36 protein-coding genes, 1 tRNA gene and 3 pseudogenes (1 of these 40 only partly in view) are annotated in these 42,986 nt (G+C 33.9%); 8 read left to right on the top strand and 32 right to left on the bottom strand.

Annotated features, from left to right (window positions below; genetic code table 11):
* Nucleotides 1-207: 207 nt before the first annotated feature.
* Nucleotides 208-579, bottom strand: coding sequence for a hypothetical protein (locus ACP7AQ_RS13445; protein WP_426095824.1), 372 nt, complete (start codon nt 577-579; stop codon nt 208-210).
* Between the two features lie 222 nt (nt 580-801).
* Here ACP7AQ_RS13445 and ACP7AQ_RS13440 point away from each other — a divergent pair, with 222 nt between their 5' ends.
* Together ACP7AQ_RS13440 and ACP7AQ_RS13435 are read left to right on the top strand one after the other, a co-directional pair.
* Nucleotides 802-1,089, top strand: a complete 288-nt coding sequence (locus tag ACP7AQ_RS13440; protein WP_426095823.1) for a hypothetical protein — start codon at nt 802-804, stop codon at nt 1,087-1,089.
* Nucleotides 1,090-1,419: 330 nt separating this feature from the next.
* Complete coding sequence (locus tag ACP7AQ_RS13435) at nt 1,420-1,794, top strand: hypothetical protein (RefSeq protein WP_426065259.1); 375 nt, start codon at nt 1,420-1,422, stop codon at nt 1,792-1,794.
* Between the two features lie 344 nt (nt 1,795-2,138).
* Here ACP7AQ_RS13435 and ACP7AQ_RS13430 read toward each other — a convergent pair whose 3' ends face one another.
* The 16 genes from ACP7AQ_RS13430 to ACP7AQ_RS13355 form a co-directional block, all read right to left on the bottom strand.
* Nucleotides 2,139-2,495 carry a site-specific integrase gene (locus tag ACP7AQ_RS13430; RefSeq protein WP_426095822.1) on the bottom strand — a complete coding sequence of 119 codons (357 nt, stop codon included), beginning with the start codon at nt 2,493-2,495 and terminating at the stop codon, nt 2,139-2,141.
* 78 nt (nt 2,496-2,573) lie between these two features.
* Nucleotides 2,574-3,020: a phage integrase SAM-like domain-containing protein gene (locus tag ACP7AQ_RS13425; RefSeq protein WP_426095821.1), complete on the bottom strand. Its 447-nt coding sequence runs from the start codon at nt 3,018-3,020 to the stop codon at nt 2,574-2,576.
* Nucleotides 3,021-3,083: 63 nt separating this feature from the next.
* Entirely contained in the window at nt 3,084-3,359 is a 276-nt protein-coding gene (locus tag ACP7AQ_RS13420) for an Arm DNA-binding domain-containing protein (protein ID WP_426095820.1), read from the bottom strand.
* A 261-nt stretch (nt 3,360-3,620) separates the two neighbouring features.
* Nucleotides 3,621-3,708: transfer RNA gene (locus ACP7AQ_RS13415), tRNA-Ser, on the bottom strand.
* Between the two features lie 166 nt (nt 3,709-3,874).
* Nucleotides 3,875-5,008 carry a 3,4-dihydroxy-2-butanone-4-phosphate synthase gene (gene ribB, locus ACP7AQ_RS13410; protein ID WP_426065223.1) on the bottom strand — a complete coding sequence of 378 codons (1,134 nt, stop codon included), beginning with the start codon at nt 5,006-5,008 and terminating at the stop codon, nt 3,875-3,877.
* A gap of 8 nt (nt 5,009-5,016) precedes the next feature.
* Entirely contained in the window at nt 5,017-6,453 is a 1,437-nt protein-coding gene (locus ACP7AQ_RS13405) for an LptF/LptG family permease (RefSeq protein ID WP_426095819.1), read from the bottom strand.
* A gap of 8 nt (nt 6,454-6,461) precedes the next feature.
* Nucleotides 6,462-7,106, bottom strand: a complete 645-nt coding sequence (locus ACP7AQ_RS13400) for a LolA family protein (RefSeq protein WP_426095825.1) — start codon at nt 7,104-7,106, stop codon at nt 6,462-6,464.
* A gap of 50 nt (nt 7,107-7,156) precedes the next feature.
* Entirely contained in the window at nt 7,157-9,607 is a 2,451-nt protein-coding gene (locus ACP7AQ_RS13395) for a DNA translocase FtsK (protein ID WP_426095818.1), read from the bottom strand.
* An 18-nt stretch (nt 9,608-9,625) separates the two neighbouring features.
* On the bottom strand, nt 9,626-10,000 hold the full coding sequence (locus tag ACP7AQ_RS13390) for a diacylglycerol kinase family protein (RefSeq protein WP_426065219.1): 375 nt from the start codon (nt 9,998-10,000) through the stop codon (nt 9,626-9,628).
* Nucleotides 10,001-10,010: 10 nt separating this feature from the next.
* Nucleotides 10,011-10,508: a thiol peroxidase gene (gene tpx, locus ACP7AQ_RS13385; RefSeq protein ID WP_426095817.1), complete on the bottom strand. Its 498-nt coding sequence runs from the start codon at nt 10,506-10,508 to the stop codon at nt 10,011-10,013.
* A gap of 188 nt (nt 10,509-10,696) precedes the next feature.
* A complete protein-coding gene (locus ACP7AQ_RS13380; RefSeq protein ID WP_091172168.1) occupies nt 10,697-10,954 on the bottom strand; it encodes a DUF6952 family protein in 258 nt (85 codons plus the stop codon).
* 153 nt (nt 10,955-11,107) lie between these two features.
* Entirely contained in the window at nt 11,108-11,416 is a 309-nt protein-coding gene (locus ACP7AQ_RS13375) for a thioredoxin family protein (RefSeq protein WP_091172170.1), read from the bottom strand.
* 86 nt (nt 11,417-11,502) lie between these two features.
* The gene (locus tag ACP7AQ_RS13370; protein ID WP_426065216.1) at nt 11,503-12,141 is read right to left on the bottom strand and encodes a peroxiredoxin; all 639 of its coding nucleotides are present in this window, start codon (nt 12,139-12,141) and stop codon (nt 11,503-11,505) included.
* 359 nt (nt 12,142-12,500) lie between these two features.
* Complete coding sequence (locus ACP7AQ_RS13365) at nt 12,501-14,111, bottom strand: glycoside hydrolase family 3 protein (RefSeq protein WP_426095816.1); 1,611 nt, start codon at nt 14,109-14,111, stop codon at nt 12,501-12,503.
* Nucleotides 14,112-14,250: 139 nt separating this feature from the next.
* Nucleotides 14,251-15,519 carry an AmpG family muropeptide MFS transporter gene (locus ACP7AQ_RS13360; protein ID WP_426095815.1) on the bottom strand — a complete coding sequence of 423 codons (1,269 nt, stop codon included), beginning with the start codon at nt 15,517-15,519 and terminating at the stop codon, nt 14,251-14,253.
* Between the two features lie 27 nt (nt 15,520-15,546).
* Nucleotides 15,547-17,079, bottom strand: coding sequence for a glycoside hydrolase family 10 protein (locus ACP7AQ_RS13355; RefSeq protein WP_426095814.1), 1,533 nt, complete (start codon nt 17,077-17,079; stop codon nt 15,547-15,549).
* Between the two features lie 237 nt (nt 17,080-17,316).
* On the opposite strand from ACP7AQ_RS13355, the gene ACP7AQ_RS13350 reads away from it, so the two are divergent.
* Nucleotides 17,317-20,232, top strand: coding sequence for an FAD-binding and (Fe-S)-binding domain-containing protein (locus ACP7AQ_RS13350; RefSeq protein WP_426095813.1), 2,916 nt, complete (start codon nt 17,317-17,319; stop codon nt 20,230-20,232).
* A 188-nt stretch (nt 20,233-20,420) separates the two neighbouring features.
* A complete protein-coding gene (locus tag ACP7AQ_RS13345) occupies nt 20,421-22,097 on the top strand; it encodes an amino acid permease (RefSeq protein WP_426095812.1) in 1,677 nt (558 codons plus the stop codon).
* Nucleotides 22,098-22,156: 59 nt separating this feature from the next.
* Here ACP7AQ_RS13345 and ACP7AQ_RS13340 read toward each other — a convergent pair.
* From ACP7AQ_RS13340 to ACP7AQ_RS13330, 3 genes and pseudogenes are all read right to left on the bottom strand, one after another.
* A pseudogene (locus ACP7AQ_RS13340) lies at nt 22,157-23,415 on the bottom strand (IS3 family transposase).
* A 100-nt stretch (nt 23,416-23,515) separates the two neighbouring features.
* A complete protein-coding gene (locus ACP7AQ_RS13335; protein WP_091206105.1) occupies nt 23,516-24,019 on the bottom strand; it encodes a hypothetical protein in 504 nt (167 codons plus the stop codon).
* Between the two features lie 116 nt (nt 24,020-24,135).
* Complete coding sequence (locus ACP7AQ_RS13330; protein ID WP_426091991.1) at nt 24,136-24,975, bottom strand: UDP-2,3-diacylglucosamine diphosphatase; 840 nt, start codon at nt 24,973-24,975, stop codon at nt 24,136-24,138.
* Between the two features lie 183 nt (nt 24,976-25,158).
* Here ACP7AQ_RS13330 and aroC point away from each other — a divergent pair, with 183 nt between their 5' ends.
* The 3 genes from aroC to ACP7AQ_RS13315 all read left to right on the top strand — a co-directional run bounded on the left by aroC (nt 25,159) and on the right by ACP7AQ_RS13315 (nt 29,985).
* A complete protein-coding gene (aroC, locus tag ACP7AQ_RS13325) occupies nt 25,159-26,217 on the top strand; it encodes a chorismate synthase (protein ID WP_426095811.1) in 1,059 nt (352 codons plus the stop codon).
* A 101-nt stretch (nt 26,218-26,318) separates the two neighbouring features.
* Entirely contained in the window at nt 26,319-27,599 is a 1,281-nt protein-coding gene (locus tag ACP7AQ_RS13320; protein WP_426065130.1) for a dicarboxylate/amino acid:cation symporter, read from the top strand.
* A 193-nt stretch (nt 27,600-27,792) separates the two neighbouring features.
* The gene (locus ACP7AQ_RS13315; RefSeq protein ID WP_426095810.1) at nt 27,793-29,985 is read left to right on the top strand and encodes a response regulator; all 2,193 of its coding nucleotides are present in this window, start codon (nt 27,793-27,795) and stop codon (nt 29,983-29,985) included.
* A 93-nt stretch (nt 29,986-30,078) separates the two neighbouring features.
* On the opposite strand, the pseudogene ACP7AQ_RS13310 reads toward ACP7AQ_RS13315, so the two are convergent.
* From ACP7AQ_RS13310 to ACP7AQ_RS13300, 3 genes and pseudogenes are all read right to left on the bottom strand, one after another.
* Nucleotides 30,079-30,353: pseudogene (locus ACP7AQ_RS13310) on the bottom strand (Hsp20/alpha crystallin family protein).
* A gap of 355 nt (nt 30,354-30,708) precedes the next feature.
* Nucleotides 30,709-31,965, bottom strand: a complete 1,257-nt coding sequence (locus ACP7AQ_RS13305; protein ID WP_426095809.1) for a DEAD/DEAH box helicase — start codon at nt 31,963-31,965, stop codon at nt 30,709-30,711.
* Nucleotides 31,966-32,064: 99 nt separating this feature from the next.
* Nucleotides 32,065-33,135 (bottom strand): formimidoylglutamase, encoded by a 1,071-nt coding sequence (locus ACP7AQ_RS13300; protein ID WP_426095808.1) that lies wholly within the window; start codon nt 33,133-33,135, stop codon nt 32,065-32,067.
* A 100-nt stretch (nt 33,136-33,235) separates the two neighbouring features.
* Between ACP7AQ_RS13300 and ACP7AQ_RS13295 the strand changes: the two genes are divergently transcribed.
* Nucleotides 33,236-34,120 carry a hypothetical protein gene (locus tag ACP7AQ_RS13295; protein WP_426065135.1) on the top strand — a complete coding sequence of 295 codons (885 nt, stop codon included), beginning with the start codon at nt 33,236-33,238 and terminating at the stop codon, nt 34,118-34,120.
* A gap of 319 nt (nt 34,121-34,439) precedes the next feature.
* On the opposite strand, the gene argH is transcribed toward ACP7AQ_RS13295, so the two are convergent.
* The 9 genes and pseudogenes from argH to argC all read right to left on the bottom strand — a co-directional run.
* A complete protein-coding gene (argH, locus tag ACP7AQ_RS13290; protein ID WP_426095807.1) occupies nt 34,440-35,720 on the bottom strand; it encodes an argininosuccinate lyase in 1,281 nt (426 codons plus the stop codon).
* 145 nt (nt 35,721-35,865) lie between these two features.
* Nucleotides 35,866-36,936 carry a M20 family metallo-hydrolase gene (locus tag ACP7AQ_RS13285; RefSeq protein WP_426095806.1) on the bottom strand — a complete coding sequence of 357 codons (1,071 nt, stop codon included), beginning with the start codon at nt 36,934-36,936 and terminating at the stop codon, nt 35,866-35,868.
* Nucleotides 36,933-37,718, bottom strand: a complete 786-nt coding sequence (argB, locus tag ACP7AQ_RS13280; RefSeq protein WP_426095805.1) for an acetylglutamate kinase — start codon at nt 37,716-37,718, stop codon at nt 36,933-36,935. Before argB ends, ACP7AQ_RS13285 begins: the two co-directional genes overlap by 4 nt.
* On the bottom strand, nt 37,708-38,655 hold the full coding sequence (locus ACP7AQ_RS13275) for an N-acetylornithine carbamoyltransferase (RefSeq protein ID WP_426095804.1): 948 nt from the start codon (nt 38,653-38,655) through the stop codon (nt 37,708-37,710). The genes argB and ACP7AQ_RS13275 overlap by 11 nt, the downstream gene beginning before the upstream one ends.
* Before the next feature lie 80 nt (nt 38,656-38,735).
* Nucleotides 38,736-39,116 (bottom strand): annotated as a pseudogene (locus ACP7AQ_RS13270) (GxxExxY protein).
* Between the two features lie 62 nt (nt 39,117-39,178).
* On the bottom strand, nt 39,179-39,940 hold the full coding sequence (gene proB, locus ACP7AQ_RS13265) for a glutamate 5-kinase (protein WP_426095803.1): 762 nt from the start codon (nt 39,938-39,940) through the stop codon (nt 39,179-39,181).
* A 69-nt stretch (nt 39,941-40,009) separates the two neighbouring features.
* Nucleotides 40,010-41,206 carry a glutamate-5-semialdehyde dehydrogenase gene (locus tag ACP7AQ_RS13260; RefSeq protein ID WP_426095802.1) on the bottom strand — a complete coding sequence of 399 codons (1,197 nt, stop codon included), beginning with the start codon at nt 41,204-41,206 and terminating at the stop codon, nt 40,010-40,012.
* A gap of 87 nt (nt 41,207-41,293) precedes the next feature.
* Complete coding sequence (locus ACP7AQ_RS13255) at nt 41,294-42,430, bottom strand: aspartate aminotransferase family protein (protein WP_426095801.1); 1,137 nt, start codon at nt 42,428-42,430, stop codon at nt 41,294-41,296.
* Between the two features lie 119 nt (nt 42,431-42,549).
* Nucleotides 42,550-42,986: the 3' end of an N-acetyl-gamma-glutamyl-phosphate reductase gene (argC, locus tag ACP7AQ_RS13250; RefSeq protein WP_426095800.1), read on the bottom strand. The gene runs 541 nt beyond the window's last position; 437 of the gene's 978 nt are visible here — the last part of the coding sequence; its start codon lies beyond the right edge, outside the window; its stop codon occupies nt 42,550-42,552.

Here is a 42,986-nt window from a genome sequence, read left to right as displayed (position 1 = left end):
GTAGTTTTGATCTAATAATACACCGATTGTGTATCTTTGTTCGCTGGTTAAGTGGCTCATTATTTACAACTTTGGTCAGGAGCAAATAAAGAACATTTATTCCATTCGAGAGAGAGGGCCTTTTAAAAGTCCTTTCTTTTGAAAAAATGTCTTTATCTCCCCCCTAAAAGTTGCATTAATTAGTTGAATCTAGTATCTGAAAGAAATTTATTTTTTCAACATCAAATAAGCCAGTCCTGAATCATTCAGTAGTCGTTCCATTTCAGATTGCATAATCTCTTGAATATCTTGTTTTATCTGCAGATAATTTCGCTTTACCATCGAAGTATCAATCTTTATTAGTATTGCAATATCTTTATAATTAGCCTCTTCTTTTTTTGGCGCATCATGGTCATTGAGTATTTCACAATGAAATGTTTTTAATTTAATTTTGCAGTCAGGATCATCAGCAACCATACCGACGAATTCACCGGAACTTAAGTAAGAAATGGTAGAAGGCGGGACGGCCGACTCTAATTGTTTCGAACGGCTTATGGAGATGTCAACGCTGTTAATAGATAGTGGTTCTCTGACTTGCATAATCTTACCAAAACGTTAAGACAATTGCTTGGCAGTGTCACCAGTTAATTGACCGCTAACAATGTTTCCAGTGATAGGGTGCAAATGGATTTTAAGGAAGCTGACAGTGCGGGCAATTTCAAACTGAATCAGTATCATCAAAATTATGGTTATGATCTGTAGGTAGCACTGTCCAAACATCCAATCAAGGAACTGAATACTCGTAAATTTAAAGAAGATTTAATGGATTCCCTAAAAAAAGGAAACTTACAATCGGCCACTTTCGTGAAAGACGGTAAAGAAGTCAAGCATTATATTGAAGCTAATCCACAGTTTAAAACCATCAATGCATATAATGGAAATCTAAAACGTATTGACAACCGCCAGACGAAAGAGGAAAAGCAATCAGAAGGACAAAATACCTCACAGAAGCAGGACAATAAAAAACAGAGTCAAAATACTGATGACGATGGACCTGCCGCTCCCCAGGAAGCCAAAAAGAGAAAAAGAAAACAGTCTAATTCAACGTAGATTTTGATGGAACTACTAAAGCCCTTATCCGATTTCTTTAAAGCAATAGAGAATGACTACCGTATTGCATAACGCATATTGGTATTTATGTTGCACTATTGTAGTTTAGAGCGGGTAAGGGTTTTAATAATCCAATACAAGCGTACCGATATGAAATTATGGATTTAGCGAAGATCGCTTCGCCAAAAACATACTATAAATGTATGCTGGAACTCAACGAGTATGGTTATATTATTTACAAGTCCACCCGCAAGCGAAATTAAGGGAGTACTATTTATTTTCCATATTCTCTATTTGATGTAGAAGTTAAATTTCCAAAGGAAAAGAGCTATGAAAAAGTTAACAATTGAGGAGCTTACCAAAGTAGTAGAAACGTTATTTGGGAAAATTGAATGTATTGAGATCTTAATGAAGGAAAAGAATTTACTTTACAAAAAAAATGATCGTGCAAAAAACGGTTTAAAATTAGAAAAATGTATTTCAAACTTCAATAAAAGAGATTTGGCGCAGTTCTTCTATATTCTTATGGATGAAAAAATTTTATTTTTTGATGCAAAAGCAGAAAATTCTAATAGGAGTAAAATGCAGCATTTTGTACAAACAAACTTTACGTATGTTGGGGATTCTAAAATGCAAATAAATATTGAGAATATCAGTAAACAATTTTCTGAATCTAAAGGCTTTACTTATCGAGATAAACAGTAACAATTTCTAGATAAAATTAACGAATCGACTTACAACTATAGGAATGAGGATTTAAAGAAGCTATTTGGATTGTCAAATAACAGCATTATTAAATACCGACAAACGGGAATTTTACCCTATACTAAACTCGGTGACTTATATTTGTAAGAAGCTATTAAAATTAAAAAAAATATCATCCGAAAACGAGCAATGAAAATGGAATTTTGATCTGTGTTTTGCTTTATATATATGTTATATTACAAAATATTTGATAAATGATACTATTAGAAATAACAAAAGGATTCCAATTGGAATACTTTTGTTATTTAGTTGGATTTTACTTGAAAGTATCTTGTATTTGGAGATCAGCTGTATTTTTGCTTTAGTTTTGACATATCCTCCATTACATTTACATCTAATACTTTTGCATAATGTTGTGTTTGCTTAATATTAGTATGACCCATCATGGATGAAACATTTTCTATCCTCACTCCGTTCCCTAAGGTTACCGTAGTTGCAAAAGTATGTCTTGCGACATACCACGTCAGATTTTTAGTTATACCGCACAAATCAGCAATCTCCTTAAGATAAGCATTCATTTTCTGATTAAAAATCTGAGGTATTAATCCAATCTGGAGATGTTTGTACTTATCAATAATCTTCAGGGTGGGAGGTAGGATAGGAACATTTGCTCTAATTGCTGTTTTTGCCCTATTAGTCATAATCCAAAGTGCATCACTACTATCCTGAAATATATTACTTGCCGTAAGGTTAGAGGCGTCAACTGGGGCATAACCCGTTTAGCAACTAAAAAGGAAAACATCCTTAACGCGCTCCAATCGTTTTACTGAAAATTTCTTATTCTCAATTCGATCTAATTCTTCATGTGTTAGAAATACAGCATCTTTGATACTTAACTTTCCATCGTAAAGATTAAATGGATTCTTCTCCATTAATCCCATTCTAATACAATAATTACAGGCAGTTTTGTACATTCTCATATACTTTACCATCGAGTTATTTTTAATGCCTATTCTTCCTTTAAAACTACTTTCATACTTTAGGTACGATTCAAGATTGTAAACAAAAGCGCTGGAAATCTCATTAGAATGAAGATCCTCGACTCCATACTGCTGCTTCATAAAGTTTACGAGTAATTCCTTGGAACGTCCATACTTTTGGAATGAAGCTTTAGATCGCTTTCCAGCCGTTACTTTTTTTTCAAAGAAAGCATTGTGCTTATCCATGATTTCTAAAATGCTCGAGCCTTTTGTTTGACTAGTGGTTTTACCGTTAAATTCATTTTTAACCTATACCGGTGAAATATCAGAACTTACCTTAGCTAGTTCATTAAATTTCTTTTCGATATTCAATTGGAAAAGATCCAAGCTGTGTTTTAATACCTTTTCCTTTTCAAGTTTAAGCACCGTTCTGAGGTTTTTGGTAAACAGCCAACTTTCTTTTAGAATTGATTTACCGGTTGTCATCGTGATGGACTGTTGGTTGTAAGAGATACGGGCAAAAATGGGAGATTCTCCCTTTTTGTTAGCTTTTCCAGCTTTGAGATAAAAAATTACTTTTAACATAACTTCTTGTTTTTAAATTAATAATCAAATTGATTTAAAAACTTTGAGAGTTGCTAGTGTCGGCGGGGAATTCCCGGGGAATTCTTGCGATTTGGTGACCCTATTTTCTCGAAAATGGATTAAAATAAAATAGGGTCACCAATAGGGTCACTGTTCTTTGATTCTATATGTGTATTTTGACACATTATAAAAAACGAAAAAGCCTTTAAATACTACTATTTAAAGGCTTTTGACTTTTAAAGTTTCTTTTGAAACCTTATGTGGCGGAGAAAGAGGGATTCGAACCCCCGGACCTGTTACAGTCAACAGTTTTCAAGACTGCCGCATTCGACCGCTCTGCCATTTCTCCAGGATGTCGCATTCATTGTCTGATTGCGAGTGCAAATATAAGAACCTTTTTTGGTTATGCAAATCTATTTTTAGAAAAAAAGCATCTATTTTTTGGACTAATTTTTAAAGGTTTCATTTTGTATACTTTAGATAAAAATATTTTTATAATTTTTTTTAAAATGAATTTAATAATTTACATATTCTTTAATTTCTAATCCATATCCAATCATTCCAACGCGTTTTGTTTGCTCAGTATTGGATAATAAACGGATTTTTGAAATATCAATATCATGTAAAATTTGAGCACCAATACCAAAATCTTTATTATCCATCTTTATTTGTGGTGCTTTAAATTCTCCTTTCGCTTGCAGTCCTTTCAATTCTACAATCCGATTCAATAAGTCTATTGATTGCGCTTCCTGATTAATAAATAAAACCGCCCCTTTTCCTTGATCATTTATCAATTGAAACATACCGTCTAATTTCTTATTGACATCATTGGTCAATGTTCCTAAAATATCATTATTGACTAAAGTAGAATTGATTCTGGTAAGTATTGGTTCACCAATATTCCAGTTGCCTTTAGTCAGGGCAATATGTATTTGTTTGTTAGTGGTTTGTTGGTATGCACGTAATCTGAATGTACCAAAACGAGTTTCAATATCAAAATCTTCTTTTTTAACAATTAAGCTGTCATGTTGCATTCTGTAAGCGACTAAGGATTCGATTGAAACTAATTTTAAATCGAATTTTTTTGCCACTTCGACTAATTGGGGAAGACGTGCCATTGTTCCATCTTCATTCATGATTTCCACAATTACTCCAGCTGATTTAAATCCAGCTAAACGAGCAAAATCAATTGCTGCCTCTGTATGGCCTGTTCTTCTCAAAACACCACCCTGTTTGGCAATTAGAGGAAAAATATGTCCGGGTCTTGCTAAATCATGTGGTTTCGTTTCTTGATTTACAAGTGCTAAAATTGTTTTTGCTCTATCAGCTGCTGATATTCCAGTTGTAACGCCGTTTCCTCTTAAATCTACCGAAACTGTAAAAGCGGTCTCCATTGGATCCGTATTATTGGTCACCATCACATGCAATCCTAATTCTTTACAACGGCTTTCTGTCAACGGAGCGCATATTAATCCGCGACCATGAGTAGCCATGAAATTAATCATTTCGGGTGTTACTTTTTCGGCTGCAGCCAAAAAATCTCCTTCATTTTCACGATCTTCATCATCAACAACTATAATAATTTTTCCTTGACGAATATCTTCTATTGCTTCTTCAATTGTGTTAAGTTGAATTTTATTTAAGTCCATTTCGGGTGTTAGTTTTGTGATGGGAATATTTTTTTTATTACTTTTTGGAATGGAGCTAAAATAACATCCATATTTATTAAACCAATATCGTTTGTAGCTCTGTAAGTCAATAAAACAGCTAATGGTGTTAGTATAAATGAGGATAACCAAGCTCCCATAAATGGAGTCATTCCGTTTTCCTGAGCAATCCTTTTTCCAAAAGTATTTATAAAATGAAAGGTTATAAATATAAAAACAGCAAAAACTATTGGAAGTCCTAATCCTCCTTTTCTAATAATTGCTCCTAATGGCGCTCCTATAAAGAACATTAGAAAGCAAGCATATACGATTACAAATTTATCGTAAAAAGCCAATAAATGTCTGTTTATATTTTTCTGCTTATTGAACAATTCGGTTTTAGAAGAATCAATGGAATAGCTGGTGCTGATCACATTACTGCTGGCGATTTTTAAAATATCCGATTTTTGTTCGTTGGTGTATAATGATAGAATATCATCTGGAAGTGGTTTACTTTTTTTGGCTGCTTGTACTGATTTTTTTTTCTCTGGAAATCCAATTCTTGCATTGCTGTTTTCGGTGAACGTAATGATTTCCGTTTTCATATTTTTATTTAATGAATCTAAAGTGTAATTTAGTTCATTAACGGTAAGCATGGTATTTGTGTTGGCAACAGATTCGTCATTTACATCCACTTTATTCAGTTCAGATAAATCTATATTTATAATTTGCTTTCTAAAGGAGCTTTTTGCAAAAGGCATCTTACTGCGATCTTCATATTTTTTTGGAACGATATCTTCGTAATAATATCCTTTGTTAAGCACTAATTGCAGAATACTGGATTCTTCACTACTAATTAATTCTCCATTTTTGGCTTTGATTACAGTTTTACTTCCATCACCAATTTTAGATTTTTTGTGAATAGTTATTCCGGTCAGAATATTTCCTTCTGCGCCACTTTTTTTGTTGACTTTTATATTATAAAAACCAACATCATTAAATTGTCCTTCGGCGATAGCCAATGCTGGTTTGACTTGTGCGATATTTTTTCGAAAATTAATAAACTTGTATTCAGCATAAGGAATAATATTATTCGAAAAGAAAAAGGCCACGATACTTAATAAAACGATGAATACAGTGAGACTTCTCATGGCTCGTTGAAGCGAAATTCCCGAAGATTTCATTGCTGCAAATTCATAATTTTCAGCCAAATTTCCAAAAGTCATTATGGAAGATAAAAGTATAGAAAGTGGTAAAACCAACGGTACAATTCTAGGCATGGAAAAGGCCAGGAACTTAATAATCATTAATAGATCTAAATCTTTCCCGGCCAATTCTGATATAAATAACCAAACGGTTTGAAGTATAAATATAAAAAATAGGATTACAAATACCGTAATAAATGTAGTCAAAAAGGTTTTTAATAAGTATTTGTCAAGAATTTTCACTTAGCGCATTAATCTAATTTGTTGATGTAGTAATTTGGATATTTACTTCCCGCAAATGTAAATTGATTTTTTGACAAAGGTTGGTTGGTTTTGAAAGAATTAACCGTTAAAGTTGTTTTTGTGCCTTTTTTGCCCATTTCTATTAAATTGTAAATGTGTTTCGTTTGAACATCAATTCCCAATAATACTTCTTTTCTTTGATCTTTAGCATTTAACGGAATCAATTTAATATATTGAATTTTTCTGCCTTTTACATTTTGCAAAATATCCATATTATATCTGTAACCCGTATTAAAAAAAGTCAACATTTTTGATGGAGTTATGGCATTATCGTCTTTTTCATTTACTGCTGAAATGGTAATTTCTTCATCTTCGGGAACAATAGTATATGTTTTTTTACCATCAAAAATTTTAGTAACTCCCATGAAATTTAAAACATATTGATTTCCTTTCATCGTAACATTTCCTTTACTGTCCTGATTGATGTTTTCTTTGGCGTTATTCAAGGAGTATTTAAAATCAATAGCAATATTATCATAACTTTTAACTTTAGCAGTAACTTGATTTAAAAGGTCTTTTGCTTTTTTATCTTGTGCTTGAACTGAAAAAGTAAGAATAAATATACCCGCTAATAAAAGGAACTTTTTACCCATATTTTGTATGTTGCTTTTTTTAGAATCTTGAATTTTTGATTTCATCGTAATTATTTGTTTTTTTCATTGTTGAAAAATTGATCAAGAGAACTCATGTCCAGAATGTTAACACTGCGTGCTTTACTTCCTTCAAAAGGGCCTACAATTCCAGCAGCCTCGAGTTGATCGATTAATCTTCCTGCTCTATTGTATCCTAATTTAAGTTTTCTCTGTAATAAGGAAGCTGATCCCTGTTGTGCATTCACAATGATTTCAGCGGCCTCTCTAAACAAAGTGTCTCTGTCGGAAATATCCATATCAAGATTAATGCCACTTTCCTCACCAACGAACTCAGGAAGTAAATAAGCAGTAGCGTAAGCTTTTTGGGAACCTATAAAATTAGTAATTTTCTCCACTTCAGGAGTGTCGATAAACGCACATTGTACCCTTACCACATCATTTCCATTGGTGTAAAGCATATCACCACGTCCTATTAACTGATCCGCTCCTTGCGTATCCAAAATGGTTCGGGAATCAATTTTTGAGGTCACTCTAAATGCTATTCTCGCAGGGAAATTGGCTTTAATTAAACCTGTAATTACATTTACAGATGGTCTTTGTGTCGCTATAATTAAGTGTATTCCAATGGCTCGCGCCAGTTGTGCCAAACGAGCTATAGGAACTTCCACTTCTTTGCCTGCAGTCATAATCAAATCGGCAAACTCATCAACTACAAGAACAATATAGGGTAAAAATCGGTGTCCGTTTTCAGGATTCAGTTTTCGAGCCTTAAATTTATCGTTGTATTCTTTGATGTTACGGACCATCGCATCTTTTAACAAAGAATAACGGTTGTCCATTTCTACGCAAAGGGAATTTAATGTATTAACTACTTTTGCATTGTCCGTAATAATAGCGTCATCCATATCTGGAAGTTTTGCTAAATAGTGTCTTTCGATTTTGTTAAAAAGTGTAAGCTCTACTTTTTTAGGATCTACCAAAACAAATTTAACTTCAGCGGGATGTTTTTTGTATAACAGCGAAGTCAAAACGGCATTCAAACCAACTGATTTTCCTTGACCAGTAGCTCCTGCCATCAATAAGTGAGGCATTTTGGCTAAATCCACTACAAAAGTTTCGTTAGAGATTGTTTTTCCAAGAGCGATTGGTAATTCCATTTCAGCTTCTTGAAATTTGGCAGATCCGATAACACTTTTCATAGAAACCATCGTTGGATTCTTGTTAGGAACCTCAATTCCTATGGTTCCTTTTCCCGGAATAGGAGCGATGATACGAATTCCTAAAGCCGAAAGTGACAGCGCAATATCATCTTCTAAACTCTTGATTTTTGAAATGCGAATTCCCGCTTCCGGTACAATTTCATATAATGTAACCGATGGGCCAACGGTCGCTTTTATTTGAGCAATTTCTATTTTATAATTGCGAAGGGTATCTACAATTCTGTTTTTATTTTCTTCTAATTCTTCCTGATTGATGGTAATTCCTCCTGTAGAATATTCTTTTAATAAATCAATCGTAGGAAATTTATAATTGGATAAATCCAAAGTTGGGTCGAATAATCCAAAATCAGCTACTAATCGAGACGCCAAGTTTTCTTCGATAATATCTTCTTCCGGAGCGGTTTCTATTATAAACGATTCCTCAGTATTCGAAATAACTTCTGGAGTTGCTATTGGTGTTACTTCCATTGCAAGCGGTTTTGCAATAGGATCTCTATTAATATCAGATGAATTAGTAATAGTTGGTTTTAATGCCTCTTTGTTGATTTCGAATTGTGAACCATTTGTTTTTAAATGAATGTCGTCAATTTCTTCCTCTTCAAGAACTGCAAATTCTTCCAAATTATAACCGCTTTTTCCGTTGTTTAGCGGATTGGTGATGGAAACTGCTTTCATTTCTTTTTTGGTAGTATCAAAAAACAACTGAATACTTTCCGGGGAAAGCTTGATTTTGAAAATGATATAAATAATGAGTCCAAAAAGCAAAATCAGTAATGTCCCTGTTTTTCCAATGTAATCTTGCAAAAATAAATTCAATTCATATCCAATAGTTCCTCCTAATTCAGGCGCCGAAGTAGCAAAGAATCCAAATAAAACGGATACTATTATGATCACAAATAAATCCCAAAACCAAATATTCTTAAGTTTTCCTAAAGAAATACCAAGAATCATATATATTCCTGAAAGGAAAAATAAACGTACGAATATAAAAGCGGCGATTCCAAAACCTTTATAAACCAGTAAATCAGCTAAAAAGGCGCCAAATTTTCCAAGCCAGTTCTGAACCGTTTCTGAACGATCCGTCAATTGTTGAACAGCACTTTGATCTTGTTGTCCATAAAGGAACAAGGACACAAACGCAAACAATAAAGCAACGGAAAATAAAACCAGTAAAGAACCAAAAACAATTTTATTCTGTTTGGTTAGTTTTAATGGTGTTTTGACCGCTGATTTAGTTTCGCTTTTTTTTATTAAAGGAGCTGTTTTTGTTGTTTTTGCCATTCTTATTTGTAATAATACCTAAAAAACGAAAGGGATATATATAATTAAACCAATTACTATTGCTGTCAAAGCGGCAAAAAATACCGCTCCCGCAGCAATATCTTTAATGAAGCCAATTCTTTCGTGATAATTGGGATGAATAAAATCGGCTATTTTTTCAACAGCCGTATTTAAACCTTCAATACTCATCACTAAACCAATAGCTAAAGTCTGAAAAAGCCATTCTGTTTTAGAAATACCAAAATAAAATCCAGCAATGCTGACCAAAATTCCAAGAGAAAATTGAACCATTATACTGTGTTCTGTCGTGATAAGTTTTAAAGCTCCCTTTAGAGCATAAGAGACACTTTTTAATCTTCCGGAAAAAAAAGTATTGTCTTTTTGAAATTCCATTAAATTCAGATTAAAGTACCGCTAACGCAGCTTCGTAGTTTGGTTCATCTGCAATTTCAGCAACTTGTTCCGTATGTGTAATTATTCCGTTTTCATTAACAACGATAATAACTCTTGAGTGTAATCCGGCCAGAGGACCGTCGGTCATTTCTAAACCATTTGCTTTACCAAAACTTCCTTCTGGAAAATCAGATAAGTTAACAACATTTTCAAGTCCTTCTGCACCACAAAAACGTTTTTGTGCAAATGGTAAATCTCTTGAAACACATAAAACAGTAGTATTTTCTAAAGTATTGGCGCTTTCGTTGAATTTTCTAACAGATGCTGCACAAGTTCCGGTATCTACGCTTGGAAAAATATTTAAAACTAGTTTTTTACCCGCAAAATCTTGTAATGAAGCGATAGAAAGGTCCGTTTTTACTAACTTAAAATCAGCGATTTTTGTCCCTATTTTTGGTAATTCCCCTGAAGTATGAATTGGATTTCCTCCTAATGTTATTGAAGCCATAATGTTTGTTTTTTTATGAGGTTCAAAAGTATGAAAATTATTTAAGAATTTGTCCTCAAATAGAGGTTTAAAGTTTACCATTTTACGCAAATCATTAACTTTAAAATTATGTCATCTTTTAGATTTATTGAATAAAAAAACGCACCCGTTTCGGAATGCGTTTTAGTAGAATTAAATAAAAAATTCTTTTATTTATCGATAGAACCCAAAACACGTTTCATGAAAGTGTTTAAGGCTTCTTTTTTATCAGTTCCGGTTTTTACTAGTTTGTTTACTTCTAATGCGCCGTACATATTAGAAATTAATTCACCAATGACATCTAATTCTTCATCTTTCAATGATGAAATTTCAGTCATAGCTTCCAGAACTTCTATCGTTTCAATGATGTAATCTTCATCATTTTCCTCTATAAACTGCGTTAAATGCTTAATAACAGGTAATTTCATTTTTTTTTCGATTTTTAAATTGTAACATTTATTCGATTTTTAGATTTGTTGGGACTCTAAATTGAATTTAAGTATAAAAAAGATTTTTAGGTTTTTAAAATCTTAGAAGTATATAAATCTAATTAAGTCTAAAAATTTAATCTGATAATCTTTTTAAACAATTTCGTTTACTAATTCAATTAGCACTTCTTGTTTATTAGTTTGTGTTTCGTTTACCAGTTTACCATTTACAAAAGTGGCAAAAGTTGGCAAATTACTCACATTTGCTAATTTTCGGGATTCCGGAAAATTTTCAGCATCAACAAGAGCAAAAGTGATTGTTTCATTTTCTGAAGCCAATTTTTTGAATTTAGGCTTCATAATTCTGCAATTTCCGCACCATGATGCCGAAAATTGAACCACTACTTTTTCGTCTTTTGCAATTAAATCCTGTAACGTATCTTCGGTTAATTCGATTAACATATTTTTAAATTTCAAAATGCAATTGCAATACTAATATTTACTGTATTAAATAGAAATTTAGTATTACAATTGACAGTGTTATTGATTTAGTTTAAAGTCAAGTATTCAGCAGTGCTGATTCGGTCAGCGCTCATTGCTTCTTTTCCGGCTTCCCAGTTTGCAGGACAAACTTCTCCTTTTTCTTGAATGTGTGTGTAAGCATCAACCATACGTAAGTATTCATTTACATTACGACCTAATGGCATATCGTTTACGCTTTCGTGGAAAATTTTTCCAGTTTCATCAATAAGGTATGTTGCTCTGTACGTTACATTAGAACCTTGAATAATAATTGAATCAGTTTCTTCGCTGTAAGCTGTTTCTTCAATATCAAGAATTCCTAATATGTTTGATAAGTTTCTGTTGGTATCCGCAATAATTGGATAAGTTACACCTTCAATTCCACCGTTGTTTTTTGGAGTATTTAACCATGCAAAATGTACTTCGTTAGTATCACAAGATGCACCTATAACAATTGTATTTCTTTTTTCGAATTCTGGTAAAGCGGTTTGAAAAGCATGTAATTCAGTTGGGCACACAAATGTAAAATCTTTTGGATACCAAAATAAAAGTACTTTCTTGTTGTTGTTTACAGCTTCTTCAAAAATGTTGATTTTTAAATTATCACCCATTTCAGAGATAGCGTCTACTGCAATACTTGGAAATTTTTTACCTACTAATGACATTTTTATTTACTTTTTAATTGTTTTTTTGTTGGTGCAAATGTAGTCATACAAAAACTAAATTGAAATAGCATTTGATTATAAATACTTATCTCAAAATAGGGAATTATTATGATAAAATTTTTTAAAGATTTCACCTATAATTAACCCGTTGGGTGTAATTAATAAAAATTTGAATTAATCTTAAATAAAAAAATTGAACCACATAGAAACATAGAAAAAAAGATTTGGACATACCAATTTTTAGCTTCATACAGCTATGATTTTCTCTAAAAAAGTGAAACGCCTTACATAAATTTAAAATCTATGTTTCTATGTGGTAAAAAAATTAAACAAATTGAATTACACCCAACGGGTTATAATTATAGAAAGTTAACCTCTGCAGGAATAGTTCCTTTACATTTAGTATTTTTCAAAAGTTGTTCGGCAGCGGTTTCCTGAAATTCTGAAAAATCCTGATACATTTGAATTATACCTGAAGCATCTTTCAAATTTGGAATAATTTGCAGCGCATAAGGATTCCCAAAAACATATAAAATACACTTTTTGGTGGTTAACAGGGTGCCTAAAAATTGAAGTACGGAATCTTCAATATCAAAATTGTTTAATGGTTTTGCCTTTGGAACAAATAAAGAAATGATTAGAGTGTCAAATTTATTTAGTTCATTTCCTAATTCATTCAAAATGGATTCACCTCCAGTTTCATAACTGAATTCAGGTGAAGGTAAAGCGTTACTTAAGGTATGAAAAAATACATTATCGGTATTTTTATAGATGCTAATTTTGGCAAGATCACCTCTGTTTTTTGCGTCAAAAACAGTCTCGGTATTGTGATTGTCTTTTATTTTTGTAATGCAGTTTTGAGCAATTTTTAGATTTAATTTTGAAGTAGTTTCAAAATCAAAGTCAGTCGCTGAAAGGTTTGGCAAACTTAGTTTTCCATCTACAATTCCTGCTTTTTGTTTGCATTTCCAGATGCGTTGAAAACTAGCTTCAATTCTTTCAGGTTTTGCATTTTTAAGGATTTCCTGAATTCCTTCGGCAACATTTTCGGCGAAGCACAACACATCGTTTCCGGCATTGAAAGCTTCCCATTCCAACTGTCCTTTTTTATCGTACAATTTAGAAACGCTGTGCATATTCATCGCGTCTGAAATCACTAGACCATCGTATCCTAATTGCTTTCGCAAAAGCGTTTCAATTACGGATTTTGATAACGTGGCTGAAGTGTCTTTTCCTTCGTTTAAAGCGGGAACTGCTAAGTGGCCAATCATAATCGAATCAACGTTATTCTCAATTCCTTTTATAAAAGGAACTAATTCATTGGCTAATAATTCTTCCAAAGTTTCTTTTAAAACGGGTAATCCTAAGTGCGAATCAATATTCGTATTTCCGTGTCCGGGAAAATGTTTAAAACAACCTAAAATCCCGACATCATTCATTCCTCTAATATATTCCAGCGCAAAATCAGCTACTTTTTCTTTGTTTTGACCAAAAGAACGGTACCCTATTACAGGATTATTAGGATTATTATTGATGTCGGCCAAAGGCGCTAAATTGTAATGAATCCCAACAAATTTTAAGTCTAAGCCTATTTGTTTTCCAACTTCGTAAACCAAATGTTTTTGATTGTCAGGCAAAGCGCCAAGGGTAATCGCATAAGGATATTGTGGTGTTTTTTCGACGCGCATGGCTAAACCCCATTCGGCATCGATACTCATTAATAACGGAGTCGTAGCACAACTTTGATACCTTTTAATAAGTTCCTTTAAACGTTGAAAACTATCATCATTTAAAACTACTTTTTTCTTAGTTTCATAATTCGTCGCTGCACTGGCTCGGCTGTGAAAAAAAGTCAATCCGCCTATATTGTAATGCCTTATTAATTGTTCGGTAGCTTGAATGTTTTCTTCAGTATCATTAATGAAAACGGCAGGAAAGAAAAACTGTCCTATTTTTTGTTCTAATGTCATTAGTTACAATTTTATACTTTTTTAGTACGCAGAAAAAATGGATTCTCTATTTCAAAAACGCAGGTAAAAACGGATTTTTAAAAACGGTTTTTATTGTTGACTTTACAAAGTAAATCCGTCTTATCCGTGTGCTATTAAATTATTCGGTTTTCTTTCCAAAATCGGCTGGAAAAATCAAAAATCGGGATAAAATCAATCCTGGAATGGTTGCCAAAAATACCCAAATAAAGAAATTTCCATAGCCCAGATATTCTTGGATATAACCGCTCAACATTCCCGGAAGCATCATTCCTAAAGCCATAAATCCGGTTGCGATAGAGTAGTGGGACGTTTTTGATTCGCCATCTGCCACATAAATTAAATACATCATGAAAGCCGCAAAACCAAATCCATAACCAAATTGTTCCGCAATTACCGTCAAATAAATGTAGATCACGGAACCCGGATGAAAATGGGAGAGTAATATAAACCCTATTATGGGTAAGTGCATAGTTAAAATCATGGGTAGCATCCATTTTCCTAATCCATCTCTAGATATGACTATACCGCCCAAAATTCCACCAACAGTTAATGCAATAACCCCGAAAGTGCCATATATTATACCAACATCCTGAGTGGTTAATCCCATTCCGCCTGCAGTTATCGGATCGATAAGAAAAGGAGTCAACATTTTTAATAATTGTGATTCTCCTAATCTAAACAATAGAATGAAAGCCAAAACTAAACCAATTTGTTTCTTTTGAAAAAAAGTAGCGAAAACAGCAGCAAAACTTTTATTAGGAACCGATTCCGCTTTTGTTGCTGCGATTTTTGCTTCAATTTTTGGAGTCGAAAAATAATTATAAATGGTAATTACAGTCATAATGATACCGACAATTACCATCGTGTAGGACCATGCTTTTTGCTTATCACCATATTCTTGTTCTAAATAACCCGCAATAAACACTATTAATCCATTGCCAGTAAGCATGGAAAGTCTATAAAAAGTACTTCTAATTCCAAGAAAAAAGGATTGCTGATCTTTTTCTAAAGCCAACATATAAAATCCATCGCTTGCTACATCATTGGAAGCGGAAGCAAATGCAGCAACCCAAAATACGGCTAAACTAATAACGAAAAAATTACTTAAAGGTATCGTCAAACCCACCACTAAAAAAGCAATAGAAATGAGCAATTGCATGGTTAAAAACCATTTTCTTTTAGTCGAATAGAGATCAATAAATGGGCTCCACAACGGTTTAATTACCCACGGTAAATACAGTAAACTGGTATAAATCCCAATATCTTCATTATTGATTCCGAGGTTTTTATACATGATCACCGATACCGAAATAATGATGGCATAAGGCAATCCGGAAGCAAAGTTTAAAACGGGAATCCAATACCAAGGTCTGTTGTCTGTTTTCATTTATAGCGTGTTATATTCGATTCAATTTTACAGCGTAAAGTTCACTAAAGTTGCTTCACTTTCATTACCATAAAAATCAATGAATGTAATTGCGCAGGTTGTATTTTTGTCTAATTTATAAGATGGAATCACAACTTCAACCGTATTATTATCATCTTTAAATGCTATTTTATCAATAATTTGACTTGGATCGTTGATATCAATTTTTGAATTGAATTTGGCTCCATAAACCATTACGTAACGCACTTTACTGTACAAAGGATAAGTAACATTAAATCGTGACGCAATTGGGTCTATCAAAATGTTATTCGCTGTAGGCACAATCGCCATTTTTTTAATGGAACCGGGCACTACGGTTGGAAGGGCAGCATATTTGTACTGGTTTTCTGCTAGTAACTTAGTCACATTTTGATTTCTGTTTAAGAATGATTTGGCACTAAAAAAAGCATTTCCCTGAATGTTTTTGTAGGATCTGGTAATGTCAATTTGATTTGGTATTTCATTTGGATTATTCCATCTTTTATCAGAATCAGTGTTGATTTTATACGTTCCATTTCCAATGTAAATTGCTGTATTAGTTGAATTTTCAGACCACCAACGCAGCAGTTTTGAATAGGAAGCTTTTGGATGATCCATGCTCCAATATAATTGCGGCACTAGGTAATCAATCCATTTATTTTCCATCCACGCTAAAGGATCAGCGAATAAATCATCGTAATTCGTTTGTCCCGCCTCGGTTTCAGAACCTCTGGGATCTATTGATTTATTTCTCCAAACTCCAAATGGGCTGATGCCAAATTGCACCCACGGTTTGATGTTTTTTATTGAAAGGGAAACACATCGTACAAAATTATTCACATTCGAACGTCTCCAATCTTCGATACTTAGTCCATTACCGTATTTTTTGAAAGAATCGGTATCATCAAATAGTTCTCCTTTTATTCTGTACGGATAAAAATAATCATCAAAATGTATTGCATCTATATCATATTTTTCCACAACCTCTTCTACGATTGCCGTCAAGTGGTTTTGAACTTCGGGTAATGCCGGATTGTAATAATATTTTCCACCATATTTAATCATCCAATCTGGATGCTTGAAAAAATCATGTTGCGGACTTAAAAGCGACGTGTTGTAATCCATTGTAGCTCTATACGGATTCATCCAAGCATGAAATTCAAAACCTCTGGCGTGAGTTTCAGCAATCATCCATGCTAATGTATCAAAATAAGGTTTTGGAGCTTGTCCCTCTTTACCCGTCAAAAAACGTGACCACGGTGCTAATTCTGTTGGATAAAAAGCGTCACCAACACTTCGAATCTGAACGATAACAGCATTATAATTTAATTTTTTGTAGGTTTCTAAAATCTCAATATAATCCGCTTTTTGTTTGGCAACATTATCAGTGCTCATTTTTGGCCAGTCAATATTTACCACGGTAGCAATCCAAACAGCTCTAAATTCATTTTTTGGATTTGTAGCCAATGCTTGTGCCTTACCATTCCAAAAAGAAAGTAAAAGGAACGTAATAAGCAAAAGGGTGTGCTTGAAATTTTTCATCGGAGTATCGTTTAAATAGTGTTCAAAAATAGTTTTTTTAGTGAAATTTACCAGTTAAAATGGTTTTAAAATTTGACTTATTTTAGCAGCGCAATTTCTTTGCCAATTTTTTTAAAATGAGATTTAAGAAAACTTTCCGGTAAATAACAAAAGGATTTGAATTTTTCTTAGTTGTTTTTAAGGTATAAACTGCTATATATTTATATTTGTGAAAATAATAGCAATTTACTCCACTAAATGTTAATCACGCCTCAATTACAAGAATTATCTCAGTCATTAGAAGGAACACTTTTTTATGATGATCTCCATAAAACATTATATGCCACGGATGCTTCCGCGTATCGAATTATGCCAGTTGCTGTAGCGATTCCAAAATCAGAGGAAGATATTGTAAAAATTATTCGATTTGCAGCAAAAAATAAAATTTCAATTACGCCCAGAACTGCCGGAACTTCCTTAGCTGGACAAACGGTAGGGAATGGAATAATTGTAGATGTTTCGAAACATTTCACTAAGATTGTCGCTTTTGATTACGTACAAAAAACGGTTACCGTTCAGCCGGGAGTGATTCGGGATGAACTGAATTTGTACTTAAAAGAACACGGGTTGTTTTTTGGTCCCAATACTTCTACTTCAAATCGTTGTATGATAGGCGGAATGGTAGGCAATAATTCATCGGGAACTACATCGATTCGGTACGGAGTTACCCGCGATAAAATAGTGGAGATTAAAGCAGTTTTGAGTGATGGAAGTTCGGCAGTATTTAAAGAAATGACTTCTGCTGAATTCATTGAAAAGACAAAAGGGAACACGCTTGAAAGTTCTATTTACAAGACCATTTATGAGGAACTTTCGAATAGCGAAAACCAAAAAGAGATTGTAAAGGAATTTCCGAAACCTGAAATTCACCGAAGAAATACCGGATATGCGATTGATTTATTATTGAAATCGGAACTTTTTGGAGGAACAGAAAAAACAATAAATGTAGGGAAACTCCTTTGCGGAAGCGAAGGAACACTGGCTTTTACCACCGAAATTACTTTGAAAGTCGATGAGCTGCCACCAACGAATAATGTGATGGTAGTGGCTCATTTTCATACCATCCAGGAAAGTTTAGAAGCTGTGGTTACTGCGATGAAGCATCATTTGTATACTTGTGAAATGATGGATGACACGATATTAAATTGTACAAAAACCAACCGGGAACAAGCTAAAAACAGATTTTTCATTCAAGGCGAACCAAAAGCGGTTATCATGCTCGAAGTGGCGTCGCATCACAGTATGGAAGATGCCGAAAGACAAGCTAAAGATTTAATTGCTGATTTAGAAAGAAATAATTTCGGGTATGCTTTGCCAAAAATTTATGGTGTTGATATTGATAAAATAAATGAGTTGCGCAAAGCAGGTCTTGGACTTTTGGGAAGTATTGTTGGCGATAATAAAGCGGCTGATTCTATTGAAGATACCGCAGTTGAGTTGAGTGATTTACCTAATTACATTGCCGAATTCACCGCAATGATGGAGCGTCACGGTCAGAGTGCCATATATTATGCACATGCCGGGGCCGGAGAAATTCACTTGCGACCGGTTTTAAATTTGAAAACAAAAGAAGGATTGCATCAATTTAGAAATATCGCAACTGAAGTAGCCATTTTAGTAAAAAAATATAGAGGATCTTTAAGTGGGGAACATGGAGACGGAATTGTTCGTGGCGAGTTTTTGCCTTTTATGATTGGAGACAAGAATTATGAATTGTTGAAAAAAATCAAACATGCTTTTGATCCTGACACTATTCTGAACGTTGGGAAAATCGTAAATGCGTTCAAAATGGATGAAAATCTTCGGGTGGAAGCGGGCAGAGTGGAACCGGAAATACAAACAATTCAGGATTTTTCGGATAGTATGGGAATTTTACGGGCAGCGGAAAAATGCAATGGTTCGGGTGACTGTAGAAAATTACCTTCGGCGGGCGGGACTTTATGTCCCAGTTACCGCGCAACCCGAAATGAAAAAGATACGACGCGCGCCAGAGCCAATGCGCTCCGAGAATATTTGACACATTCCGAAAAAGACAATAAATTCGACCATGAAGAATTATATAAAGTATTTGAATTGTGTGTGAGTTGCAAAGCCTGTGCCAGCGAATGTCCTAGTAATGTGGATGTGGCAGCGTTAAAATCGGAGTTTTTGTACCAATACCAAAAAGCAAATGGATTTTCATGGCGCAATAAAGTGTTTGCTTTTAATGCGAAACTGAATGGCCTGGGAAGTATCACTCCAAAATTCACGAATTTCATGGTGAACTTGCCCTTTGTAAAAAAAAGTATGGGGATTGCTGCCAAAAGAGAAGTGCCGCTTTTGGCTCCAAAGACATTTCGAAAATGGTATGAAAAAAATTGGAATCAAGCACCAAGTGATTCTTTTGAAAACGGAAAAGTATGTTTGTTTTGTGATGAATTCACTAATTATTATGATGTTTCAGTTGGAATCGATGCGTACGAGTTATTGACAACATTAGGATATGAGGTGATTCTGGTGGATCACGAAGAAAGCGGAAGAGCTTTTATTTCTAAAGGTTTTCTCGAAGAAGCAAAAGCAATTGCGAATATAAATGTTGCCGTTTTTTCGGATTATATAACTGCAGATTTACCTTTGATAGGAATCGAACCTTCGGCGATATTAACATTTAGAGACGAATACATTCGATTGGCTGATGATAAAGAAAGTGCGGAAAAATTAGCCAAAAATGTATTTACAATTGAAGAATTTTTCAAAAATGAGATTACAAAAGGAAAAATTCATACACAACAATTTTCCGAGGAGGCGAAAACAATAAAAATTCACGGACATTGTCACCAAAAGTCATTGAGTACGATGGAAGCGACTTTTGCGATGTTGAATGTGCCCAAAAACAGTTCGGTTACCATTTATAATTCGGGTTGTTGTGGCATGGCGGGTTCTTTTGGATACGAAAAAGAACATTATGAAATCAGCATGCAAATGGGAGAAGATACGTTGTTTCCAAAGATTAGAGCCACTGATGCGACAACGGTCATTGCTGCAGCGGGAACCAGTTGTCGCCACCAGATTTTTGACGGAACTACTAGAAAAGCATTGCATCCAGTGACAATTTTAAGGAGCTGTTTGAAATAGAAACTATTTTTTAAAAGACAGATAAATTGTGACTGGCTTTCGTTTTCCAAAAATATTGGAAGACTTTTTTAAAAATAAAAATAATAAAATTCTTTTATATTATTATATCCGAACAAAATTTATATTATTGCAAACTGCAAGTAAAAAGGCGTAAAAATAGATTAATTTTTTAATGATAAAATTTAGATATGGCATTTTCAAGTTTATTTAGAAGAAAATCAACAACAACAATATTACAACAAGGCGGTGATGGAGATCACACGGAACTTCATAAGGTATTAACAGTTAGGGATCTTACTTTTTTTGGAATTGCAGCCATCATTGGTGGCGGAACTTTTAGCGCTATAGGAAATGCCTGTTTTTCGGGAGGTCCCGGAGTAGTAATACTTTATGTTATTTGTGCTATTGCCTGCGGATTTACCGCGATGTGCTACGCCGAATTTGCTTCACGTGTCCCGGTTTCTGGAAGTGCTTACACTTACGCGTATGTCTCTTTTGGGGAATTATTTGCATGGATCATCGGATGGGCGTTGATAATGGAATATTCTATCGGGAACATTTATATTGCTTTTTCTTGGAGTGGCTATTTTACCAATTTGTTGGAAACTTTTCAAATTTATTTGCCACAATGGCTCACGATAAATTATCAATCGGCACATTCTGCCTTTTTAGAAAATAAAGCCGGAGAAGGATTTAATGCTTGGCAAACTGCACCGATGCTGGGCAACTTGCGAATAATTTTTGATATGCCAGCCGTTGTAATCAATTTATTGATCACTTATTTAGTTTACAGAGGCACAAAAGAGTCCAGAAATATCAGCAATGTCATGGTAATGATTAAATTGGTGATAATAGTTTTGGTCATTATTGTTGGCGCTTTTTATGTAGATATTGACAATTGGACTCCGTTTATGCCAAATGGTTTTAAAGGAGTTATGGGTGGTGTTTCGGCAGTTTTCTTTGCTTATATTGGGTTTGATGCCGTTTCAACATTAGCAGAAGAAAGTAAAAATCCGCAACGTGATTTGCCTCGCGGAATGATTTATTCCTTACTGGTTTGTACTGTTGTCTATATTATTTTAGCGTTGGTAATTACAGGGATGGTGTCCTACACTTTGTTGGGCGTTAGCGATCCGTTAGCTGAAATATTTGCTTTAAAAGGCGTAAAATGGATGTTATTTATTGTTTCCATTGCGGCCGTGGTGGCTATGACCAGCGTAATGTTGGTTTTTCAAATGGGACAACCACGTATCTGGATGACAATGAGCCGTGATGGACTGATGCCAAAGAAATTTTCAGAAATTCATCCAAAATATAAAACACCGGGGTTTGCAACTATTGTAACGGGTTTAGTGGTTGGAATTCCAATTTTTTTCACCGATGAAAACTTCGTATTGGACTTTACAAGTATTGGGACTTTATTTGCTTTTGTGTTGGTTTGTGGCGGAGTTTTAATGTTATCTCCTCAAAGTGAAGCTGAAATTGCGGAGCGTAAGACCAATGGTAAATTCAAAATTCCATATATAAACTCCAAGTTTATTTTTCCTCTAATGGTTGTGGCTGCCGCATTTTTAATTCGATATTTATTTCCGACATTCTTTGTGGATACTTTCGATTTCTCTGCAGATAAAATGGCAACAAATAGCACGATGATCATTTTCTTTATTTTGTGTATCGTGATGGCAATTCTGTCGTTCCTCAAAAACCTTTCTTTAATTCCGTTATTGGGCTTAATTTCATGCTGTTATTTACTTACTGGAATGGCGGTCTCTAATTGGAAATGGTTTGGTGTCTGGTTGCTAATCGGATTGGTGTTTTACTTTTTTTACGGATATAAAAACAGTAAGCTTAATCCTAATAGGTAATACGAATAAAGGTGTCTAGTCCTGAAAAAAGTTGACACGAATTAGATTTTAAAATTACACTAATTATTAACCTCGGAAGTAAAAACTTTCGAGGTTTTTTTCTTCCATTTTTTTGATTTGATTACTTGTTGTAAATGCGTCTGATTTGGCGTTAACATTTGACAACTTAAGTGAGGCCTATTTTGGTTATAAATATCAATAGATTCCCTTATTACTTTTAATGCCTGTACATGATTTATAAATCCATCTATTAGTAAAAATTCATATTTTAAAATACCATTTATTCTCTCTGCTATTGCATTTTCGTAAGGATCACCATTTTCAGTCATACTAATTTTGATGTTGTTTTCAGTAAGCTTTTTTACGTAATCACCAGAACAGTATTGTAAACCTCTGTCGGAGTGATGAATTAATTCATGTTTGTATTTTCGGTTCTTTAAAGCTAACTCCAACGCATTTAAAGGCCCTACTGTGCTTAGATTATCCAAAAGCTCATAACCCATAATCTTTTTTGAATATGCGTCAGTAATTAAACTTAAATATTCATGTCCTTTATCGGTTTTGATATAAGTGATATCGCTAACCCACAGCTGTTCTGGTTTTGTGACATCCATGTTTTTAATTAAATTGGGATATTTCTTCATCCAATGTTTTTAATTTGTTGTTTTTACATAGCTCCTTTTAGGTTTTATAAGTAAATGCTCTGCTCTCAAAAAATGGAAAAAAACATCTCTTCCTATTTTAATATTCAACTCATCTAATTCATCTTTAATTAAAAAGTAAAGCTTTCGTGTGCCTATCCTAGGCATAACACAACGTATTCTCATTACCATGTCACGAACAATTAAAAGTTCAGAATGTCTTTGTAATCTATCAGTTTTGTTTTTATAATAGGCTTGTCTGCTTATCCCAAACAATAAACACATACCCTTTATGCCTAGGATCTTGGATTTTGTTTTTTTGATTGTTTGGGTAAATACTTTTTTCGGATATCTGTTTTCAATAACTCGTCGGCAATGTCTATAGCAACATTTAAGACATGTACTTTTTCTTTTTCCTTAGAAAGTAGTGATTCTAGCTCTTTTATTCGTTGTTCTGGAGTATTCTTTTGTGACATAGATGGTAATTCTTTCCAATCTAAGATACTATGTTTTCGCATCCAAACCAAAACAGTGCTTCTGCCTTGAATTCCATACTTTTTTTGAGCTTGTTTATAGGTTAACTCGCCTTTTTCTACTTCGGCAACTACTTGTAATTTAAAAGCTAGGCTGTAATCTCGTTGACTACGTTTTTGTCTTTTCGGGGATTGTGATTCCATAAATTAAGTTGTTTGAGTGACAACCTATTTCAGGACGGGACAATTAAACAAAAAAAAGCCACTATTTCTAGTGGCTTTTTTAATGTATAATATGGTAATACTAGAATTGATATCTTAGAGCTAAAGCTACATCAGAACCATAGTTATTTTTGTAGTATCCGCTTCCACCAAATTCAGGTCTGAAATCTAAAGACACTAACAAAGGAAAATCAAAGTTGTATTCAATACCGATATCTCCAGCAGCAAATGCAAAAGTATCATTGTATGAAGTATTGTTGTTATCATAGCTGTAGTTACCTACACCACCACCAATACCTGCGTACCAGTTAAAACCACCATCAATGTTCCATACCCATTGGTATAAACCTGTAAGTTTGATAGCACTGTCATCGTAGTTATTGTCGTTGAAGTTAGTTCTGTTTCTCCAACCTAAATCAAGTTCAAGTCTATTGTTGCTTCCTAATGCTCTTTGGTAAGAAAGTTCAGCACCAAAACCACCGCTATCTCCAAAACGAAGACCTAATGCGTTTTTTGAAATATCCTGAGCTTGTGCGGTAAATGCTAATCCAATTAACATGATTGCCGATAAAATAATTTTTTTCATAAGTAAGTTTTTTATTGCTACAAATGTATAATTTAGTTGGACATGATCTTTATAAAATTTCAATGAAAAGTTACATAATTTACTTATTTCGGAATTGCAAGGCTTAAAATAGAGAATTACATCAAAATGTTTTGTTTCGAAAATAGTACTGAAGCTACGATTTGATTGCTCAAAATATCTTCCATTTCAAATAAATTGTCCTCTTCTTCGTAATTCATTTCGGAATAGTGAAATAGTTTCCAACGTTTTTTATTGTATTCCAATGCTGTTAGATTTTCTACCCAATCTCCAGAATTCAAATACAATGTGCTGCCATTTTTCGTTTCTTTTTGAATCATTTTAGGTTCGTGAATATGACCACAAATAACGTAATCATATTTGTTTTCGATAGCTAATTCAGTGGCTGTTTTTTCAAAATCAGAAATGTGTTTTACGGCTTTTTTGACGCTAGCCTTTATTCTTTTGGAAAAAGAGTAGGGTTCCTTTCCTATTTTTAACAAACACCAATTTACTAATCGGTTTAAAAGAATCAGATAATCATAACCTAAACCACCCATTTTCGCAATCCATTTGGAATGTTGTACGGAAGCATCAAAAACATCGCCGTGAAAAATCCATGCTTTTTTATCATCTAATTGCAACACTAATTTATCCACCAATTCAAAATTACCCATGCGCATGTCGCTAAATTTTCGGAGCATTTCATCGTGATTTCCAGTTATATAATACACTTTTGTTCCCTTTGAAGCAAAACTGATGATTTTTTGGATGACTTTTAAATGCGTTTTTGGAAAATAGGATTTTCTAAATTGCCAGACATCAATAATATCCCCATTTAAAACTAAAATCTTGGGTTTTATGGCTGATAAATAATTGTAAAGTTCTTTGGCATGGCTGCCAAAAGTTCCAAGGTGCACATCTGAAATTACCACTAACTCGACTTTTCTTTTTTTCAAGGTGTTTAAATTTGAAGTTTACCAAAATAATCGAAATATTATTAAAGAAAATCGAATAGAAGGTTAAGAATTGTAACACAAGATTAATTTAATAACAATAAATGTGGAATGTTGGTTAAAACTTTAAAGGCTAAAATTTTGAACTTTAAACTAAAATGGTACTTTTGTTCAAAACTAATTATAATGGCAGGAAATAGCTACGGAACACTATTTAGGATAACAACTTTTGGAGAATCTCACGGAGACGCTTTAGGTGGAATAATAGACGGTTGTCCTCCTGGAATCACAATAGATTTCGACGCAATTCAATTCGAAATGTCACGCAGAAAGCCAGGTCAATCAGCCATAGTAACCCAACGTAAAGAACCGGACGCTGTTCAATTCCTTTCCGGGATTTTTGAAGGTAAAACCACAGGAACACCCATTGGTTTTATTATTCCCAATACGAATCAAAAATCGGACGATTACTCTCATATAAAAGATAATTACAGACCTAGCCATGCCGATTATGTTTATGAAAAAAAATATGGCGTCCGTGATTATCGCGGCGGCGGGCGTAGTTCAGCTCGTGAAACGGCCAGCAGAGTAGTCGCGGGAGCTGTTGCTAAGCAAATTTTGCCAGAAATAAAAATTAATGCTTACGTTTCTTCAGTTGGGCCAATTTTTTTAGAAAAACCATACCAAGATTTGGATTTTTCGAAAACAGAAAATAATCCGGTTCGGTGTCCTGATGAGGAATCAGCGGTAATCATGGAAGAATATATAAGAAATATTCGCAAGCAAGGCGACACCGTAGGTGGAACAGTGACCTGCGTGATTCAAAATGTGCCTGTAGGTTTAGGAGAACCTGTTTTTGATAAACTTCATTCTGAACTTGGAAAGGCAATGCTTTCGATAAACGCTGTAAAAGGTTTTGAATATGGGAGTGGTTTTTGTGGGGCAAAAATGAAAGGCAGCGAGCACAATGATTTATACAATCCTGATGGAACAACTAAAACCAATCTTTCAGGTGGAATACAAGGTGGCATCAGTAACGGAATGGACATTTATTTTCGTGTCGCTTTCAAACCGGTGGCTACCATTATGCAAAAACAAGAATCATTAGACAATGAAGGTAATATTACGGAAATGACCGGAAAGGGACGTCATGATCCTTGCGTTGTGCCGCGTGCTGTGCCTATCGTTGAAGCAATGGCAGCCATTGTTTTAGCTGATTTTTATTTAATAAACAAAACATATTAATACTAATTTTGGCACTTTTCGTTTTTTTTAACACATGGTTTTTATCAAATAAAAGATATTGTTTTAATCTACGCGGGTACTAAACCAAATAAAGACTTTTAATGAATACCAATACAACTAAAAAACCATCTTTTTTTTCAGGATTAACAGGACAAATATTAATAGCTATGGTTTTAGGTGCCGCTTTGGGCATTATCATACATAACTCAATAAGTCCGGAAGCGGCCCAAAATTTTAGTAATAAAATTAAAATTCTCGCGACAATTTTCATTCGACTTGTTCAAATGATTATCTCGCCATTAGTTTTTACAACATTAGTTGTTGGAATAGCAAAACTTGGAGATATCAAGGCTGTAGGACGAATAGGCGGCAAGGCGATGGGGTGGTTTTTTACGGCTTCATTTATCTCATTATTATTAGGAATGTTTTTTGTAAACATATTGGAACCTGGAGTTGGTCTTAATTTATCAAATGTTGATATGGGTTCAGTTTCGGAAGTTACTGCAAAAACACAAAACATATCATTTGAAAACTTTATCGAACATATTGTGCCGAAAAGTATTTTTGAGGCTATGGCAACCAATGAAATTTTACAAATTGTAATTTTTTCTATTTTCTTTGGATTGGCTGCTGCCGCTTTGGGAGATTATGTAAAGCCAGTTATAAATGCTTTAGATAAAACTTCTCACATTGTTCTTAAAATGGTAAACTATGTAATGAAGTTTGCACCAATAGGAGTTTTTGGGGCTATAGCGGGAGTATTTGCTGTTAGAGACTTTCAGGAATTAGCCATTACGTATTTTAAGTTTTTTGGTTCTTTCTTAATCGGAATTTCGTCACTTTGGGTGGTACTGATTGTTGTAGGGTATATTTTTCTAAAAAGTAGAATGACAGTTTTGCTTAAAAGAATTGTCAGTCCATTAATCATTGCTTTTGGAACAACCAGTAGTGAAGCTGTTTTTCCAAAATTAACAGAAGAATTAGAACGTTTTGGTGTAAAGGACAGAATTGTTTCTTTTATGTTACCGCTGGGGTATTCTTTCAATTTGGATGGAAGTATGATGTATATGACTTTTGCCAGTATTTTTATTGCACAAGCTTACGGTATTAATTTAGATTTAGGAACTCAAATGACCATGCTTTTGGTTTTAATGCTTACCAGTAAAGGTATAGCGGGTGTTCCCAGAGCGAGTTTAGTGGTTGTTGCTGCTACTTGTGGTATGTTTGATATTCCAATTGAAGGAATAGCATTAATATTACCTATTGATCATTTTTGTGATATGTTTCGTAGTGCAACAAATGTTTTAGGAAATGCTTTAGCTACTTCAGTAGTGGGACAATGGGAAGGTGAGGAAGAAACAGAAAATGTTGATATCGAATAATAAATGACTATTTGTTTTTAACATAAATAAGGAGCCGTTTCAAAACAGAACTTGAGACGGCTTTTTTATGTAAATTATATAAAGTTTTTTCTGTTTTTAATTATTCTATATTTTATCCTATTTTAATACAAAAATCGCTCTTTTTGTCATTTTTTTATTAATAAAATGTATATTTGATAAACTATAATTGATTATGTATCAGATACGTGTAATTTTTTGGTTATTGCTGACATTAAATTCGTTTAATGATTTATTTGCGCAGACAAAGATTTACACAAAAAAAGAACTTACCAAACTAACCGACCAGGCTTCTCAATATTTGAATGATGCCAATTTTGAAAAATCACTTAAAATTTCAAAAGCAGCTTTGCACAAAGCAATTGTAGCTAATGACAGTTCTTCAACAACAATTTCCTACATTACCATTGCTGCAAATTACGCGGAACTAGCTGAATTTGACAAAGCTATTTTTTTCTATAACAGAGGATTGCTCTACGCTAAAAAAACGCACAACGATACATTAAAGAATAGGATTTTCAACAATTTAGGAAATATTTATTGTTTTGAAAAAAAGCAATATATAAAAGGGATAAACTTTTATGAAAACGCTCTTAAATATAGTAGCAAAATTGCGGATACCAGTCAGATTTTCATGACCAAACTGAATATCGCCTGGGCGTATTTTGATGTTGGTCATTTTGAAAAAGGATATCCAAATCTGGAATTCATAAACAAAAATAATCTTAAGTATGGCGATAAATCAACTGCGGGTGCTGTTAACATGTTAAATGGAATGTATGATGCACACCTTGGTAATGATAAAAAAGCTACTGCTTATTTTTTAAATTCAATTAAGTCCGTAAATAAAATTAATGAAAAATCAGATTTATCATTTGCTCATTTGGAATATTCCAAATATTTAATGAGCAAAGGGGATTATAAAAAGGCGTATGAAAATCTTTCCAAATACAATGAAATTACAGAAGTGCTTTATAATAAGGACAAACTTAAAAAAGCAAATGTTGTTGGGATCAATGTAGAATTAGATGAGTACAAAAGGGAAATTGATAAATTTGAAAGCGAAAAAGATGCGCAGTTTCAAATAGTTCAGAAATCTAAAACGATTGTGTTTTTGTTTATGATAATATCGTTGGTAATGTTGCTTTTGCTATACACTTTATTCAAAAATAATAATTTTAGGAAAAAATTAAATGCAGAACTTTCCAAAACTAATAGACAGTTAACACTTGCAAAAGAAAAAGCTGAGGAAGCATCAATATTAAAATCTCAATTTGTCTCTACCATCAGCCATGAATTGCGAACTCCTTTATATGGTGTAGTAGGAATTACAAATATGTTGCTAGACGAGCATAAAGAATTAGCTAACAGTCCACATTTGAGTTCACTTAAATTCTCAGCCAGGTATTTACTGTCGCTCGTAAATGATATTCTCCAAATCAACAAGATTGAAGATAATAGAATGATATTAGAGAATCTGACTTTTAATATTTCAGATGAAATTTACATGGTTAAAAATTCGCTGTCATTTTTGGCAAAAAATAATAATAATTTTATCGTAGTCAAAATTGACCCAAATATTCCAGAATATTTAATTGGTGACAAGTTAAGGCTTTCTCAAATCATTATGAATTTAGTAAGTAACGCATTGAAATTTACCACGAATGGAAAAGTAACAATAAGTTTACATTTAGAAAAAACAGTCGATAAGTCTTATTTTATAGAGTTTAAAATTCAAGATAACGGAATTGGAATAGCGTTGGATGATCAGGAAAAGATTTTCGATAAATTTGTGCAAATTGGCAGAAAAGAAACTGATTATCAGGGAACAGGTCTTGGACTTTGCATCGTGAAACAATTGTTGAAGTTATTTAACAGTAGTATTTTAATTCAAAGCGCGATTGGTGAAGGAACGACACTCAAATTTGTAATTGCATTCGAATATAATCCGAAGAAAACGATTGAAATTATTAATAATATTCAAGTCGATATTTCTTCGACTCAAACCATAAATGTTTTGGTAGTCGAGGACAATCATATTAATCAATTAGTTACTAAAAAAATAATAGAAAAAAATAACTACAAGTGCAGTGTAGTTGATAACGGATATGCAGCGCTGGAAATACTTGAAAAAGAATATTTTGATATCATACTAATGGATATTAATATGCCTTTGATAAATGGTTTTGAAACCACTAGAAAGATACGGTTAATGGGAATCAAAACGCCAATTGTCGCACTCACGGCGTTTGATAAAGCTGAAATTACTGAAGAGGCGCTCTCAGCCGGAATTAATGACATCATTATAAAACCTTTTGACTCGGTTAAATTGTTTAGTATCATTACAATTTTGATTTCTAAAAACTAAATTTCATTACAATTTCAGTATGGTAATTATGTTAAAACCTTATACTCTTAAGCCTCTAGCAAGCTTCAATTATATTACAATTTTAAGTATTAATTAGACACTTAAATAAGATTTTTTTAATTTAATGGCAATTGATTTAAGTGCTTTTTTCTTGCCATTTTCTTTTTCAGCGATCACTACATGCAGAATTCCATCTTTATAACTAACTTCAACTTTGCTTTCATCTACATATTCGGGCAAATAGAAAGATCTGCAGAAAGATTGATAACGAAACTCTTTTCGAACGTAATTGTCTTTTTTTCTTGTTTTTCAGAAGAAATCATGAGCGTGTTGTTGTCAATTTCAACTTTATAATCTTCTTTTTTCATATCAGTTGCAGCCAATTCGACTTCTAGCTTATTTTCGGTCTCTTTTAAGTTCACCGAAGGTAAATTAGTTTCAATGCCAGAAAAATTTTCATCATTCCAATCTAACGAATCTTTTGTAAAAAAATCATCAAAAACAGTATTTAATGATGGGAAAAAGCCGCTTTTTTAACTAAGGTTTTCATGATTTTTTGTTTAAAGCTGTTTATGATATCTTAAGTCAAATTTAATGATTTAATTATTTTATAAAACAGCTTTTAAAATTTAAAACGTTGAAAAACAATTTATTATCGCTTAATCACCTATTTTTTTTAAAAAAAAAGACAATTCTTACAGCTGATAGTTCACGTTAAAACAATTAGTACCACCGTTTTTTATTTAGTTTTGATGCTTCTGATTTTCTTGATTTATGAGCACCTCCACTTCTGTTTGAATTCTTTTGAGCTGCGGATGCTGGAGCCGTTTCCGGACTGCCCGAGTGCCAATGGTAGGGATGATCATTTACGGTTTTAACGTCAACTTTTATTAATTTTTGTATATCCTTCCAATATGCATGCTCGTCTTTACTGCAAAAAGAAATAGCAATTCCACCGTTTCCGGCACGACCGGTTCTGCCAATTCTGTGTACGTACGTTTCAGGAATATTGGGTAAATCAAAATTAATTACAAACGGTAATTGATCGATATCAATTCCTCTGGCTGCTATATCAGTTGCAACTAAAATGCCGATTTCTTTGTTTTTGAAAGCATCCAAAACACGTTGTCTTGCATTTTGTGATTTGTCACCGTGAATAGCTTCTGCGGCGATATTATTTTTTCGTAATGCCTTAACAACGTTGTCGGCACCGTGCTTTGTTCTGGAAAAAACCAATACATCAGTTAAATTTTCATTTTTAATCAAATGGTATAATAAGTTTCTTTTTTCGCCTTTTTCAACGAAATAAACGCGTTGTTCTACGTTTTCAGCAGTTGAAGAGACAGGCGAAACGGTCACTGTTGCAGGATCTGTCAGAAAAATTTCGGCTAATTCTCTGATCGCGATCGGCATTGTTGCAGAGAAAAATAATGTTTGTCGGTTTTTTGGCGTAAGCTTTACAATTTTTTTAACATCATTTACAAATCCCATGTCCAGCATTTGATCTGCTTCGTCAAGGACTAATGTATGCAGATGATCTAGATCGATAAAACCTTGTTTGTGTAAATCAAGAAGTCTTCCGGGAGTTGCGATCAATATATCGACACCATTTTTTAAGGTATCAACTTGTGGATTTTGTGAAACGCCACCAAAAATTGTAAGCTGTGTCAGGTTAGTGTATTTTGCGTATGTGTCGAAACTTTGGCCAATTTGAACGGCTAATTCTCGGGTTGGAGTCACGATTAGTGATCGAATTACTTTGGCTTTTTTGGATGAACCCACAATTCGGTGTAACTGATGTATAATTGGTATTGCAAATGCGCCTGTTTTTCCTGTCCCGGTTTGCGCACAACCTATTAGATCTCGTCCCGCTAGTACTAGTGGTATAGATTGTTCTTGAATAGGAGTTGGGTTAAGGTAGCCTTGTTCAAATACGGCTTTTTGTATACTTTTTGAAAGTGATAAATCTTCGAATAACATATTTTGGATATTAAATATCTTGTATTAAGTACAGAGATAGCATCCAAAGATAGTATTTATATTTTTGATGGTTCTTTTTATGTTATTTGGGAGCTGAATTTAGAAAGTTTTAAGAGAGGGAATTATAGTTTGAACGGACTGAGTAATGTTGGATTTAATAAAATCAGTTACCAGATAACCTATAAGTTTACCTATAAGATGATTGTTTTTTTCTTCTCCTAAATCCGGTGCGCCTTCACAAATATGTAAATAGGAAGCATTTTTATTTTTTCCAAAAAACGAAATAAACTGACGGAGTTGTTCAACGGAGAAACCACTCATTGTCATCGCACTGGAGGCAATGTTTGGAATGGCATCTAAATCGATTTCAATTCCAAAGGAGTCATCATTTACAAATTCTAATGCTTGTGACATTTCCTTGTCAAAATCCTTTTCTCTGCGGATACTGATACTATCATAAGTGTTGTAACGGACTCGGTCTTCTATTTTTTTGATAATATCTAAAACACTTTTGGAAGTGTAATTTTCATGCAAGCCAAAAATGAAATATTTTTTCAAAAAACCTTCTTCGAAAGCATAGGAAAAACCATTGCCGCTGTGACGTCCTTCCAAAATTCTAAAATCAGAATGGGCATCAAAATTAATTGCATTTATAGGTTTGCCTTTTGCAAGAGCGGTTCCTTTTATGTTGCCGTAGGAGTTATTGTGTCCGCCACCAACAACAATTGGAATTTTGCCTAATTTTACGATGTTAAAAATAATATGGGAAACATCCTTGTCAATTTTATCAACGAGCTGACTCAATTTTGAACGATCGTCAATGTCATTAAAGTCTAAAAGTTCTACATTTTTCATATGTTCAGTTACATCCAGTTGACCTAAAACAACAAGCTGAGTGCCTTTACAAAAACGATTGTGTTGAATATTTGCAATACTTTTTATTGCACTATCCCAAGCTGATGCAGTTCCCGGTCTCCCGTAGTTGGCTCTTACGCCAATATCTTCCGGAATCCCAAACAATACATATTTAGCATCGCAGGTTTTTAAAAATTCAATAGAATCAGCATCTTTTGGAACAGTTATCATTTTTTCTCCAAATTTTATTTCGCCATTTCTGTGGTTGGTTATCTTTGAGAGATCTTTTATTGTGAACGGGATAATCTTTTCCATTAAAAAAATATTTTTTTCAAAAATAATATAATTGTATCAACTTACGTTAATAGATGGTTATATATTGTTAAATTTGTAAATAAATAAAAATTAAAACTAGATGGAAAATCAAAAAAGCAGTTCGAGTCTTAAAGCGGTAATAGCTGTATTGGCTATTTTATTAGTAGGTAGTTTGATATACATTTTTAAAATGACCTCCGATGCTGAAGTAGTAAAAACCGAATTAAAAAGTACTCTAACGGAGAAAGAATCGGTGATGAAAGATTTACAAGAATTAAAATCGACTTATGATGCTGCCATCGCAGAGAATACTTCCATGTCCGATGAGTTAATTCTGGAAAGAGATAAAGTAGTTAATTTAATGTCTGATTTAAGTAAATCCAAAGGAGATGTTAATTCTTTATCAAAATACAGAACACAATTCAACGCTTTACAGGGCAATATGAAAGTATTAATGGCTGAAAATGATGGGTTAAGAAAGCAAAATACAACCTTAACTACACAGCGTGACAGTACGGTGGTGGTATTAGGAGAGACTAAAAAGAATGTCGAAGCATTGACAGGTCAAAATGAAGAATTAACAAAAGCAGTCGAAATTGGTTCGAAATTAACTGTTTTAAATACAAGAGGATCGGCTTTCAGATTAAGAAGTTCAGGGAAACAAATTGAAACAGATAAAGCAAGCAGAGCGGATGTACTTAGAGTAAACTTTACAATTGCTGAGAATGCTATTGCTAAATCAGGTGATAAAACATATTACGTGCAAGTAATTGACAGTAAAAATAATGTTTTAGGAGATAAGAAATCAGAAAATTTTGGAGAAAATACGTTGACATATAGTTTTTTAACTAATGTAAAATATGAAAATAAAACAATCCAAGTATCTGAAGATTTAAGAGGAAAAGACTTTGCCAAAGGAACTTATTATATCAATATTTTTGATAGAGATATATTGGTTTCTAAAACAAGTTTTGTACTGAGATAAGACTTAGTATTATATGAAAAAGAGAAGCATTTGTTTACCATCTGCGAACAAATATTTTAATTATAGTTGAGAAAAAGTATAGCTAAGATATTTAGAAGATTAAATAACAAGCGATTGTTGAATAGATGTAATTCTATTTAACAATCGCTTGTTTGCTTTTAGTATTTATTATTAGGAAAGTTATAAGAGAATGAATCAAAACAAAAGCAACTTATCTCCTGTTTAACAAGTTTGCTATTCAATAAGATATATTATGAAATATGGCTCGTACTGAAGTAATATTATTGCATTTTTTCACGACTAAACAAATTATTTTGATTTAATAAGAATCGCTCATTTTCTTTTTTATGGCATCCAAACAAAGATTATTAATGCTTCCTTCGTGCGTATGTTTGGTTTCTTTTGGAGATTGAAATGTACCATTTTCCAGTTGCTCGGCAACGGCTTTATACGCATCTCTAAACGGTATTCCGGCAACCACCATTTCGTTTAAGGAATCAACCGTAAATAAATAATCGTATTTTTTATCGTCTAAAATGTGTTCTTTTACTGCAATGTCTTTGATAGCAAAAATAGCAATATCCAAACAGGCTTTCAGGTTTTGAATCGCTGGAAACAATCCTTCTTTCAACAATTGCACATCCCTATGATAACCACTAGGAAGGTTGTTGGTAATTAAAGTAATTTCATATGGAAGCGCTTGAATCTTGTTGCATTTTCCACGGATCAACTCAAAAACATCGGGGTTTTTCTTGTGGGGCATAATGCTCGAACCTGTTGTAAGATGCGAGGGCAAAGTGATGAAATCGAAATTCTGACTCATGTACAAACAAACATCCATCGAAAATTTTGATAGGGTTGCAGCCACGCTACTCATTGCGAAAGCCACTGTTTTTTCTGATTTTCCACGACTCATCTGTGCGGCAACCGAATTAAATTTTAAGGTTTCAAACCCTAATTCCTTTGTGGTGAATGTTCTGTTGATAGGGAAGGAACTTCCATAACCTGCAGCCGAACCTAATGGGTTTTGGTCTACTATTTTTAAAGCAGCATTTAGCATAGTTATGTCATCAATCAAAGTTTCGGCGTAAGCGGAAAACCACATTCCAAAAGAAGACGGCATCGCAATTTGAAGGTGAGTATATCCGGGCAATAAAACATTTTGATGTTTTTCAGCCAATTCCATTAGCAAATCAAAAAGACTTTTTACTTGTTCCTTTAGTTCTTTAACCACGTCTTTTAGATACAAATTAACATCTACTAAAACTTGGTCGTTACGAGAACGGGCCGTGTGAATTTTTTTTCCGGCGTCTCCCAATTTTACTGTCAGTAAATATTCGATTTTGGAATGTACGTCTTCAAAGCTGTCTTCGATTTCGAATTTTCCGTTTTCAACGGCTGCAATTATTTCTTCCAAAGCCAAAACCAAAGCAACGGTTTCGGAATCTGTTAAAAGTCCTATTTGTCCCAGCATTTTTGCATGTGCTATAGAGCCTAAAGCATCGTATTTGGCAAGAACTAAATCCAGTTCTCTGTCGTTACCAACGGTGAAATGTTCGATTTGCTTATCGGTTGGTATTCCTTTTTCCCAAAGTTTCATATATGGATAATTAGATTGTTAGATTGTTAGATTTTAGCCCGGATAGTAGTGGAAATCCTTTTATTTTTTTTCTTTAAAAAAATAAAAGATTGCAACGAATAGCGGGATTAGCTCCTGAAAATAATCAGGATAAATCCAAATTATTTTATTGTTTGAAAAAATCAGTTAGTATTTTGATATACAATTGAGTTCCTTCTTCTATTTCGTTTATAAATATAAATTCGTCCGCCGAGTGTGACCGCAGAGTTTCGCCAGGTCCTAATTTCAAGGATTGACAACTCAAAACCGATTGATCCGAGAGGGTAGGTGACCCGTAAGTGGTTCTTCCCAGTGCGATTCCGGCTTGTACTAATTCGTGTGCAACGGGAATTGATGATGCATTCAAATACATCGAACGCGGATTGACTTCGGCAGTCTGATGCTCTCTTACGGTATCTAAAATTTCGTGATTGTTATAGGAATCATTTACTCTAATATCGACAACCAAATGACATTCTGCGGGAACTACGTTGTGTTGTTTACCTGCAGTGACTTGTGTTACGGTCATTTTTACAGGACCTAAAACCTCCGATATTTTTTCGAATTGATAACTGTTAAACCATTCGATAACGGGTATCGCATTGTAAATAGGATTGTCAGGATTGTTGTGTGCTGCATGACTAGCGGTACCTTTTACGATAACATCGAGGACCAATAATCCTTTTTCGGCTACGGCCAATTGCATCAAAGTAGGTTCTCCCACAATGGCACATTCCAATTCCGGTAAATGTTTCAATACGCTGTTTAACCCATTTTTTCCGCTGCTTTCTTCTTCGGCTGAAGCGACTATCACAATGTTGTAAGGCAGATTTTCATTCGAATAAAAATGAACAAAAGTGGCTAAAAGTGAAACCAGGCAACCTCCCGCATCATTGCTTCCCAATCCAAATAATTTCCCATCTTTTTCAATAGCTTTAAATGGATTGTTTGTGTAACCTTGGTTTGGTTTTACGGTATCGTGATGTGAATTCAGTAAAAGTGTTGGCTTTGTTTTATCAAAATTCTTATTGAAAGCCCAAATATTATTATTCTCTCTTTCGAAGGGGATATTATTTTGTCTAAACCAATTTTCGATTAAAAGTGCTGTTTGGTCTTCTTCACTTGAAAATGAAGGCGTTTCAATCAGTGCTTTTAATAACGTAATGGCTTCTTGTGTAAGGATTTCTATACTCTTCATAGTGTAATTGTAGTGTACAACGCCGTTTTATCTTGTATCATCCTGTGATGACCAATTTTTATTTTTTGAACTCCCTTGGACAAACTATTAAAGCAATTGTCTAATTTAGGAATCATTCCAGAATGTATGGCGCCGTCAGCTTTTAATTTAGAATATAATTCTTGATTAATGTTCTCAATTACGGATGCATCATCTTCGGCATCATACAGAACGCCGGGTTTTTCGAAACAATAATTCAAAGTGACATCAAAAACTTCCGATAAAGCAATTGCTAGTTCGCTCGCAATGGTATCGGCATTCGTGTTTAATAATTGTCCTTTTCCATCGTGTGTTATCGCGCAAAATACAGGAACTATTCCACTAGAAAGTAACGTTTGTAATAAGTTTGTATTCACTTTTTTTACATCACCCACAAAACCATAATTGATTGTAGGATGGTTTCTTTTATCCGATAGAATTAAATTCCCATCAGCACCAGAAAACCCCATCGCATTGGTGGAATTAGCTTGTAATTGAGCAACGATATTTTTGTTGATCTGACCTGCATAAATCATCACAACTACATCAAGCATAGCGGCATCGGTAATGCGTCTTCCGTCAATCATTTGAGGAACTAAACCAATACTTTCCGCCATTTTGGTAGCTGATTTTCCACCGCCATGAACGAGTACTTTATAGCCTTCAATCTGAGAAAAATCAATTAAAAACTGTGATAATTCCGTTGGGTTGTCAATAATGTTTCCTCCAATTTTTATTAGCGTTACCGGTTTTTTATTTTCCATTTTCCAATATTTTTTGCAACACTAATTGTGCGGCATAGGTTCTATTGTTGGCTTGCTCAATAACAATTGAATTTTCACTGTCAATCAATTCATCCGTTACAATTACGTTACGTCTTACTGGCAAACAGTGCATGAATTTAGCATTATTAGTCAGTTTCATTTTGTCGGCAGTTACAGTCCAATTTGGGTCGGAATTTGTAATCTGACCATACTCATTATAATTGCTCCAGTTTTTGGCATAAATAAAATCGGCGTTTTCGAAAGCTTTGTCTTGGTCGTATTCAATCTTGGAATCTTTCGTGATTTCAGGATTCAATTCGTAACCTTCAGGATGCGTAATGACAAAGTCTGCATCTTGTAACTGCATCATTTGCACAAAGGAATTGGGTACCGCTTGAGGTAAAGCTTTAGGATGTGGAGCCCAAGTCAAAACTACTTTTGGACGGTGTTCTGTTTTGTGTTCGGCCATTGTAATTGCATCGGCTAGCGATTGTAATGGATGTCCTGTCGCACTTTCCATATTAACAATTGGAACAGTTGCGTGTTTCAAGAAACCCATTAGAACAGTTTCGGCATTGTCTTTTTCTTTGTCTACCAATCCCGCAAAAGCCCTGATGGCAATAATATCGCAATATTGAGAAACAACTGCTGCAGCTTCTTTAATATGTTCCGAAGCACCAGAGTTCATGATGGCTCCATCTTCAAATTCCAATGTCCAACCTTCACTGGTAAAATTCATTACCATGACATTCATTCCTAAATTCAAAGCTGCTTTTTGAGTACTCAAACGCGTTCTCAAACTGGAATTAAAAAACAACATTCCTAAGGTTTTGTTTTTACCCAGTTTTTTGTTTTTAAGGGGTTTTTTCTTGATTTTCAATGCTTGTTTCACCCATTTGTCGAGTGAATCTATGTTTTGTATAGAAATATAGTTCATTGTTTTGTGTTTTAAGTTTTTGGACGCGGATTAAACGGATTCGCTATCGCGAAGACACGGATTAAAACGGATTTTTTTCTTTATTTTCTGTTATTTTCAAAAATTTTCCTTCTAAATTCAGGTTTTTTTCCAAAGTTTAAAAGTAAACCTACTTCACAATCAGTGCTTCTTAAATAATTTAAAATTTGGTTTTCAAAATCTTTCACTATCTAATCAACTGCTTTTAGTTCCAATATTATTAGATTTTCTACTATTAAATCTGCATAATATTCGCCAACTTCAGTTCCTTTATAGTAAACTTTAATTTTATTCTGAGCCTCAACTTGGTATCCTTTATTTTTCAATTCTATATACATTGAATTTTGATATACTTTTTCTAAAAAGCCATAACCCAATTCATTATACACTTCGTAAAAAGTTTTTAAAATTCCATCCGTTAATTCTTTATGTTTTAAATCCATTTTAAAAATCTGTTTTTATCAGCGTCTTCGCAACGCGAATCCGTTTTGTCTGTGTCCCTTCTTTATAGAATTTTAGTGAAAGGTATTTCGTTTTTTAAAGCTTTCAAAATAAAATTATCTTCCAGGCCATTGACAATCCAGGTTTCGATAGTAGCGGCTTTGGCAATTGCCGAAGCTTCTATTTTAGATTGCATTCCGCCGGTTCCATGCGAGGATTTAGAATCGCCAATCTCTTTTTCCAATACTTTTAAATCGGTTACCAAAGAAATAGTTTCAGGAACGGCATCATGGATGGATGCTTTGGTGTAAATCCCGTTCGTATTGGTAGCGATAATCAGAATGTCAACATTTAATAAAACGGCGGTCAAAGCGGCTAATTTATCGTTATCACCAAACTGGATCTCATCCGTTGCCACGGTATCATTTTCATTTATAATTGGAATATAGCTGTTTTTGACCAACACATTGATTGTGTTTACAATATTTACTTTGGATTGTTCTTTTTCGAAATCAGAATAAGAAAGCAAACACTGCGAAATTAGCAATCCTAAATCGCTGAAATTTTCATGATAAATTCGCATCAAATGGGGCTGACCAATAGAAGCTAACGCTTGTTTTACAAAAACATCTTTGTCTTGATTCTCCAGTTTTACAAATTGTTTGGCCGCAGCAATTGCACCTGAACTCACAATGATGAACTCGTAATTGTCCTGTAAAGCGGCTATTTGCATTCCAATATCTTCAATCTTTCCTCTCGAAATGTGATTGGTTTCCTTGGTTAGCGTATTGCTCCCTAACTTTAATAAAATTCTTTTTTTAGCCATTTTTATTCTTTATTCTGAATCCTTCTTTTTTTCAATCTTTCGACTTTATGACTTTGGAATTTACGACTATTATCTTGTTTGTCCATTTCCGTAAATATACCATTTATTAGTAACTAGATGTTGCAAGCCGATTGGCCCACGTTGGTGTAATTTGTCCGTGCTTATCGCCAATTCTCCTCCTAAACCAAATTGTCCGCCATCAGTGAATCGGGTAGAGGCGTTTTGATATACGGCTGCGGTATCTACATTTTCCATGAATTCCTGGGCAATTGCATCATTTTTTGTGATTATCGAAGCGGAATGCCCGCCACAATATTTATTTATTTTGTCAATCGCTTCTTGATCCGAATTGGTTGTTCCAATAACAATTTTGTAATCCAAAAACTCTTCGTACCAAATTAAATCCGATTCGATCTGAGTAACATTTGTTGCGTTTGAAATACTTTCATCTCCCAAAATAGTAACGTTTCTTTGTTGTAATTCTTCAACTATTTTGATAACAAAACCTTCCCAATTTTCAAGATTAGTATCAATTAAAACTTTATCTAAAGCATTGCAAACTGATATATTTGAGGTCTTTCCATTAATAATAATGTCAAGTGCTTTTTTTAAATCGGCTTCCTTATTCACATATACAAAATTATTTCCTCGGCCACTTATAATCACTGGGCAAGTGGCATGTTTTTTTACAAAAGCAATTAATTTCTCCCCACCACGAGGAACGATTAAGTCCACTTTTTGTGTTGGGTTCTCCAAAAATGCCTGTGTTTCTTCCCGATTGTAATTCAAGTATTCCACCCATTCTGTAGCAATATTGTTCTCTTTTAAGGCTTGATGCCACAACTCCACAATTTTTAAGTTGGATTGTAAAGATTCTTTTCCGCCTTTGAGTAGAATTTTGTTTCCGGATTTAAAAGCGATTCCACCAGCTTCAACAGTAACATCAGGTCTAGATTCATAAATAATCATTATAGTTCCAAAAGCCGCTGATTTATTGATGATTTTCATTCCGTTATCATGGTCGAAATTAAAACGCTCCACACCAATAGGATCTTCTTGACTCGCTAATTGCTCCAGAGATAGAATCATACCGTCAATTTTGGCATCATCAACCAGTAAACGTTTTTCCATCGCTAAATCATCCCCCGAATAATTGCTTAAATCCTGTTGATTTATAGTCTTAAGATTGGCTCTTTCTTGTTCAAGAAGTTCGGCCATACTACTTAAAACTGCATTTCGTTTTTCTATTGGTAATACGTGGTTCATTAGTTTTTGGTTTACTATTTTAGAAAAAAATCTAAGCATATAAGTCACATAAGTTTAAGAGCTTAGAAGATTTATATGTTTAAAAAATCATTTCAATTCTGCCAATGTTTCTTTTAAAGCTATAATAAAGGTATCGATTGCTTCTATCTTGATTGTCAATGGAGGAAGAATTCTTAATAAGTTTTTATTGTTCGCATTTCCTGTAAAAATATGTTTGTCGATAATCATTTTTTTACGAAGATCACTTACGTCAAAATCAAATTCTACTCCTAGCATTAATCCTCTTCCTTTTACTTGGATCACTTCAGGAACTTGTTTGATTGCTTCTAAAAAATAGGCGTAAACATCATTTACGTTATCCATTAATTTTTGGCTTTTAATCACATCTAAAACTGCTATTCCAGCGGCACAAGCCAAATGGTTTCCGCCGAAAGTAGTTCCTAATAATCCATAACTCGCTGTAAATTTTGGAGAAATCATGATGCCTCCAATAGGAAATCCGTTGCCCATTCCTTTCGCCAGACAAATAATATCTGCTTTGATGTAATGATGTTGGTGTGCAAAAAACTTTCCGCTTCTTCCGTATCCTGATTGCACTTCGTCCAAAATCAGAACGACATCGTAAGTTTCGCACATTTTTTCTAATGCCTGAAAAAATTCAGTTGTCCCTTGGTCTAAACCACCAACTCCTTGAATACCTTCAATGATAACAGAAGAGACGTCGCCTTTTTTTAGTTCGTTTTCTAGCAACTCAATATTGTTCAATGGCAAGAAAGTAACAATTTGTTGCGCATTGATTGGCGCAACAATTTTTTTGTTGTCTGTCACTGCAACTGCCGCCGAAGTTCTTCCATGAAAAGAGTTATCAAAAGCAATAACTCTGGTTTTAGTGTTGTGAAAAGAGGCTAATTTCAACGCGTTTTCATTGGCTTCAGCTCCAGAACTGCACAAGAATAAAGTGTAGTCTTCTAATCCGGAAAGTTTCCCTAATTTTTCTGCTAATTCTACTTGCAATGGATTTTGAATCGCATTGGAATAAAAACCAATATTATCCAATTGATTTTTTAATTTGGCAATATAATCCGGTTGTGTGTGTCCAATGGAAATTACTCCATGACCACCATATAAATCTAAATATTCCACTCCTTTTTCATCTGTAATGGTGCAATCGAGGGCTTTTACAGGAGTGATGTTGTATAATGGGTAAACGTCAAATAAGTTCATAATAAATATTTTTTCCCACCCCGGCCCTCCCCGAAGGGGAGGGTGACGAGATAGAATTTGATTATTTTATTTTTTTTGCATATTGGCTCCCTCCCCTTCGGGGAGGGTTGGGGAGGGGATTAAAATCCGCTTGGTTTCAAATGCAATCCTGTGGTTTCATCTAGTGCAAACATTAAATTCATGTTTTGAATGGCTTGTCCTGAAGCTCCTTTCGTTAAATTATCAATTACTGAAGTAATCAATAACCGGTTTCCTTTTTTCATTAAACTAATAATGCATTTATTCGTTTGAACCACTTGTTTCATGTTGATTTCAGTGGTGGTAATAGTTACGAAAGGTTGATCTTTGTAAAAAGCCTCATATTTCGCCACCACATCTTCCAAGTTTTCTTCGATTGTTGTGTATAATGTTGCAAAAATTCCTCTGGCAAAATCACCTCTGTTGGGTACAAAAATCAATTCGTTTTTATAGTCCGCCTGCAATTGGTTGACACTTTGGTTTATTTCGCCCAAATGTTGGTGTTCAAAAGCTTTATAATGTGACATATTGTTAGATC

Origin of the sequence: Flavobacterium sp. DSR2-3-3, assembly GCF_049896585.1 — a bacterium.
Taxonomy (GTDB): domain Bacteria; phylum Bacteroidota; class Bacteroidia; order Flavobacteriales; family Flavobacteriaceae; genus Flavobacterium.
The sequence above is the reverse complement of the archived record's forward strand: the minus strand, read 5'-3'. Positions and strand labels throughout refer to the sequence as shown.

What these genes read in the sequence shown, in the direction of transcription:
- ACP7AQ_RS13445 (WP_426095824.1), bottom strand. Translation starts at nt 579, where the DNA reads ATGCAAGTCAGAGAACCACTATCTATTAACAGCGTTGACATCTCCATA.
- ACP7AQ_RS13440 (WP_426095823.1), top strand. Translation starts at nt 802, where the DNA reads ATGGATTCCCTAAAAAAAGGAAACTTACAATCGGCCACTTTCGTGAAA.
- ACP7AQ_RS13435 (WP_426065259.1), top strand. Translation starts at nt 1,420, where the DNA reads ATGAAAAAGTTAACAATTGAGGAGCTTACCAAAGTAGTAGAAACGTTA.
- ACP7AQ_RS13430 (WP_426095822.1), bottom strand. Translation starts at nt 2,495, where the DNA reads ATGACTAATAGGGCAAAAACAGCAATTAGAGCAAATGTTCCTATCCTA.
- ACP7AQ_RS13425 (WP_426095821.1), bottom strand. Translation starts at nt 3,020, where the DNA reads ATGGATAAGCACAATGCTTTCTTTGAAAAAAAAGTAACGGCTGGAAAG.
- ACP7AQ_RS13420 (WP_426095820.1), bottom strand. Translation starts at nt 3,359, where the DNA reads ATGTTAAAAGTAATTTTTTATCTCAAAGCTGGAAAAGCTAACAAAAAG.
- ribB (WP_426065223.1), bottom strand. Translation starts at nt 5,008, where the DNA reads ATGGACTTAAATAAAATTCAACTTAACACAATTGAAGAAGCAATAGAA.
- ACP7AQ_RS13400 (WP_426095825.1), bottom strand. Translation starts at nt 7,106, where the DNA reads ATGGGTAAAAAGTTCCTTTTATTAGCGGGTATATTTATTCTTACTTTT.
- ACP7AQ_RS13395 (WP_426095818.1), bottom strand. Translation starts at nt 9,607, where the DNA reads ATGGCAAAAACAACAAAAACAGCTCCTTTAATAAAAAAAAGCGAAACT.
- ACP7AQ_RS13390 (WP_426065219.1), bottom strand. Translation starts at nt 10,000, where the DNA reads ATGGAATTTCAAAAAGACAATACTTTTTTTTCCGGAAGATTAAAAAGT.
- tpx (WP_426095817.1), bottom strand. Translation starts at nt 10,508, where the DNA reads ATGGCTTCAATAACATTAGGAGGAAATCCAATTCATACTTCAGGGGAA.
- ACP7AQ_RS13380 (WP_091172168.1), bottom strand. Translation starts at nt 10,954, where the DNA reads ATGAAATTACCTGTTATTAAGCATTTAACGCAGTTTATAGAGGAAAAT.
- ACP7AQ_RS13375 (WP_091172170.1), bottom strand. Translation starts at nt 11,416, where the DNA reads ATGTTAATCGAATTAACCGAAGATACGTTACAGGATTTAATTGCAAAA.
- ACP7AQ_RS13370 (WP_426065216.1), bottom strand. Translation starts at nt 12,141, where the DNA reads ATGTCATTAGTAGGTAAAAAATTTCCAAGTATTGCAGTAGACGCTATC.
- ACP7AQ_RS13365 (WP_426095816.1), bottom strand. Translation starts at nt 14,111, where the DNA reads ATGACATTAGAACAAAAAATAGGACAGTTTTTCTTTCCTGCCGTTTTC.
- ACP7AQ_RS13360 (WP_426095815.1), bottom strand. Translation starts at nt 15,519, where the DNA reads ATGAAAACAGACAACAGACCTTGGTATTGGATTCCCGTTTTAAACTTT.
- ACP7AQ_RS13355 (WP_426095814.1), bottom strand. Translation starts at nt 17,079, where the DNA reads ATGAAAAATTTCAAGCACACCCTTTTGCTTATTACGTTCCTTTTACTT.
- ACP7AQ_RS13350 (WP_426095813.1), top strand. Translation starts at nt 17,317, where the DNA reads ATGTTAATCACGCCTCAATTACAAGAATTATCTCAGTCATTAGAAGGA.
- ACP7AQ_RS13345 (WP_426095812.1), top strand. Translation starts at nt 20,421, where the DNA reads ATGGCATTTTCAAGTTTATTTAGAAGAAAATCAACAACAACAATATTA.
- ACP7AQ_RS13335 (WP_091206105.1), bottom strand. Translation starts at nt 24,019, where the DNA reads ATGAAAAAAATTATTTTATCGGCAATCATGTTAATTGGATTAGCATTT.
- aroC (WP_426095811.1), top strand. Translation starts at nt 25,159, where the DNA reads ATGGCAGGAAATAGCTACGGAACACTATTTAGGATAACAACTTTTGGA.
- ACP7AQ_RS13320 (WP_426065130.1), top strand. Translation starts at nt 26,319, where the DNA reads ATGAATACCAATACAACTAAAAAACCATCTTTTTTTTCAGGATTAACA.
- ACP7AQ_RS13315 (WP_426095810.1), top strand. Translation starts at nt 27,793, where the DNA reads ATGTATCAGATACGTGTAATTTTTTGGTTATTGCTGACATTAAATTCG.
- ACP7AQ_RS13305 (WP_426095809.1), bottom strand. Translation starts at nt 31,965, where the DNA reads ATGTTATTCGAAGATTTATCACTTTCAAAAAGTATACAAAAAGCCGTA.
- ACP7AQ_RS13300 (WP_426095808.1), bottom strand. Translation starts at nt 33,135, where the DNA reads ATGGAAAAGATTATCCCGTTCACAATAAAAGATCTCTCAAAGATAACC.
- ACP7AQ_RS13295 (WP_426065135.1), top strand. Translation starts at nt 33,236, where the DNA reads ATGGAAAATCAAAAAAGCAGTTCGAGTCTTAAAGCGGTAATAGCTGTA.
- argH (WP_426095807.1), bottom strand. Translation starts at nt 35,720, where the DNA reads ATGAAACTTTGGGAAAAAGGAATACCAACCGATAAGCAAATCGAACAT.
- ACP7AQ_RS13285 (WP_426095806.1), bottom strand. Translation starts at nt 36,936, where the DNA reads ATGAAGAGTATAGAAATCCTTACACAAGAAGCCATTACGTTATTAAAA.
- argB (WP_426095805.1), bottom strand. Translation starts at nt 37,718, where the DNA reads ATGGAAAATAAAAAACCGGTAACGCTAATAAAAATTGGAGGAAACATT.
- ACP7AQ_RS13275 (WP_426095804.1), bottom strand. Translation starts at nt 38,655, where the DNA reads ATGAACTATATTTCTATACAAAACATAGATTCACTCGACAAATGGGTG.
- proB (WP_426095803.1), bottom strand. Translation starts at nt 39,940, where the DNA reads ATGGCTAAAAAAAGAATTTTATTAAAGTTAGGGAGCAATACGCTAACC.
- ACP7AQ_RS13260 (WP_426095802.1), bottom strand. Translation starts at nt 41,206, where the DNA reads ATGAACCACGTATTACCAATAGAAAAACGAAATGCAGTTTTAAGTAGT.
- ACP7AQ_RS13255 (WP_426095801.1), bottom strand. Translation starts at nt 42,430, where the DNA reads ATGAACTTATTTGACGTTTACCCATTATACAACATCACTCCTGTAAAA.